This window comes from Chitinophagaceae bacterium (assembly GCA_030053935.1).
Lineage (GTDB): Bacteria > Bacteroidota > Bacteroidia > Cytophagales > JASGCU01 > JASGCU01.
Genome location: JASGCU010000011.1, coordinates 1 through 41368, shown reverse-complemented (window position 1 = coordinate 41368; position 41368 = coordinate 1). Strand labels below are relative to the sequence as shown.

Here is a 41368-nt window from a genome sequence, read left to right as displayed (position 1 = left end):
TAGAACCGAAGGTGTATGAATATGGATTTTTGAAAGAATAAGAATCTAAAAATGAACTATTTCCGAAAAGCCCATTTTGAGACAATTTTAGTTTTATACGGAACTCATTTATTAAAACACAAAAAATACTTAAAAAACTGTTACAGAACCTTATAGAATATAATACAATAAAAATTTCAATACAATCAAATAATTTTATGGACCCACTTAATATAGTTGCTTTATTTTTAGTCATCTCTGGTTTGTTTCTGTATATCAATACTTACCATCTCAAACTTCCCGTTTCTATCGGACTGATGGTGCTTTCTTTAGTATCTTCCTTGTTTATTATATTAGCTGGTGCTTTGTTCCCAGTCTTTTTTAATAAATATGAGAGTATATTAGATACTTTTGATTACAGTAGGGTTTTGTATGATATCATCATTACTTTTATGCTGTTTGCAGGAGCTTTAGAGATAGATTTTAAGAAATTAGCACAAGAAAAATGGACAGTGATAGTGCTTTCTGTTTTGGGAGTTCTTTTTTCTACTTTTATAGTGGGAACAGCTATTTATTATTTAATAGATTTTTTGGGTATCCACTTAGGGTACTTGTATTGTTTAGTTTTTGGAGCATTGGTTTCCCCTGTAGATCCTTTGGCAACTATTTCTCTTATCAAAAAATATGGTTTATCAGAGAATTTAGAAACACGTATTTTTGGAGAATCACTTTTTAATGATGGAATATCAGTGGTATTAGCACTTACTCTTTTAGATATTGCATATATTACAGAATATAAAGAAGTGGGTTTTTTAGAAATAGGAGGTGTTTTCTTATCTGATGTGGGGGGAGGTGTTATTTTAGGTATAGTACTGGGCTATATTGGTTTATATTTGCTTCGTCTTACCAGTAACGACCATATAGAATTAGAGATATTGATAACGATAGCTATTGTTTTTATTGGCACACAGTTAGCACATAAATTACATGTTTCAGCTAAACAAGGAATAGTTATAGCCGGGTTAATTATTGGCAATGAAGGTCGTAGTCACTATATATCAGGTGCTATTGGCGAGTATGTATTTCGGTTTTGGATATTGATAGATAAATGTTTAAATGCAATTATTTTTGTCATTATAACATTACAAATGCTTACAATATCAGTAAAATTAAGCTATCTATCAATAGGATTATTGAGTTTTCTGATTGTTATTTTTGCGAGATGGATAAGTGTGTATATTCCTCTTAATATTATGAAACTATTTAAACCACGAAACTATAAGTATGAACCGAATACAATACCTATAATGGTATGGGGAGGAATGAAAGGAGGGGTCACTATTGCTTTAGTATTATGTATTCCTGAATTTCAAGGAAAAGATATTATAGTTACTATGACATATATTGTTGTATTTACTTCTATTTTCACACAAGGATTTACTATAAAGATGCTTGTAGAACATACCGCATCTATAACGACTGAAAAACATACGGATAAAAAGAGCGTAAGGAGTATGCTCTCACAAAATAAAAAATAAGGTATTATCAAAAAAATGTTATGGAGAAATACACAATATCGTATAAAAATTTTAATAGTACTATTTTACCTCTCAACGAATTGCATTAGCATACATTTTGATAATGACAATAAACTACAAAAACATAAAAACGCTTAAAAAATGATAAAATTATCATACTATACTAAAGATCAATTATCATTAAGAAACGGGCAAGATAAAGAAGAAATCTATATAGCATATAAAGGAAAAGTATATGATGTGGGAAAATCGAGACTATGGAAAAATGGAAAACATTATCAACATTGGGCAGGTCAAGATTTAACATACGAAATAAAAGATGCCCCCCATACCGATGCTGTTTTTGAAAAATTTACCTGTGTGGGCTTACTAAAAGAAGAAGAAAAATGAACCCCATCACCTACCAAGCGAAAGATGACCATCTTTTGAACTCTGAAAGACCTTTTTATAACATTTCTACTCTCAAAAAAGAAGAAATGATAATCAATATAGGTCCTCAGCACCCAAGTACTCACGGAGTCCTCCGTTTAGAAATATTAACAGACGGCGAAATAGTATTAGATATAATCCCTCATATTGGCTATTTACACAGATGTTTTGAGAAACATGCAGAAAACCTTCCATACCCTCAAATCATCCCTTTTGTAGATAGATTAGATTACGTAGCATCTATGAATAATGAGCATGCTTTTGTAATGGGAGTAGAAAAAATGCTAGGATTAGAAATTATAGATAAACGCATAGAATATATAAGAGTATTGGTAGCGGAATTAAACAGAATATCCTCCCATTTCGTAGCTTTAGGTACTTATAGCTTAGATCTAGGTTCGTTTACCCCATTCTTATGGCTTATGAGAGATAGAGAACACATTCTACGACTTTTAGAATGGGTATCAGGTGCAAGAATGTTATATAATTATATTTGGTGTGGAGGTCTTTATTACGATCTTCCCATAGGATTTGAAGAAAGATGTATTGAATTTATTAACTATATGACCATAAAAATGAAAGAAGTAGAAAAATTATTATTCAATAATTTTATTTATAAAAAACGAACCGCAAACATTGGGGTCTTACCACTCAAATTAGCAATAAATTCAGGAGTGACAGGTCCTATGCTTCGGGCTTCTGGATTACGATTCGATATCAGAAAAGCAGATAAATACAGTGTTTATCCCGAAATAGAGTTTGAAATACCAATAGGAGAGGGAATAGTAGGCACCGTAGGTGATTGTTGGGACAGAAGTTGGGTTCGGTATAGAGAATGCCAAGAATCTATGAAAATAATCCGACAATGTCTTTCGAAACTTATAGGAGAACATAAAAGAACACCAGAGTTTGACGCACATAAAAATATACCAAAAAAAATACGCCCGATTAAACAAGATTTTTATATACGTGCAGAAAACCCAAAAGGAGAATTAGGTTTTTATTTTAGAACCGACGGGAAAACAGATATACCTTATAGATGTAAAGTGAGATCTTGTTCTTTTTCTAACCTCAGTGTCCTTCCCTCTATAGCAAAAGGATGCATACTAGCCGATGTTATAGCTATAATTGGCTCTTTAGATCTTATAATGGGTGAGGTGGATAGATAATTTTTTGTCATAATATAAGAAAAAACCATTTTTAATTACACTAACTAAAAAAATAATATGAAAAAAAAATACCAGATATTAGGACTTACATGTACTACATGTGAACAAAAAGTAAAAACAGCTCTTTTACAAATAGAACATATACAAGATATTTCTGTTTCAAAAGAAACAAGCACATTGATTATCACAAGCGATAGAGAAATATTATTAAATGATATTCAAAAAGAAATTATAAAAAAAGGAAACTATGAAGTAAAAATAATAAAAAATACCCAAGAATTTGGTAAAACACAAAAAAAATGGATTCAAATATATAAACCCATTATATTAGTATTTTTTTATATTACTACGGTCACAATATGTATAGAACTCCAAAAAAATTCTTTTGATTGGATGGAATGGATGCGTTTTTTTATGGCATCATTTTTTTTAGTATTTTCTTTTTTTAAAACTATTGATATACAAGGATTTGCTAAAAGCTACCAAATGTACGATATAGTAGCAAAACGCATACCCCCGTGGGGATACATCTATACGCTATTAGAATTCTTCTTAGGTATGGGGTATCTTATAAATGTATACCCGATTTGGATTAACATTATTACTTTTTTGATTATGAGTGTCAGCATTATAGGCGTATTACAATCCGTACTTCAAAAAAAACAAATACAGTGTGCCTGTTTAGGAACAGTTTTCAACCTGCCCATGAGTACCGTTACGATAGCAGAAGATGTTATTATGATTATTATGAGTTTTATTATGATATTTATACATTTTATATAAAAGATGAACATATATTTTTTTACATTCAATAAATATTCAGAAAATACTTATATTTTATCCGATGAAACAAATAAGTGTATTATTATAGATCCTGGGTTTTATACCACAGAAGAAAAAAAAATATTTTCATCTTTCATAGAAAATAACAGATTAGAAGTAGTTAGTTTGTATAATACACACTGCCATATAGATCATATATTAGGAAATTATGAGGTACAATCGCTATACAAAGCCCCTTTATTTATAAACCCTATAGAAGAACAAATTTTAAAAATGGGAAAAATATATGCATCCCCGTACGGGTTTCCAGAATATCAAGAAGTTATGAACTATCGATTTATAAAAGAAACAGATACCATACATTTTGGAAACACCGAGTTAAAAGTTCTTTTTTTACCAGGACATTCACCTGGACATATAGGGTTTTATAATGATAAAGACAAAGTACTAGTGAGTGGAGATGTTTTATTTTATAAAAGCATAGGGAGAACAGATTTACCTGGAGGTGATTTAGAAACTTTGGTAAAAAGTATTCATAAAAATATTTTTACATTAGAAGATTCTGTAAAAGTATACCCTGGCCACGGAAAAATAACTACTGTTGGTTATGAAAAAAAAAATAATCCTTTTGTGAAAATAAAATAAAAACAAATAAAATATTTTCTAAAAAAGATATATAGTAAAAAAAAAATAATTTTTAAAGATTCTTATAAGCATTTTTTATAAAAAAGTAATTTATAAGTAATTGTTTTTATCTTTGTTAAAAATAACAAAAATTATTTTTAATTATTATATTATAACCTACTTAGAAAACTATTATTATGTTACGATTTTTTTTAATACTTATAGCTATTATATATATTATATACAAGCTGATTGGTTTTTTAATGAAAATATATATTATAGGACGTATGCAAGGATTTAAAAAAGAAAAAGCAAGCAAAGAAGAAACAAGCAACACAAAATACTTTGGAGATTTGAAAATAAATAAAGTAGATAGTAAAGAAAATAATCAAAAAAAAAATAACGAAGATGAATACATCCCGTATGAAGAAGTAAAATAAATTATAAAAAAAATAAAAAATGAAAAGTATAGAGATTATAGGGTTTAAAAGAGCAAATCTTGGGAAGAAATATGTAGCAGATTTGAGAGCAAATGCATTAGTTCCATGTGTAGTTTATGGAAATGGAGAAGTAATTCACTTTCAATCTCATATGAGATTATTTAGAGAATTAATTTATACCAATGAAGCATACTTTGTGACTCTCAACATAGAGGGAAATATTAAGAAATGTATTTTACAAGATATCCAATTTCATCCTGTGAGTGAAATCATTCTACATGCTGATTTTTATGAGCTAAAAGAAGATAAGCCGATAAAAATGGATATACCCGTAAAAGTAAACGGTACTGCTGTGGGAGTTCAAAAAGGAGGAAAACTTATTCTTAAAATGAACAAATTAAAAATAAAAGCTATTCCTCATAAAATGCCTGATAATATTCCTATAGATGTTACTGATTTAGATTTAGGAAAAAACATAAAAGTTTTCAATATTACAACTGTTGATTATACTATATTAAATAATAGGCAATCGACAATTATTACTATACCAATTACCAGAGCTACTAAAGAAACAGAAGAGCAAGCTAACAAGCCAGTATCGAGTACATCAGCATCAAGCACAGCCACAAAACCATCACCTGCATCACCTGCAAAAGTATCACCTACAAAAACACCTCCTAAAAAATCTTAATTGTAGAGAACTCTTTTATATAATTATGAAATATCTTATAGCAGGATTAGGGAATCCAGAAACAAGGTATGCTGATACAAGACATAATATAGGTTTTATAGTGTTGGATAATTTAGCAGACCAATTCAAAATTTCTTTCCAACCGGATACACATGTATGGAAATCTTCTTGTTCCATAAACGAAAAAACAGTTGTGCTTATAAAACCAACTACTTATATGAATTTAAGTGGTAGGGCTATTCGTTATTGGATTTCCCATGAAAATATATCTTTTGAAAACCTATTAGTAATTGCGGATGATATTTTTTTACCTTTTGGGAAAATACGAATAAAACCAAAAGGTTCTAACGGTGGTCATAATGGACTAAAAAGCATAGAAGAAACCATTCAAACACAAAACTACCCTCGTTTACGATTTGGAATAGGTAGCAATTATAAAAAAGGAGAACAAGCCCTCTATGTTTTAAGTAGTTTTACTTACGAAGAAAAAGTATTATTAAGAGAAAAAGTAGATACTTCCTGTAAAATGATTCACTCATTTATTACATTTGGGATAGAAAGAACAATGTCTTTTTTTAATCAATAAATTTTTAATTATTAATTATAATATTAATTTTAAGAATGATTCACCCCCATACCGAAGTTCAAATAATTAATGAAGCTATAGGATACGGTGTTTTTGCTACCAAATTTATTCCAGAAGGTACTATAACCTATATAAAAGATGGTATAGAATCTGAAATTACTCCGGAACATTTTGTAAAATTACCTCCTATTTTACAAGAAAAAGTAGAAAAATACTGTTATATGGATGATAAAGGAGTAAGAATAGTTAGCTGGGATAATGCGAAGTACGTAAATCATTGCTGTGATTCTAATACTATCAGTACTGGATATGGATTTGAAATAGCTATTAAAGATATACATCCAGGAGAAGAATTAACAGATGAGTATGGACTTTTTAATATGAAGTCAGGATTTGAGGTTATTTGCAATAAACTCGGATGTAGAAAAATTATTCAACCCAGCGATCTTGAAGAGTTTTATAAACAATGGGATGCTAAAATAATAAAATCTTTTACTTTTTTTTACAAAGTAGAGCAACCACTTTTACCAATAATAGAAAAAAAAGTAAAGAAAGAATTAGAAGAATATTTTCAAAACCCCAAAAAGTATAAATCTGTATATTTCCTAAAATGCGACAGATTTAAAAATGTTATGTAAATAATCAGTAGATATTTAACATCTTATAAAAAACATTGTATCTATGAGTGTACCTTGGAAAATCAGCTTTGATACATTTATAATTTTGTGAATTCTTGATTATCAATAGTGTTAAAACTCAATAATTCTGTAAATGTGAATTTTTGGAGTGGCCATGTATTTATATGTTTTTATAATTGTGAATAAATAAAAACCTTATTTTAACGTATTTATTCTAAAAAAGCGGGTATTTTATTGGAATTACTTTTGGTGAAGTTTCTTTTATCCTTCCAAAACACACCCGTTTTTAACACTCTCAATCATTGAGTTATCAAGTAAAAAGAGTATTAGATACATAATTACTCATCAAAAACCTATTCATCATTATGTTACAAAATATTCAAAAACTTTTAGAAAATACAGATATAGAATTTGTAGGTACAAGTGAAGAGGAACAGACAAGATTCGAGAAAATTCCGACACGTATAGTGAAAACAAGTGAAGATGCCTCCAAACAAGTTGCCATAGAAATATCTCATTTGATACAAGAAAAAGCAAAAAAAGGAGAACAATGTGTATTAGGATTAGCAACCGGATCTACTCCTACAAAGGTTTATAATGAATTGATACGATTACACAGAGAAGAAAACTTGAGCTTTAAAAATGTCATTACCTTTAATTTAGATGAGTATTATCCTATACAACCAACAGAATTACAGAGTTATGTAAGGTTTATGGATGAATATTTATTTAATCATATAGATATTATAAGAGATAATATTCATATTCCCGATGGAACTATTAAAAGAGAAGAAATGGTAAGGTTCTGTGAAAAATATGAAAATCTCATAGAAAAATCAGGAGGAATAGATTTACAAATATTAGGTATTGGAAAAACTGGACATATAGGATTTAATGAACCTGGTTCTAGTATGCGTTCGAAAACACGCCTCATCACTTTAGATAGAATAACAAAAATAGATGCGTCGAGTGATTTTTTTTCTGAAGAAAACGTTCCTCATAATGCTATAACGATAGGTTTAGGAACTATTATGCGAGCAAGAAAAATAATATTAATGGCTTGGGGGGAAGGAAAAGCATCTATTATAAAAAAAGCAGTTGAAGGATCGGTATCTGAGGAAATACCCGCTTCATGTCTTCAATTACATCCCAATGTTTGTGTAATATTAGACGAAGCGAGTTCTGCAGATTTGAAACGTGTAAGTACCCCATGGCTTGTAGGAGAAATAAAATGGAATTATTACCTTACTAAAAAAGCAGTTATATGGTTATCACAAAATCTCAAAAAACCTATTTTGAAACTAACAGATAGAGACTATGCAGATTACGGTATGGGAGAGCTCATCACACAGCATGGAAGTGCCTATCAAATAAATATACATTTTTTTAATGACCTTCAAAGTACTATTACAGGTTGGCCAGGCGGAAAACCCAATGCCGATGACTCTACTCGTCCTGAGCGTGCACACCCTGTACATAAAAGAATTATTATATTTAGTCCTCATCCTGATGATGATGTAATATCAATGGGAGGGACTTTTATACGTCTTGTTGATCAGAAACATGAGGTTCATGTTGCATACCAAACTTCCGGAAACATAGCTGTATTTGACGATGATGTAATACGTTTTGCTGATTTTTATACAGATTTATCAAAAGAATTCGGAAAAGGAACAAAAGATAGTTTGTATAAAAAAGTAAAAGAATTATTAGAAAGTAAAAAACAAGGAGAAGTAGATACTCCAGAAATCCTCAAAATAAAAGGGTTTATTAGACGTTCTGAGGCAAAAGCAGCTTGTAGATATGTAGGGATACCAGATAATCAAGTATATTTTTTAAATCTTCCATTTTATGAAACAGGCAAGGTAAAAAAGAAACCTATAGGAACAGAAGACATTAGTATAATTACAGAGTTGATAAAAAAAATTAAACCTCATCAAATTTTTGCTGCGGGCGACCTTTCCGATCCACATGGGACTCATAGAGTATGTTTAGATGCTATTTTCTCATCTATAGATATACTGAAAACAGAAGAGTTTATGAAAGATTGTTGGGTATGGCTCTACAGAGGTGCATGGCAAGAGTGGGGAATAGAAAATATTCAAATGGCGATACCTATTAGTCCCGATGAATTGATGCGTAAAAGAAAAGCTATTTTTAAACATCAGTCGCAAAAGGACTCTGCGGTCTTCCCTGGACATGATAAAAGAGAATTTTGGCAAAAAGCCGAAGAAAGAAATATATCTACTGCTCAAACATATAATCAACTTGGACTTGCTGAATACGAAGCTATAGAAGCATTTAAAAGGTACTATTTTTGACAGTACCTTTTACTCATCAAAATATATTTCCCATAAAAAAATACTGATCGTATGTTTGATTTTTTTAAAACTACTAATAAGATATCTATTTTGTTTCTGTTTGTATTTCTTTTATTATTAAGAGTACCTTTTTTTGTAAACCTTCCTATTATATTACCTGAGCTCCACTGGAATATAATAGGTAAGTATCTTTCTGATGGAAATGTTCTTTATAAAGATTTATGGGATTACACTCCTCCTGCCTCCGCTTGGGTTTATTCGCTTTTATATTTTGAAGGAAATAGATGGCTTTTATTGGCTATTTCTACTATTCTCATTTTTATACAATCTTTATTGTTTAATGCTTTTTTGATGGATTTAAAAATGTATAAAAAGAACAGTTTCATTCCTGCTTTTTGCTATATTGTTTGTATGCATGGATGTTTTGATTTTATTTTTTTAAGCCCTCTGATTATGGGGAACACATGTATTCTATTAGGTATTTTTTATTTATTTCGAAAACATGAAGAAAAAAAATATTCAGAAAATACTACATTAATTTTAACAAGTTTTTTGTTTGCATTATCTGTGCTATTTTACTTCCCCTTCGTAGTATTATACATATATATAACGCTTTTCGAAATATCATCCATAAGAAAAAAATTTCTCTTTTTTTTATCCGGATTGCAGGTGTTTTTATTGGTTTTTGGATATTATTATATCGAAGGTGGCGGAGAAGGTTTTTTAAGATTTTTTGTAGGGAATTTTTTGATAGAAGAAACGACATCTTTTTTTTTCGCACAAGATATTTTTTTTCTATTTATTGGTTTTTTTTCTATATTTTTTTTGGCTCTCTTGTTGTTTATGTATCACAGAATTAGCCGTTTCTATACTAATAGACAAAATGTTGTTTTTGTTTTCTTCTTCATAAGTGTTTTTCTATACTTACTTTCTTTTTCTCTAACAGGAACTTTTATGCCATTACAATGTGTTATTTTTGTTCCTTTTTTAAGTTTTATCGTATCATATATGTTTTTTATTTTTAAAGAAAAATGGAAAGAAAATATGTTTATTATATCTTTTTTATTATTGATACCTACATTAGGATATTTTAATAAAGAAGAACTAATTTTTTTTTCACACTTGGTAAAAAAGGATTCTTATAAAGTACAACAAAATCCAAATACACTTATTCTACAAGGAAAAAGAATATGGGTTATTGGGGATGATATAAATTATTATTCTCATTCATTCTTGTCAATGCCCTACATTCACTGGAGATTAAGTAAAGATCACTTAGAAAAACTGGAAGAAAAAAAAAACATAATATATTTGTATACTGCTTTCAAAAAATCCCCTCCCGATATAATTATAGATACAAAACAAATTCTTCCCATTATTTTTGACAAAATACCTTCTATATCTTTTTTATATCAATGGGATACTGTATCTGGCTACTATATACTCAAAGATCCTCATAGAAAAGATTGAATTTTATTTGGAATCTATAGTTTGTTATGGTCAAAATGAAAGTTTTATAATACATACGTTTCAAAATGTTTTTTGAAACCAGTTTGTTATCCATTCATAGATATCATAAACTCTTGATTGTTTTGAGTGTATTGCATCTTTTTTAAAAGATGTTCTATTGCTTCTTGTGAGTTCATATCAGCCATAGATTTTCGTAATATCCACATAAGATTGAGTTCTTTATCATTTATCAAAAGGTCTTCTCTTCGGGTTCCTGAATTAGGAACATCAATAGCTGGGTATATTCTTTTATTAGCAAGTTTTCTATCCAATTGGAGCTCCATATTTCCTGTTCCTTTAAATTCTTCAAAGATTACTTCGTCCATTTTAGAACCTGTTTCTATCAGTGCTGTGGCGATGATGGTGAGCGAACCACCATTTTCTACATTTCTTGCCGCACCAAAGAATCTTTTTGGTTTATGGAGGGCATTTGCATCTACTCCGCCAGAAAGTATTTTTCCTGATGAGGGAACAACGGTGTTATAAGCACGTGCTAATCGGGTAATAGAATCTAATAGAATCACTACATCGTGACCACATTCTACCATTCTTTTTGCTTTTTCTAATACCATACTTGCTATTTTTACATGTCTTTCTGCTTGTTCATCAAAGGTAGAAGATATAACTTCTGCTTTTACACTTCTTTGCATATCGGTTACTTCCTCCGGTCTTTCGTCTATAAGCAGTATGATAAGATATATTTCAGGGTGATTTTTAGAAATAGCATTTGCTATTTGTTTTAAAAGAACTGTTTTACCTGTTTTGGGCTGTGCTACTATCATTCCTCTTTGTCCTTTCCCTATTGGTGCAAAAAGGTCTAATATGCGAGTAGAGTAGTTATCTGCTGTGGTGCTTAATTTTATTTTTTGATTTGGAAATAGAGGGGTTAGATGTTCAAAAGAAATCCTGTCTCGAACTTCTTCGGGTGTCTTTCCATTGATATATTCTACTCGTAAAAGAGAAAAATATTTTTCATTCTCTTTTGGAAGTCGTATAGGACCTACTACTGTATCACCTGTTTTTAAACCAAATAGTTTAACTTGTGTTTGAGAAACATAGACATCATCGGGACTTGATAAATAATTATAATCTGATGAGCGTAAAAAACCATATCCGTCTGTATGTATTTCTATGGTTCCTTCACCATTCACTAAACCGTCTAACTCTTTTAATTCTTTTGTGGGTTCTTGATTTTTTTTTACTTCATTTTTTTGAGTGTTGTCATTATGTTTTACAGGTTCTTCTTTTTTGGGGGTAGCAGGAGGGGGAGAATTTTTTGATGCTGTTTGTTTGGGGGCATCATGAGATGGTTTTATTTCGGTGTTTTTATTTTGTGAAACAATATTAGTATTTTCTATGTAAGCATTTGCCATAGTATGCAAATCTATGTCTATAGACCGAACTACATCATTGGCATTAATATTATCTACACTTTTTACTGCTACTACTTCTTTTTTAGAATTATTGAGAGTGGCTTCATTTGTTCTTTCCCTTGGTTTATTATTGCTATTTTGGGCTTGTGGGTTTGGTTTATTATTTCTATTTTGATTATTATGAGGTTGGTTATTGGCATTTGTCTTGTCTTTATTTTGTTGAGGGGGAGGGTTTTTATCTATATTTACAGGTTTTTTTTCTGTATTTTGATTTTGTGATGGACGAGTTGGAGCGATATTTGGTGTGTTAGCTGGTTCTGTAGATTTTTCGGGAGTATTTTGTTTTGTTAATTCTTTTTTTCGAATACTAAATTTTCTCAGTTCTGTTTCTGAGAGATGAGATTGGAAATCTAATATCTTATAAATAAGATCTTTTTTTTGGAAATTCTTGTATTCTTGCATTCCTAAATCTTTTGCTACGTCTTTCATGACTGCGTATTCCATTTCTTCTAATTCTTCAATATTATACATAGTAAGTTTTTAATGATAAATTTAATAATTGATTTTATGATTGATTGTAATAAAAAGAGAGATGATTTTTGTTTTTGAAAACTTGAGAGAATGGTTCATTGTAAAAAAGCAATATATATTTTTTTTAATTTTTTCTTGTTTTTTGTAAAAACACGTTTTTTTTTGCACACAAAATATGCAATTATACAATTTTACACTCGCCAAATCCAATATTCCCACTTATAGTAAGTGAAGCAGTGGTTATCGGTGAGTGTTTTACTTGTATATTTTCAAAATTTCCCAAAACTGTTGTTACCTCGGGATGAACTTTCCAATCTGATGGAACTTGTATTTTTAAATCTCCAAAAATTATCGTAATTTTGAGATTCACAACATCGGAATCTATTTTACAAGTAGAGAGATCTATTTTAGCGCTTCCAAATAATACAAAAACTTCTCCCCCTTTGAAATGCTCCGTCTGTATTGTATTTTTAGAAGAGCCAAAAATACAACTCTGCTCTATAACATCTGTGTTGGTAGGCGCTAAATATGTTTTTACTTTTTCTTTTGTAAAATAAGAAGTATTTTTGAATAAAAAACTAACCCCTATAAGTATTAAAAACAGAGGCCACATATTCCATATACGTAGGTCAAAATAATCCATACTTACAAAGGTTATTCCTATAGAGGTCAATAAAAAGCCCGATGACCTGTTCCCAGTAATGATATAAAACACTCCTATCCCAATAAGTATAGATTCCCATCTATAAACATACCATGGTATTTCAAAAGAAATAATATCATTCACTTGTAAAAAAAAGAAAGCCCCGGCTAAAATAAGGAGGACTCCTGTTGTTATTTTCTTTTTGCTGCTTGATGCATTCATTGTTTTTTAATTATTAATATGAGTAATGGATTGTAATTGAGAAAAAAAATCTTTATAGTTTTCTATTTGTTTAAATCTGTCTATTTGCTTCGGGAGTGCGTCTTCTTGGCAATATCTTTTCAAAACACCAATATCTGTATCCCATTTATAACCGTTAAAAAATTCTATACCCTTGTGGTCCCGTGCTTTATAAAGTGATTTTGTGTTATACGCTGTTCCTAAATACACATATTTCAAAGTATTATCTTTTGCCCAACGTATAACTCGCCACATCATCCACTTCCCTAAGGAATATTCTTTCATATATTTCGTATCAAAAAAAGAAAACCAATAATGAACCATATCTTGTTCTAAAACAGCATACACATAACCTATTTTTTTTTTCTCTTGATGCGAATAAAACACAAAAAAATGACTTCCTATGCCTTTTTGTAAAATATAATGAAACCTTTCTTGACTCATATTCTCTTCTCCAATTCTTTCTTGAATATATTCAGCACAGAATGTTTGAAAAGACGGCTCTTCAATATCCATATCTTCTTTTTTTATGAGTGATAATTCTATATCTAATAGACGAATACTGCGATCTATTCGTCTATTTTCAGAAGTATCCTCAAAATTTTTCAAATCCACTCTCACGCTCCTCGCAAGATAAAATATATCTTCCCCTATAGCAGTAGTATTGCTATAAGGCAAAAAACCTCTTTCGTAAATATCAGGAAGTTCTCCTTGCGATTCTTTCAAACAGTATATTGTATAATTAAATGTATAGGTCCTATAATCAACAATACTCTCCGAATAAAATACTTTCATTGATTCATCTTTTAATGTTATTTCTAAAAATTAAATTGTATTGCTTTAAAATGGAATTAATTCCGAACGAACTCAAGTTAATTCCAAATCTACTCGGTGGTCTCCCAAAGAACCTATAATAAAGGTGTTTGTAATTCTATACATTCTATTTTGTATAAAAAGGTTTGTAAACATCCATCGTTAAAATTATTCTTTTATTTATTCAGTCAAATAATGTATTTATTGTTTCTAACAATTCTCTTGATGGGTTATTATTTTTTGGTTGAAATTTGCTAATATAAGAGCTATTTTCTTTCTGTTCTTTACATGTTTTATTTACAAAATGCTTGCTTATTTATTCTTGCTCTTTTCTTTTTCATAAGTTTCTAATCTATCAAGAGAAATACTAATATATTTGAGAGTTAAGTATAGATAGGAATGTTTTTTTGAAATTTGTTATATAAAAGTAATCTAAAAACCACTAAATTTAAATTTTTTAATAGTATAAGTTATTGAATATTAATTAGTTTAAAAATTTAATTTTTATAAAATTGCAGTTTTTAGAGGTTACCATAAATAATTTTTTTAAAATCTATCTCTATTTAACACTCTCACACCTCTCACATTTTTTACTAACCAACCTTTATTTTTTTTATCCTTTATTGTAAGGTGGTGAAGTGACTCCTAAATCAACAGAATTACTTGGTAATTCTTGTAATTTTTCTATCGTATTATTACGAAATATTGTATTTAGAAAATCTTTCATTCTTTCTCCATGATAAGAGAACGGGGCATCATTCGTTTTTTCTATATATTTCCCCGCCTGATGATTCATGTAAAAATACTTTTGTAGGGCTTCCTTTGTATAAAATATCTGATAAGGTGCTCGCTTCAGCGGATATCTCGTCTTGCACGGTTATTTTTATATCGGAGCCACTGCTTGATTCCAGTTCTGCTTTCTGAGATATGAGATTAAATCCCGATACATGAGATGCTGAGGATGCTTTTATATATACATTTTTTGATTTTCCTGAAATTTTTATAGTAGCCCCATAACTTGCGTATATTTTGAGATAATCTACTCGCACCTCTGCTATAATATCACTTCCCGAAGAAATTTCTATTCTCATATCATCCCCTTTGAGAATAGATTCGCACTCCACAAAGGATTTTTCTGAAGCATTTAGATAATCTAAAGAGGTATAAGTGAGCCGAACAAATACTTCTTTGTTTGCTAAATTCTTGAAAACATCCCAATCCCACCCTTGAAAATAGATATAAAGAGTTCCACTTCGGACTTCTGTTATTACATCGTGTAGTAATTCTCGTTTGCCTTCCAAAAATAGAGAATTACTATTGCCTTGCTTCATACTTATAGATATTCCATGGCTTACTTTTATTCCTCTAAAGACCCCTACTTTTCTTTCTTCTTCTATTCTTTGGGAAAAAAGGGTATAGGAAATAAAAATGAGTAGTACTGTGAGAAAAAAAACGAGTATGTTTTTTGGATAAAATAAATATATCATAGTATTGAAAAAATAAATTTTAAATGTGTGTTATTTTTCTTGTTTAGAAACGAAGGGAAGTTTCAACAAAAAGAATTTACCTATTATTTATCATTCTAAAAGAAGGTTGGATACTTTTTCTGCTACTAAGGAACCAATAGCTACTCCCATACCTGACAATCTCGCCCCTACCACTATGTTTTCTTCTATTTTTTTTATGATAGGTTCTTTCTCACTTCCAAAAGCCATTATCCCTGACCATACTTGTTCTATTTCAAATGTGTTTTCAGGGATTATTATTTCTGTAAGTAACTGGGTAAGTTTTTTTAAAATAAAAGCATTTATACCAAATTCTGTAGTGGTTTCTGTCTCAAAATCCATATTTCTCCCTCCTCCTAATAAAATTCTGTCTTCTACATTTCTAAAATAAAAATATCCCTCATCTATATGAAAAGTCCCCTTTGTTTTCAGATTCTGTATAGGTTTCGTAATAAGAACTATGCCTCTTCCAGGTACTATATCTATATCTTTGAATATTTTTTTAGTAAAGGCATTGGTGCAAAAAGCGACTTTATGAGCAATAAGAGAGAGAGTTTGAATTTGCGAGGTAATATTCAAGAGAACACGATTATTTTGGACTGTATAATCTGTAACAGAAGCTCCTGTAAAAATAGATATTCCCATTTTTGTGGCTTTGGAAACAAGAGTATACATCATTTTTCCGCTGTGGAGTTGTGCTTCTAAAGGATTTGCGATGATCGTCTTTATGTGTTTTTGTGAGAATCCAAAATGAGATATGAATGCTTTATTTTCGGTAAAAACATTTGTTTTGAAATAGGGAAAAAGTAACTGATTTATGTAATCTAAAGAATGCAAACATCCTATTTCTTTTTCTGTAATCAGTTCATATCCTCCATTTTGTTGGAAATCCATAGTATTATCGGCTACTCTAGATCGGAGTTTTTGTAGACCTTCCCACCTTGCAATAACTAAATTCAAACATTTTTCTTCTCCCATTTTTTTTATATCTGATAGAAGCTCTGTCACACTTCCAAAACATGCGAATCCTGCATTTTTAGTGCTTGCTCCCAAAGGAAATATACCTCTTTCTAAAATCAAAATCTTTGAAAGAGGATGTTTTTCTTTTATATTAATGGCAGTATTGAGACCCACTATTCCTGACCCTACTATTATATAATCCCATTCTTGTAATGTATCTTTTTCCCAAAAACTTAGCATTTATCTTACTGTTTTAAGTATTGTATCTATTCGTTCCCAAGAGTCATTTTTTGCTTTCAGATTTTCTATGGCAGAGTTTATTTCCTCTCCTGTTCTCATAAAACCATGTCCCGCACCTTTATAGATGATAGGTTCATAAAATTTGCTAAAAGAATACATAAGTTTTTTTGTTTCGGCTATGGTAGCATTCACTCTGTTATCATTTTCTCCATAAAAACCATATATTTTTGTGCGAATTTTAGAAATTTCTTCTGCTGAAGTTGGAGCAGTACCATAAAAAACCAAAACCGATTCTATATTTTCCTCATTTGTAGCGAATCTAAATGCTTGACTCCCACCCCAACAATAACCAACAACGATTATCTTTCCGTTAAAAGATGGAATTTTTGTTGCATATTCATATATTGCTTTGATAGATTCTGTTACTTTTTCGGGTTTCAAAGCATATATTGCATCCCTTGCTTCATCTTGGTTTTTAAAATCACTCGTATTTCCACCATTTGGGGCAAAACCAGAAAGTAAATCAGGACATATACTTATACACCCTTTTTCAGCAAAAACATCCCCAATGCCCCTTACCCAATCTGTAAGCCCTCTGTTTTCATGAATAATTATTACTACAGGAGCGGCTTTTTTTACTTCGGGATATACAATAAAGCTTTTTATAGAACGTTCTTTTACTGCTACATTTACCCATTCTTGATGTCTTGGTGATTTTTCCAAACGAACATTCTCATTTGGATATTGTGCATAAACACTAGTATAAAAAGTACTTACTAAAAAAAATAGATTTTTAATCATGGTAATACATTGTTTTGTGATATTTTATTTTGATAAGAATAATAAAAACGAATTGATAGAATAGTTATGGGTAAAAATTAGTTAATAAATATTTCTTCAGTAGGATATCTATACTTAAGTGTTTTTACTTTTTTAACAAAGGCAACTAAAAGAGTTATAGAGCCGACTCTTCCTAAAAACATAAGAATAATAATAATAAATTTACTTGCAGTGCTTAACTTTTGCGTAATTCCCATACTTAAACCTACTGTTCCATAAGCGGAAAAACTTTCAAAACATACTTTGACGAAAGGAAGTTCGGGGTCAAAGAGTAAAATAAAAAATACAGCAGTGCCGATGATAAGTAAAGAAATAATTATGATAGAAAACGCCTTTGTGTTTGTTGCGTACGGTATTTCTCTTTTAGAAAATTCGATTCTATCTTTCCCTTGTAATATATTAAATAAATTAAGTATACAAATAAAAAAAGTGCTTGTTTTTATTCCTCCACCTGTTGAACCAGGAGAAGCTCCTATCCACATTAAAAGTATAATAATCATAACTGTAGAATTGTGAACTAACCCAAAATCTATAGTATTAAATCCTGCGGTTCTCGGTGTCACAGAAGAAAAAAATGAGATTACTATTTTTCCATACAGAGTATGCTCTGTAAGTGTATTGTTATATTCCAACATAAACACCATAAGAGTGCCAAAAGCAAGTAAAATACCCGTGCTTATCAAAACTATTTTAGAACCCATGTTTATATTATATAAAACAATAGTATTAGAATTAGTATTTGTTTTTAAAAAATTACGATTATATATCTTGAAAAAAAACTTTTTATCAAAAAGAATATATGTGTTTTTGACAATGAGATTTTTGAGATATATAAGAATATTAAAAATAACGGTATACCCTAATCCTCCTAATATTATCAAGACAGCTATAACTATGTGAATACCATATAGATAGCGTATTTTTATATCATAAAGACCATCTGTATAAGTAGAAAATCCCGCATTACAAAACGCAGAAATAGAATGAAAGAAAGAGAAAAAAACTCTTTGGAATAAAGATGGCATAAGCGAAGAATCTAATTGAATAAAAATCAAAAATGCTCCCAAAATTTCTATCCCTAGGGTAAATAACATTACCATATGTAAGATCCCTACTACTTCATTGAGTTTATTTGCATTGGTAACATCTTTTACAAATATTCTATTATGAAAGGAAAAACCATCTTTGAAGAACAAAGCTAAAAAACTGGTAAAAGTAAGTATCCCAATTCCTCCTAATTGTATCAGTATTAATAAAAAAACATACCCCATAAGAGTAAAAGAAGTTCCTTGATCTATTGTAGAAAGACCTGTTACACAAACAGCACTTGTAGAAATAAATAATGCATCTATTGCACTAATGCCATTTCTAGTAGAACCGGGTATCATCAATAAACAAGTCCCTAAAAGGATCATTCCTAAAAAACTAATAATAAATAAGGTAGCGGGACTATGTATTTTTTTATATAATACACTAATGCGACGAGATAATTCTAATAAAAAAATAACAAGAAAGAGCCATATAAGGGTAGTTTCTTTTATAAGAAAAGATAAAGAAGGGATTGTTTCAGAAAAATGTGGAATAACAAAAAATAAAACAATAAAAAAAAGAAAAAAACCCGTCAAGGATTGAAATATAAGAACGATTATTTTCTTCTTTTTGGTTCTTTTAGGTTTTTCTAATAACATTTTTAAAATACCACAACCGAAAAGCGTTAATACACAAACAGATAAAAGAGAACGTAGTAAATATATTTCTTGAATATTAGAACGACTAAACCCTAAATCCGATAAAATTATAAGAATCCCAAAACCACTCGTAACCAGAATTACTATACTAATAATACGTAAAAAATTATTCATCTGTCATTCAATCTAATAAGGAAAGGCATCTTTCTATTTTTATCCGAGAAACTTTCTATACCCCAAAAAATTGTTTTTTTTATCTCTCTTGTTTTGGAATAGTTCTAAAATAAAAATAGATGAAAATAAACATATTAAAAAAGTTTCTTTTGTAAGAAAAGAGAAGAATGGGAATTTTTCAGAAAGAATAGGAAATGAGAAAAATACAATAATTTGTAGCAATAAAAAAATAATACCTATTTCAAATATAAAAAACATATTTGAATATTCTTTTATCTTTTCTATTTTTAATACTATTGATATTTTTAAAATAGTACATCCTAAAAGAATTGTTATGATAAGGGAAACAAGTGAACGTAAAAAATACTTTTCTTGTATATTAAATGTTTCACTCATTCCAAAATAAATCACAAGTAAACATATTCCAATACTATTGGATACAATAATTACCTTGCTTACATTACCTAAAAAACTACTCATTGTTTTAATTTTTATCTAACTAGTATAAAAAGGAAAATTGATTTCCTACCAAGGTTTAAAAAAACACATCTATCTGTTTTACTTTCACAAATCTAAACATTTTATAAAATAAAACAAACAATCCTATAAAAGTATATAAAAAATATAATAATTACAAGGATATTTTATGTTTTTTATGACGATATACGGTGAAAAAATATAATCCAGAAGAAATAATTTATTCTGCGGTTAATAACCAGAGTTTTATGGTATTATCTAAACTTCCACTTGCAATATACTTGGAGTTGGGAGATACTGCAACAGCTTCTATAGGCCCATCGTGTTTTTCGTAGGTATTAAGGTATTTACAACCATTTTCGGATATATCATAGAGTAGAACTTTACGATTTGTGTTTGCTACGAGATAGTTCCCATTGGGAGAAATCTTTGCTACATCTACATCATTGGAATGTCTCACAAAATTACACTTCACTTCAGGTGACGAATATTTCCTTATTCTCCACATTTGTAAATTTGTTTTTATATTTTCTTCTCCTACAAAAAAATCTACTACTTTTGAACCCGAATGTGGATTTCCTGCAAATGTTATTATAAAATCAGGATTAGAAGTAAAGCCAAGATAACCCACTAACCCTTTCCCGTCAAAGGGAAAAGTTTGCATTATTACACTTGTTTCTGCATTCCAAAGTATAACATTATTTTTATCTCCACCTGATTCTGCGGATACTACTGTTTTCCCATCGGGGGAAATACTTATTGCTACAATAATATCAGAATGAAGACGCTCTGTTGTATTATACGTTTTTATTTTCTCACCTGTTTCTATATCCCATTTATAAATTTCAGAACGAGAATTGGTAGATCGAGAATCATTCTTTTTTTTTGAGAAAACACTACTAAATTCGGTTCTCGTAGTAACCTTTTTTTTCTCATCTTCTGTCATCACATCGGTTCCTCCTCCGCTTAAAAAAGTTTTTCCATCAGGAAAGAAAGCAAAAGTTTTCACTGATGAAAGACATGAAAAAGTTCGCACTGAGTTTTCTCCATTTATATCCCACAGCTTCAAAGTATGGTCATCACTAGCACTTAATACATATTTACCATCTTTGGTAAACTCTAAAGCAGTTATAGTTTCGGAATGTTCAGTGAAAATCTTTACCTGCAAACCTGTAGTAATATCCCATACTCTTATGGTTTTATCTGTACTGCCGCTGACAATAAAATTATTATCAGGTGAAAAACAAAGAGCAGTAATACCATTAGTATGTCCTACAAGTGTTTTTTGTGATATATCTTTTTGTGCTTCTGCACGTATGTAAAAAATACATATACAAACAATAAAAAGAATTGTTTTACGCATCATTATTTTTTTGAGTTTTAGATTAGTTAAATAGTTTTTGAAAAAACACATAATAAGATAATTTTTATATGTTTTTCTTTTTTCTAAAAATTATACCATTATTTACAATAAAATTAGATAATTTTGCGTCTAATTTGAGTTTCATATTCAAATATAGAAGCAATGATTTCAATAATAGACTCACCTTACCCAAAAATATAATAAAATTTCATGCCTTTTCTTGCCCTGTAAGGTTCATAATTTTTTATTTTTCCAATTGTTCACACCTCAAAATGTTTTTGTTTCGGTGCTACACACCTTTTGATTGTGTTGTTGTTTCTACAAATTACTACAGTGCTACGCTCTTAAAAAGCAACGTAGTGGCGAAATATTTGTAGAAACAACATACAAATCAAAAAGTGCATAGTCTCGAAATATTTGTAGAACACAAAACAACTATAAAATTCCGACTCCCCTTCTTTTTTTAGCTCCCCCAGCCCCTCCAAAGGAGGGATTTTAATAAATTTGCAACCGCTCCTTTCAAAAAATGCTTAGATAATCTAAATTCCTCTCAGTTTCTTGTAAATAATCTTAATCTTTTAAAACAAGATGTCTCTTTTTTGAAAATAGATTAAAAAATATCAGGGAATTTTGCATTTCCATCTGTATCCTATTCCCTTTCCCAAATTTTTTTATGTTGTAATCAAAGATTCGATTTAATAAATGGGAGATTATGGCTAATGGATTAGGGATTCGGGTTAGTGAATCGGATACAGTGAGATGGTCATCAGAGATTATAATATAATTTGTTAAAGAAATAAAAATTTCGTAGTTAGATAGTGTTTTTTTTAATCTTTTTTTGTTTTTTTAATATTATTTTGTTAAAATTATACTACATTGTTCTTTTCGTAATACTATTCTTTTAAATTTTATTCTTTTTATGAATACATATAAAAAAATTCAAACCCTTGGTCTCGTTATTTTTGTGGTAGGTTTTTTCTCATTTCTTATTTCATTTTTTCTTGCAGATTATACCATAACCTCCGCAACATTACAACAATACATTACCAATCAAGAGCATATTTCTATTATTACAGAAAAAAAACCGAGTATTTTTAACAATACCTACGCTACAAATTTTGAATTTGTTTCTGATATAAAAAATATAATAGATATTATAAATAAAAAACAAACCGATGTCTATGGCATATCTCCAAAAGAAATAGATAATGTGGTAAAAAGGATAGAAACCTTTCCCTCTGTTTTTAGAATAAATATGATAGATTCTGTATTACAAGAAACAAATTCTCTTTCGGACTTCAAAAAAAGCACATTTAAATCTTATGCGAGTTGGCTGGATGCAAAAACTTTTAATTCACCCGAAGATCTAACAAATAATCTTTCTAAAGTAACAGATGATATAAAAAAATATGCTATAATATCCGAAAAAGGTATTGATAGTTACAAAGCGAAAGGGTTGTATTTTCAAATTACTAAAGCCGCTACCCTCAGCCCTGTAAAGACATATCCAAATGTATTTTTATTCCTCTGTTTTATACTGCCATTAATAGGGGCATTTTTATATATACTTCCAATATATAAGATAGAAGTACCAGGAATACGAAATAAAAATATTTTTCGTAATGCTATGAAAAATAAGGGATGGTTAGGTATTTTTACAGGGACATTTCTCATTGTTTTTTATGTACTGCTTTATTTTTTCCCTGAATATATGACCCAATGGGTTGTAATGGTAGATCCTATAAGCTTTTTTCTCAAACAACAGCCCGCAAGTAATTTTTTTCTCTACGGATTCATTTATACACTTTGTATTTTAGTAATGGGTGTGAGAATGTTTATACGTTATAGACATAGTAATTATCAAATACTCAGAACGGCTTCTGTTATATTTTTTCAAACATGTTTTGCTTTCCTTATCCCTGAAATATTAACCCGACTCAATAAACCATCTATTGATTTCAAAAATATATGGCCCCTTGATTACAGTTTCTTTTTTGAATACCGTATAGATCATCTTTTAGAAAGTGGAAATTTAGGATTATTTATGCTCTTTTGGGGAATAATACTTATTGTTATAGGAGTTCCGGTTTTAGTATATTTTTTTGGAAAAAGATGGTACTGTTCGTGGGTTTGTGGATGCGGAGGACTAGCAGAGACCTTAGGCGACCCTTATCGTCAATTATCTAATAAATCATTAGGTGCATGGAAAATAGAAAGAATCCTGATTCATAGTGTTTTAGTATTTGCTGTAGTAATGACCGCCTCCGTTGTCTATACGTATTTTTCGGGTGACTCATGGTTTTTCTTTGTGGATAGTTACAAAATAAGAGAAGTATATGGAGCATTTATAGGTGCTGGTTTTGCGGGAGTTGTAGGAACAGGATTCTACCCACTTATGGGAAATAGAGTATGGTGTAGATTTGGATGCCCTCTAGCAGCATATTTAGGAATAGTACAAAGATTTAAGAGCCGATTCCGTATTACTACTAACGGGGGGCAATGTATCAGTTGTGGAAATTGCTCTACTTATTGTGAAATGGGAATAGACGTGAGATGGTATGCCCAAAGAGGACAAAATATAATAAGATCTTCTTGCGTAGGATGTGGTGTATGCTCCTCTGTTTGCCCTAGAGGCGTTTTGAATCTAGAAGTAAAAAATGAAAAAGGCCGTTTTGGGAAGAAGCCATCGCTCACAATCGCACCCGTACCTATTACAAAATCATAACAAAAAAAATATTCTATCTCATATCTCAAAATAAAACATATTTTTAAACATTTTTTAGAGTAAATTACAAAATATGTAGTAAATAATAAAAAAGTATTATTTTGCTACTTGTTCACAAATACATAATGGAAATAACCACAATGAAAACAAACAATATAAACGAACTACAAAAAATATCCTCACAGGTGAGAAGAGATATAGTAAGAATGGTGCATAAAGCACAGTCAGGACATCCTGGCGGTTCTTTAGGATGTACAGATTTTATGGTAGCATTATATTTTCATATTATGAATTATCATATCCCTTTTGATATGAATGGGGAAGGAGAAGATTTATTTTTTCTATCCAATGGACATATATCTCCTGTTTGGTATAGCGTTTTAGCAAGAAGTGGACATTTTGATATATCAGAATTACATACCTTTAGACATATAAATAGTAGATTACAAGGACACCCAACACCAGAAGAACACCTCCCTGGTATTCGTATAGCAAGTGGCTCTTTGGGGCAAGGATTATCTGTAGCCATAGGAGCAGCACAAACTAAAAAACTCAACAAAGATACCAGTATAGTATATGTACTTATGGGAGATGGAGAACAACAAGAAGGACAAATTTGGGAAGCAGTTCTTTATGCCGCCCATAATAAAATAGATAATGTTATCGCTACAATAGACTGTAATGGACAACAAATAGATGGTCCCGTAGATACCATAAACAGTTTAGGAAATCTGCGAGCAAAATATGAAGCATTCGGTTGGAAAGTAATAGAAACACACGGCAATAATATAGAAAATATAGTAGAAGAATTAAAAAAAGCAAAAAATCTTTTAGGAAAGGGTATCCCCCTGATAAATTTAATGAAAACAGAAATGGGATATGGAGTAGATTATATGATGGGAAGCCATAAATGGCACGGGGTAGCCCCAAATAATGAAGAACTCCAAAAAGCATTAGCACAAATTCCTGAAACTTTGGGAGATTTTTAAAACATGGGGTCGACAGGTTTTGACAGTAGAGTAATGATGTATTGGCATGTCGGGTGAGGAATGTACATCCGTGATAAATTCGTTCACAATAGTAATTGGCGAAAATAACTACGCCATGGCTGCTTAATATTACCTAAAAAGTAATACTGCTGAAAAAGTAAAACTCGTAGTAGGGTTTCTTGCCACATCTCTCAACGTTCTTTTTTACCGACGTTGGTTAGAGGTGTCATACAGGTAAAAATAGCTTCCTTGTGGTTACTTCAACGATGCGAAATCTTACGTAAATCGTCAATAAATAAGTTGTTATTTACAAGTTTATTGATTAAACAAATAAATAACTAAACATGTAGGCAATCCATACTTTACCTTATTTGGACGGCGGTTCGAATCCGCCCGACTCCACTTATTTATTATATGTAATGAAATATTCTAAAAAAACACTTTCTACACTAGAAGACATACTCAGCGAATCCGAATTCTCCCTAAGATATGAAAAAGGAAATTTTCAATCAGGATACTGTATTGTAAAAGAACACAAGGTAATCATAATAAATAAATATTTCCCCGTAGACGGTAAAATAAATGCCTTATTAGAAATAATAAAGAATATAGAAATAGAATTCAAACTACTATCAAAAAAAAACCAAGAATTCTATTTAGATATTATTCAATAACCCTATAGCTTTTCACCAATAAAAATAATAAGTACAATCAGTTTTATCAGTATGTTAAATTGATACTTAAAAAAGAAAATAGCACACTAATTGAACTGGTGCTAATCAGTTCAATTAGTGTGCTATTAACAATGGTAACTTCTTTATCTAAATAGTTACAAGTAATTTATTTTGAGATCATAGGTTTTTCCATATAATCCAATACCAAAGAACAGAACGCCTTCATACCTAATAGCATACCGCTATCATCTACATAAAAATCGGGCGTATGGTGAGAACTTACTGTTTTAGGATCAGTACCTTTTGGCATGCCTCCTAAAAAGAAAAACATACCAGGAACTTTTTCTTGAAAGTATGAAAAATCTTCGGCACCAGTACTTGCGTCCATACCCATTACATTTTCTTTCCCTGCAGCAGCTTCTAATGATGCCATCATCTTTTCCGTTAACCCTACGTGATTATAAGTAATGGGGTAACCTTTATCTATAGTTATTTCTGCTGTAGCTCCCATAGCTTCTGCTGTATTAGTTACTAGAACGTTCAATCTCTGTAATAAAGTTTCTTTCATTCCTTGATCCAAAGTCCTAATAGTTCCAACAAGGGTAACTTCTTCGGGGATAATATTACTTCTCACCCCACCATGAATACTACCAAAAGTAAGAACAGCCGCCGCTTTTACAAGTGGCATATTTCTACTTACAATCGTTTGAGAATTATTGATAATTTGAGCTGCTGTAACTACTGGATCTACGGAACTCCACGGCTGTGAACCGTGGGCTTGTCTTCCTTTTATTTTGATAGAAAAAGAATTAACAGCCGCCATTATTCCTTTTGTTTTACATCGAATGCTACCTACTTCTGTTTGAGAATTTATATGAAGTCCAAAAATAACATCTACTTTTGGGTTTTCCAATACTCCTTCTTTTACCATAAGTTCTGCACCGCCTTCTTCTCCGTTTGGAGCACCTTCTTCAGCAGGTTGAAATATAAATTTAACGCTCCCTTTGAGATCACCTTTTATTTGAGAAAGTATTTCTGCTACTCCCATTAAAATCGAAACGTGAGTATCATGTCCACATGCATGCATAACAGGAACTTCTTGTCCATTGTATTCTCCTTTTACTTGAGAAGCCCATGGAAGAGGAACACGTTCTAATACAGGAAGAGCATCCATATCTGCTCGTAGAGCTACTACTGGACCAGGCTTCCCACCTTTTAATAAACCTACAACACCAGTTTTCGCAGAACGAGATACTTCTAATCCTAAACTTTTGAGGTGTTTTTCTATTTTCTCCTGAGTTCTAAACTCCCTATTACTGAGTTCTGGATTTTGATGGATATCATGCCTCCAATCAATAACCTTAGATTCTATCCCCTGAGCAATGGAATACGTTTTTTCTTTTAACTTATCCGAAGCAGATGGGGTAGGTCCAAAATTACTTAATCCTAAAAACAGTATACATCCAATACCTATTATAAAAATATTGGTACTATTTGTTTTTTGTAACATAGTTATATTTGATTTGTAAAATTGAATTTATATAATGAATAAAAATTTATATAATAAATAAATATAATGAATACATAATTATTTTTTGGGACGAAGTTTTCTTACTTGTGATCCCGTTTGCCACATCTCAGAATTTTTAATGGCATCTAATTCTTCCTGTAATTTTACTCTATAATCAGCTTTTCTATTTGCTTCTATGGTAATTTTTGCTTCGTTTCCCGTTACAACACTCTCATAGAGTTGTTCAAAAACAGGAGTAACAGCATCCCTAAATTTTCCTTTCCAATCTAAGGCTCCTCTTTGTGCAGTAGTAGAGCAATTTGCATACATCCAATCCATTCCGTTTTCAGCTACTAATTTTATTAAAGATTCAGTTAATTCTTCTACTGTTTCATTAAATGCTTCGGATGGAGAATGCCCTTTTTTTCTCAAAAGATTATACTGTGCTTCTAAAATACCTGCAAGTGCTCCCATTAAAGTACCACGTTCCCCCGTTAAATCTGAAGTAACTTCCTTTAAAAAAGTAGTTTCAAAAAGATAACCCGAACCTACTGCTATTCCCATCGCAATTGCTTTTTCTCTCGCTCTCCCACTAGCATTTTGATGCACAGCAAAACTACTATTTAATCCCATTCCTTCTAAAAATAATCTCCTTAAACTGGTACCTGAACCTTTGGGAGCTACTAAAATAACATCTATATCCGGAGGAGGAACTATTCCCGTTTGTTGACTATAAGTAATGCCAAAACCATGAGAAAAATATAATGTTTTTCCTTTTGTGAGATGCTTTTTTACCACAGGCCATAAAGCAATTTGTCCCGCATCAGATAAAAGAAATTGTAAAACAGTTCCTTTTGCGCATGCTTCTTCTATATCAAAAAGATTTTTTCCTTCTATCCATCCGTCTTTGAGAGCTTTGTTCCAACTATTCGTATTTTTTCTCTGACCTACTATAACCTGAAAGCCATTATCTTTGAGGTTTAAACTCTGACCCGGTCCTTGAACTCCATATCCAATAACTGCAAGAACTTCTTTTTCCAAAGTTTGCTTAGCTTTTTGTAAAGAAAATTCTTCTCTCGTTACTACCTCTTCCTCAACACCACCAAAATTTATTTTTGCCATGTATATGTACCTTTTTGTACTGTTAATAATAATTGGTTGGTTAAAAGTTAATACTCTTCTTCATTGAAAAGAAAATCATCTTTAAAAGGATAGTCCTGCCATATATCTTCTATACTATCATATACTATCCCATCATCGTCTAATTCTTGTAAATTTTCTACTACCTCAGATGGGATTCCACTTCGAGTAGCATAGTCTATGAGTTCTTCTTTTGTTGCTGGCCATGGGGCATCTTCTAAATGAGAAGCCAGTTCTAGTGTCCAATACATCGTGTTTAAGGGTTTTAATTAATAATGTAAATAAAAATAAAAAAATTGTAGGTATAAATTTTTATATGATAAAGTAATTTCTGTGATATTCTGATTTCGTAATGCTCATTTTTTTCTAGATTACTTTGAGCCGAATCAGAAAAGTTACTTTTGATACGTTTATTTTATAATTTTGTAACTACTTGATTACCAATAGTTATAAAATTCAATATTTTTCTAAAAAATCTTTATATATATGAGAGGATCATCTGTATTGATAAAAAACATAAAATTATATTATTTTGAAATATGTTGTTTTTTTCTAAAAAATAATAGTAATTCTTGTATAGAATAATCCATTTTTTTTATTTTTACAATTTTTTATCAAAAAGATGATTTATTTTCCATTATCTGTTGAGAAAATGATATAAGTTCTTTTTCTTTAAAAATATCTGCCATAATTTGTATTCCAAAGGGTAATCCAGTATGATGCTCTCCTAATGGAAGAGAAATCGCAGGAATACCGCAAACGGATGCCTGTACCGTAAACAAATCTGCTAAATACATTTCCACAGGATTATTTGTCCTTTCTCCTTGTTTAAATGCAGGAGTTGGAGTAGTAGGTAAAATAATAAAGTCATATTTTTCTAATATCTTACGCGTAGCATCTCTTACTATACGTCTTGCTTTTAATGCTTGTATATAGTAAGTATCATTATAACTACTGCTTAAAACAAATGTTCCTAATAATATCCTCCTTTGTACCTCGTATCCAAACCCACTGCTTCTTGTTTTTTTATATAAATGCTCCAAACTATACTCTTCTAAGCTATATCCATACTTTACTCCATCATATCTTGCCAAATTGCTACTCGCTTCTGCAGTAGTAAGAATATAATAAATAGGTAACATATAATCTAAATAGGGAAAATGTACTTTTTCTACTTCATACCCTTTTATTTTTAAAGAATCTATAATTTGCATAGTGCGATTTTTAATATCTCTATCTAAGCCAGAAGAATATATAGTTTCTTCTATATAAGCAATTCGTTTTTTAGTAATAGGGGATAAATCTGTATACATTTCTCTTTCTTTTTTAGAACACGTAGCGTCATATTCATCTGAACCCGAAATTATTTCTAATACCAAAGCAGTGTCTTCAATCGTATGCGAAAATATACCTATTACATCAAAGGAACTTGCGTATGCAAGTAATCCATATCTAGAAACTCTCGAATAAGTTGGTTTTAGTCCGATAATTCCACAAAAAGATGCGGGCTGCCTTACCGAACCACCTGTATCTGTTCCTAATGCAACAAGCGACATATCTGCTTTTACTGCTACTGCTGATCCTCCTGAAGATCCTCCGGCTACATATTCTGAATGAATAGGATTTTTTACTGATCCGAAAATAGAACTTTCACTAGAAGAACCCATAGCAAATTCGTCACAATTCGTTCTTCCTATTATAATAGCATCTTCATCTAATAATCGTTGTACCGCTGTAGCAGTATAGGGAGAAATAAATCCTTCTAATATTTTAGAACCTGCCTGTAATCTATGACCTTCATAACAAAGAACATCTTTTATACTTATAACCATTCCTGCCAATCTTCCCGCTACATTGTGAGATAACTTTTCGTCAATAAGTTCTGCCTGCTGTAAAGATTCTATATCAAATACTTCTATAAAAGCATTCAAATGTTTTTTTTTCTCTATGGTAGAAAGATAATTTTGAACTATTTCTTTACAGGTGATAGTTTTATTTTTTAAAGCATCTTGTATCTTTGAAAAAGAATGAAATGTTTTCACACCTTTGGTTTTTCTTCGGTTTTCTCTTTTATATTTTCTTCTATTTCATTTTTTATATCCCGAGAAGCATCTTTAAATTCTCGTATCCCTTTTCCTATCCCACGCGCTAATTCGGGAATTTTTTTTGCACCAAAAAGCAATACAAATACTCCCAAAATTAAAATCACCTCCCAAGCTCCCAATCCCCCTAAAAATAATATTCCTTGCATTGTATTAATTGTATTATTTCAAAAATAAATTATTGACTCTTTATTTATTAACTTTTTTCAAAATTAGTTTTTTATTTCATTATTTTCGTTTTTTTATAATAAAAAACAAAAAATTACTTCTAATTATTAGAATAAATTGTTTTTATTTAAAAAAAAAACATACTTACATAAATATATTTTTAGAGTGAATTTGTAGCAATTAATTTTTAATTCCTGGTTCTTCATTTTTATTTTAAAGAATATTCAAATATAAATTATATTATTTTATAACTAAATTAAAAATTAAATAAATACATGATCAAATTAAATTTTTTAAAGAAGGCGATTTTTGCCTTGATTATGATAGGGAGTGTTTTATTTTCTGGATGTACTACAACTCCACCAGAACCAGTACCAACACAAACTATCGCACAGCTTTTGGCAGCTGATACTACTTTGAGCATTTTTACGAGTTATGTAACTGCAAATTCTACCTTAAAAGGATACATAGAAGGAACAGTTGCACATACAGTATTTGCTCCCAATAACGCTGCTTTTAGAACGTTAAAAGCAACTCTATCAGCAGATCTTTCCACTATACGAGAAGATGTAGTACTAACAGTATTAAATTTTCACTTTGCAAAAGATCAAAAGTTGTTTAATGATATATTAGGAAAAACAGTTACTACTTTACAGACAGAAAATTTAACTATTTCTGCAACAGGAACTGTAAGAGAAGGTGGATCTAATACTACGGTAAAAATCACTGATGCGAAAAAAGATATAAAAGCAACAAATGGAGTAGTACATGTAGTAGAAGCCATATTAATTCCTCCCGTAGCAGTATTTAGTCAGATTGGGTCTGTGTTAGGTTCTGTAGGTCAAGCTGTTTTTCTTGCAAAAGCGTTTGCAGATATTGCAGATATAATAAATCTTACCAATCCGAATGATTCTCTTAAAATAAAATTAGGCGCATCAAACACAAAGCCATATACTTGTTTTTTCCCTACCACTGTTCCTAACGATATTTTTGCTTTAGCCGCAGGTACTCAGAGTATAACAAAAGAGCAACTTTTAGCGAGTATAAAAACAAATTCTACAACTGCATCAGCATTTGTTAAAAATCACATATTCACAGGTTCTTTTACTTCTAAAAGTGGTACTAGCACAGCTGCAAACTTAGTAGCAGGTGCAAGATTAACAAATCTTAATGGAATAACTTTTACTGTATATAATCAAGGGAAGTCACAAACAAATCCTACGGGATACATTTTATCTACTGCAACAACTGAGGCAGGGCTACCAACAGCACAAAATTTCCCTATTCTAAGTTTTGACCAGTATTCGGGAGGAAATGGAAGCATTCTTCACGTAGGAATTATTATTTTGAGGCAGTAAATTGTACGTTTTATTGTAAATATTACAATAAATGCATTACAGAAAAAATATATTTTTAATATTTTTGTGAGTCCCTTGTTTTATCAAGGGACTCTTTTTTTTTCTTGAGATTTTTTACTTTGTCAGATAAGGAAATATTTATAACGGGGGGACTAAAATTACTTCTTCTTTTTCTACGATGACGGTTCCTGGTTTTCCTCCTTTTGCTTTTCTTACAAATTTTCGGGGGGTTACGGTTACGGGGCAAAGGGTTTCATTTTTTTTTTTTGAGTATTTTGCTGCTAATCCTGCAGCATATTCTATTACGGGTTGGGGGAAATTTTGTCCGGGTTTCCATTTTATAATTACATGGCTTCCGGGAGCATCTTTTACGTGGAGCCACATATCATTTTTATTTCCTGCTTGTGAAAGCAGTTTTTCATTGTTTTTTCCATTTGTGCCGACCCGTATTTCGTACCCCATTTTTTCGTATGCCCAATAATGTTTGTGTTCTAATTCTTTTTTTTTTGTTTCTAATGTTTCATGTATTTCACTAAATTCTTTTAGAACCTTCACATTTTCTATTCTTTCTATATCTGCTAATTTTTTTTGGAGATTTTCTTTTATTTCTGTTTTTTGTTTGATAGAGGTTTCCAGGTTTTCTACTTCTATGAATTGATTTTTATATTTTTTATAGAATAGTTCAGCATTTTTTTGAGGCGAGAGGAGTTTATTTAAGGGAATTTCTACTTCGGCATTTTGATAAAAGTTAAAAAGGGTAGCTTTTTCCATTCCTTTTTGGAGCTTATGTATATTTGCCATAAGGATATCAGCAAGTTCTTTGTAATTCTTTTGAGTGGCAAGGGTTTGCAATCTTTTTCTTTTTTCTTCTATGGAAATAGTATATTTACGAATGTTATTTGATATTTGGGATAGGAGTTTTTTTTTATTTTTGTTAAGATAGTGGTCTTTTATTAATTTTTGGACAAAGATATTATTGGCTTCTATTGCGGAATGGGATATAAAAGATTCTCCATTTGGTGGGAAGAGAGTCAACAGATTATTTTGTATATAAAACTGTTTTTTTTCAAATTCTTTGAGTAAGTATTGTATAAGTTTCCATTGTTGTTCTGTATCACTTGTGTAGTAATTTTGTTGTGAGAGATATCGTTCGCATTCTTTTCCTAAGGTTGGGAGAAAATTTTTTATTTCCCCATTGAGTTCTTGAAATCTTTCAAAAGAGAGAGGTAAATTTTTTTCTAAGCTTTTTGGGGTTAATAAAAGGTCTGTTTTTAGAATATTTTTAAAGAGATGTGGTATGTTGTTTTTATCATAAGCAATAATATTAGATACAGAGCCATGCATTTTAAATAAAAATGTAGATTCATTGTCTAATTCTAGGAGGAAAGATCTATCATTATATATGACGGAGCAGTTTTTTACGGTTCCATTTATTGCAAATGAGAAAATATCTTTTGTGTTTTTTTTTGCACGTATGACATTTTGAGGAAAAAGAATATAAGGCATCTCGGAGGTTACGGATACTTTTATATATTTTTCTTCTTTATTTTTTTTAAAGAGGAATATAAGTTCTTCTTTTTCTTGGCTGAAGCACTCTCGCAGTTGGAATCCTTCTAGAAATAATTTTATTTCTGGGCAGAGTGATTGAAAGAAATAGTAATTGAGATACATATTTATTAAGAATAAAAAAACCCTTCCTATAGAATAGAAAGGGTTTAATTACTGTATGTGTTTTTATTTGTGAAAAAATTGAAATCTACTACATCATACCTCCCATTCCTCCACCTGGAGGCATAGATGGTGCTTTATCTTCATCTACTTTGTCAGCGATAACACATTCGGTTGTGAGTAGAAGTGCTGCTATGGAAGCGGCATTTTCTATTGCAAGACGTGTTACTTTTGTAGGGTCTACTATTCCGGCTTTTATCATATTTTCATATTTATCGGTAGATGCATTGTATCCAAAGTCATCTTTTCCTTCTTTTACTTTATGAACTATGACAGATCCTTCACATCCTGCGTTTTCTACTATGGTTCTCAAAGGAGCTTCAAGTGCAAGTCGTATAATATTTACTCCTGTTTCTTGGTCTTCGTTTTCAGTTTTCAGAGATTTAAGAGATTCTATACTTCTGATGAAAGCAACTCCACCTCCTGCAACTACTCCTTCTTGGACGGCCGCTTTGGTTGCGTGAAGAGCATCATCTACTCTATCTTTTTTCTCTTTCATTTCTACTTCAGTAGCTGCTCCGATATATAAGATAGCCACTCCACCAGATAATTTAGCAAGACGTTCTTGTAATTTTTCTTTGTCGTAGTCAGAAGTAGTTGATTCTATCTGAGCTTTGATCTCGTTTACTCTTGCTTTTATATCAGCAGATTTTCCTGCGCCGTTTACTATGGTGGTGTTATCTTTATCTATGTTTATTTTTTCTGCTTTTCCTAAATAGTCTAAGGTAGCATGTTCTAATTTATATCCACGTTCTTCGGATATAAGAGTTCCTGCTGTAAGTATAGCAATATCTTCTAACATTGCCTTTCTTCTATCTCCGAATCCAGGTGCTTTTACAGCAGCTACTTTGAGAGAACCTCTTAATTTATTAACTACTAGGGTAGCAAGGGCTTCACCGTCTATGTCTTCACATATAATAAGAAGGGGTTTTCCTGTTTGTGCGGTTTGCTCTAAAATAGGAAGCATTTCTTTCATAGTACTAATTTTTTTATCGTATATGAGTATGTATGGGCTTTCTAGTTCCGCTTCCATTTTTTCAGAGTTTGTTACAAAATAAGGTGATACATATCCTCTATCAAATTGCATACCTTCTACTGTTTTTACCTCTGTTTCCGTTCCTCTTGCTTCTTCGACTGTTATTACTCCATCTTTTCCTACTTTATCCATTGCATCAGCAATCATTTTTCCGATGGAAGAATCGTTATTTGCAGATACAGTAGCTACCTGTTGTATTTCATTAGGTTTAGAGATAGCTTTAGATTGTTTTTTGAGGTCTGCTACTACAGCTGCGACTGCTTTATCTATTCCTCGTTTGATATCCATCGGATTAGCGCCTGCAGCTACGTTTTTAATTCCATGTTGGAAAATAGCTTGTGCTAATACAGTAGCAGTAGTAGTACCATCTCCTGCAGCATCAGCTGTTTTAGATGCTACTTCTTTTACTAATTGCGCTCCCATATTTTCTATAGGATCTTTTAGTTCTATTTCTTTTGCTACGGAAACTCCGTCTTTGGTCACACTCGGTGCTCCAAATTTTTTCCCAATAATAACATTACGTCCTTTTGGACCTAGTGTTACTTTTACTGCGTTTGAAAGGCTATCTACTCCTTTTTTTAATTTATCCCTTGCGTCAGTGCTAAAAAATATTTCTTTTGCCATAATAATTAAATTTGTTTATTTAGTTTTTGTTAAAAAATTAAGTTGTAACTTTAACGTTTAAATAACGCCAAATATATCAGATTCTCTCATAATAAGATAATCTTTTCCGTCTATATGTATTTCGGTACCAGAATATTTTCCATATAGTACCGTATCTCCTACTTTTACAGTTATCGGCTCATCTTTTTTCCCTATTCCTACTGCTATTACTTTGCCTTTTTGTGGCTTTTCTTTTGCTGTATCAGGAATAATTATACCCGATAGTGTTTTTTCTTCTGCAGGTGATGCTTCTACCAACACTCTATCTGCTAATGGTTTAAATTTTACTTGTGACATAATATAAATATATTTAATGAAAAAATGAATAAATTGTAACTGTGTTTTTATACTTAATAAAAATACATTTTTTATGCCATTCTAATTTACTTGTATTTTGTCATATTTGGCACCATACTATACTGACATAATTGCAGTTTATTCATACGATTTTTGAATTTGTTCTGAAAATCATAAATAATGCACAAAATTTTGTGAGATTATGTGTAAAATGCTTGTAATACGTTTTTAATGCATTCAAAAAATGAGTATGTTATGGAAATCTGTCTTTTACCAAAATATTCGGTTCTAAAACTATTGGTAACCAAACAGTTAGAAAATTAGACATAGTATAAAAAACAACTTTTTGGTGTAGCATCCAAAATTCATTCTGAAAATACACAAAAATGTATGAGTATTCTCTGTCTTTTTATGAGGAGTTTATAAGATTAAAAGAGTATTATAAATGAAGGATGTGATTTTTTATTGCTTCTAATGTTTCTGATATATTTGGATCTATATAACGAAACTTAAGAATATCTTTTGCATATTTTACTGCATCAATGTGTTCTTCGTCTTTTGGGAAGATATCGTCCAATATTTTTAAACTTGCTAGTAAAACTATGAGTATTACAAATGCAGGAGGCGGGGTCATATTATTCATAACTATTGATTTTATAGTATCTCTAATCTCTCGCTCAAAGGTGTAATTTGCATTATCCATTCTTTGAGAGATAGGAAGCCATAAAAGTTTCGTTACTTCTTTTTTTAAAATCCCTCTTTCCACCAATAAAGAAGTAGTTTCTTCTTTTATATTTTTTAATTTCCCTGAAGACGATGATTCTATAAAATCTATAGCATCAAAATTGTTGTATTCTTCTATTACTTTTATACCAAGGTTTAATAATTTATTATCGGTTAAAGAATTATTATGGATGGTAATAACATTATTTTTAAAAGATACTTTTTTTAGTAAACCTAATTCCATTAATAGTGCTCCTATAAGAGCATTATCTATTCCCTTATCTGCATCTGCAAGTAAACGCCCTTCCGTATCATCAAAAGCTATGAGTAGTAAACCCTCTGCTATACTTAATTTCATAGTGTATAAAAATTTAGTAAATAATATTAAATTTATAAAAAAAATAATTTTGGTAATTGATGTATTTTATTATTGTAATAAAAAATATCTATTTTTAAATTCTAATATTCTTCTACAGGTATACATACAGTAAATTGTACTTATGAATTTTTATTTAAAATTTTTCTTAATACAAACCCTTGAATAAACATGGAAAAAACTACAATAAAGTAAGTACAAAATAGTAATATTTTTTTTGTTTCCCCAAGAGTATCTGGTAGATAAAGTGCTAAAGCTATAGAAATGGGACCCTTTATTCCTCCCCAAGTAAGAATAGATACCATATTATACGGCCATTGTTTAAATAAATTTATAATAGTTACAGAAAAGAAGATTGTTATATATCTCGTTATAAATACTAATAATATAATAAGTAAAGCCATACCTATATTTAAATAATTAATAGAATCAATGAGAATAATAATTTCAAATCCAACTAATATGTACAAAATAGATATAAGTGCTTCATCTATAAGATACCAAAATCTATATACATAAATTCCTGTAGAAGAGGATACGTTTTGATCTTTTCCTTCACTTCCTACAAATAATCCAATCATTATTACTGCCAATGTACCGGATATTTCAAAAAGATTACCAATACGGGAAGCTACTATAACTATTGTAACAGTTAACAAAATTTCTATTTCTACATGATCGTTATCTATTTTACGTAAAAATTTTAAACATGCATATCCCATGACTACTCCTAAAAAAATACCTCCAAATATTTCTTGTATTAATGAGAATGCTATATGCTCTATATTAAGTATGTCTAACTCTCCTGTATTTATTTTCAATATAGATAAAAATACGAGTATCCCGATCCCATTATTTAATAAAGATTCACTACCGATGATTGTTTCAACATCTATGGAAAGTTTAAACTTCTTTATAAGAGATTGCACTGTTACAGGATCAGTAGGAGATAGTATTGCCCCAAATAAAAAGCATTCTTTCAAATCTATATTTACCTGCAGAAGAGGTAAGATATAAAACATGAGTAATCCTATTATTGTAGTAGAAAATACAATACCTACTAATGAAAGAAAAAATATTTTACCAGATTCTTCGGAAAACTTTCTTAAATTAATATTAATAGCTGCTGAGAATAATAGAAAATTGAGTATTATATGAAAAAGTACGTCTTTAAAATCAAATTCTTCTGTTATGTATTGAGCTATTTTTAATATATGGGGAAAAAAAAATCCTAAAATAAATACAAATAGCGATACCATGAGTCCTATAAACATAAGCCCAATAGAATTGGGGAGTTTTAAAAATCTTGTGTTTATCAACGAAAAAAATGCAGCTAAAGATACTAATACAGATATCAAATCAATAATATCAACATGCATAAGGTGTTTTTTTATTACTTATATAGAATAAATATATGTATTATTACAGTTAAACATCAAATCTTTCAATGGGATTTTCTATTTTTATTTCTTTTTTCTCTAATGTTTCTATTTCTTCTCCGAAAGCGTTATAAAAATGAAATTCTCCAACTCCTAAAGAAGTATCTTCTATAATTTTAATCCATTTTTTATATTTAAAAAACCAATGAATTTTTATAGAAAAAACACCTTTTGTAAAATAAGAAAAAAGATATGGGTGGACTGTAAGAGTTAATTTCTTCTCATTTTGCTTTTTTAAAATATATTCTATATTTTCTTCTATTTTATCTGATATAGATATTGCTGTTCCAAGTTTTCCTGTTCCTGAGCAAGCGTAACACATTTCTTGTGTAGATATTTTAGGAACGGGTCTCACTCGTTCTCTAGTAATTTGTATAAGTCCAAATTTAGAAAGAGGTAGTATTATATGCTTAGCTCTGTCGGTTTCCATCTCTTCTCTTAATTTGTCATATACTTTTTTCTTATTTTCGGATGACCGCATATCAATAAAATCTATAACAATGATACCTCCCATATCTCTTAATTTTAGTTGTCTGGATATTTCTATACATGCTTCTATATTAACACTAAGGGCGGTAGCTTCTTGATTTTGTTCTATCGTAGATTTATTTCCACTATTTACGTCTATTACATAAAGTGCTTCTGTATGTTCTATAATAATATAGCCACCACCAGATAGATTTACGGTCCTATCAAAAGCCATTCGTAATTGTTTTTCTATGCCAAAATACTCAAATATTTTTGTTTTATGAGTATAGAGTTTTACGATTTTCTCTTTTTCCGGTGCGATATTTTTTATATAATTCTTCACTTCGGTATACATATTTTTATTATCTATATGTATAGCATCAAAAGATTCGTTCAAAATATCTCTTAAAACAGAGGTGGTGCGATTCATTTCCCCGATAATTTTATCGTGTACTTTTGCAGTTTGGAGTTTTGCTATCCCTTCTTCCCAAATAGATAAAAGATTTTTCAGATCTCTATCTAGTTCTAGTACTTCTTTTTTTTCAGCAACTGTCCTCACTATAACTGCAAAGTTCTCTGGTTTAATAGATAATACTAATCTAGATAATCTTTTCCTTTCGTCACCACTTTCTATTTTTTTTGAAACGTTTACCCCTTTTGAAAAGGGGACAAGAACAAGGTAACGTCCTGCTATTGATATATCACAGCTCAATCGTGGTCCTTTTGTAGATATTGACTCTTTTACTATTTGTACCAGTATTTTTTGGTTTCTTGACAATATTTGTGTCATTTTCCCTTTTTTATCTATCTCTGGTTCTATAGTAAATCCTTTTAGTTTATAATTGAGGTTTTTACTTTGATAGGGATCGGTAATAATTTTTATAAATTTATTGAGAGACGCTATTTGGGAACCCAAATCCAAATAGTGCAAAAAAGCATCTTTTTCTTCTCCCAATGATATAAAAGCAGCATTTAATCCTGGAACAATTCTTGATACTGTTCCTAAAAAAATATCTCCTACGTTAAACCTCGCATCTGCACTTTCGTGATGATACTCAACTATTTTTTTTTCTTTTAAAAGCGCCAATCTACATCCTTGTTCTGTTGCATTTACAATTAATTCATTGCTCACAAAGATGATTTATTTAATGGGGTTAATAATATAAATTATTTTTTCTTATGACGATTTTTTCTTAATCTTTTTTTTCTTTTGTGTGTTGATATTTTGTGTCTTTTTCTTTTTTTACCGCAGGGCATTTTTTTGTTTTTTAATTTATTTTATATGTAATTATTGATTTTTTATATATGAATCTATCGTATTTGTAAAAATTGTATCGTTTTTTGATGTGTTTTTTGCTTTTATAAACCATTTTTGGGACTCTTTTTTATTATTATAAAATTCCTGTGCAATATATCCCATATAAAATAAAGATCTGTAATGTAAACTGTCTAATTCAAGAACTTTTAAAAACCTTTCTTCTGCTTTTTTGTATTGGGAAGATTGTATAGACAAAAATCCTAAGCTATATAATGCTTCTATATTATTCGGCTCTGTCGTTAAAATCTCTTTTAAAAGCGATATTCCTTCCATAGGATTTTCTGAATTTATTAAAATCATAGATAATTTTATTTTTATATCACTGCTCTCTTCTTTTTCTAATATTTTTTTTAACCATTTTACGCATTTTAATCCATATTTTTGATATTTTTGATTGTCTAGTGAACTTTCGTAAATATTATAGTAAAAAGTTGTTATTTTTTTTAAAGTTGGGAGAGAAATATCTTTTTCTAGTAATCTGTCTGTATAAAAATACATACTATCTATTTCTTTATATTTTAGATATATGGATAATAATGAATCAAAAAATGGTGAATATGTATTTTGATGTTTTTTTTTATATGTTTCTATTTTTTTTATATCGTCTAAAGTTTTTTCATCAAGAGAGTTATTCTGTTTTTGAATGGTGGTTTCTGTGTTTTTAGTATTATTGTTTACGATTGCTTTAGGTAAATAATACAAAAGTATTATGAACGATAACCCTACTAATGTATATATGAATAATATTATAAATTCCTTTGCTTTTTTATTTTTTAACATTATTTGTTTATAATATATTTCTAATTTTCATTTTTTGAAATTATGTTACTAAGAATACCGCAATTTATTCTTTTTTTAACAAAATTAGATATTTCATAAATAAATTGCATAACGAATATAATAAAACTATATTTTTATGTGAGAAATTGTTTAAAATTTGTTGACGGTTGTTTTAATTTTTTGTTATATCTTATTTTTTAATGGGACTTTGTTTGTTTTATGTATTTTTCCGGAAGCAGTTTTTTGTATCTGTTCTACAAAATATATATTTCTCGGGCATAAGTATTGAGGTAGTTTTTCTTTTAAAAGTATTTTTATTT

37 protein-coding genes and 1 other RNA gene are annotated in these 41368 nt (G+C 30.2%); 16 read left to right on the top strand and 22 right to left on the bottom strand.

Features of this window, described 5'->3' with window-relative positions:
• The first annotated feature begins 197 nt into the window (after positions 1 to 197).
• From QM536_02615 to QM536_02565, 11 genes are all read left to right on the top strand, one after another.
• Entirely contained in the window at positions 198 to 1517 is a 1320-nt protein-coding gene (locus tag QM536_02615; GenBank protein MDI9355903.1) for a sodium:proton antiporter, read from the top strand.
• Positions 1518 to 1658: 141 nt separating this feature from the next.
• Positions 1659 to 1907, top strand: a complete 249-nt coding sequence (locus tag QM536_02610) for a cytochrome b5 domain-containing protein (protein MDI9355902.1) — start codon at positions 1659 to 1661, stop codon at positions 1905 to 1907.
• A complete protein-coding gene (locus QM536_02605) occupies positions 1904 to 3115 on the top strand; it encodes an NADH-quinone oxidoreductase subunit D (GenBank protein MDI9355901.1) in 1212 nt (403 codons plus the stop codon). Before QM536_02610 ends, QM536_02605 begins: the two co-directional genes overlap by 4 nt.
• A gap of 57 nt (positions 3116 to 3172) precedes the next feature.
• Entirely contained in the window at positions 3173 to 3898 is a 726-nt protein-coding gene (locus QM536_02600; GenBank protein MDI9355900.1) for a cation transporter, read from the top strand.
• Between the two features lie 3 nt (positions 3899 to 3901).
• Positions 3902 to 4543 (top strand): MBL fold metallo-hydrolase, encoded by a 642-nt coding sequence (locus QM536_02595; protein ID MDI9355899.1) that lies wholly within the window; start codon positions 3902 to 3904, stop codon positions 4541 to 4543.
• Positions 4544 to 4785: 242 nt separating this feature from the next.
• The gene (locus QM536_02590; GenBank protein ID MDI9355898.1) at positions 4786 to 4962 is read left to right on the top strand and encodes a hypothetical protein; all 177 of its coding nucleotides are present in this window, start codon (positions 4786 to 4788) and stop codon (positions 4960 to 4962) included.
• A 19-nt stretch (positions 4963 to 4981) separates the two neighbouring features.
• The gene (locus QM536_02585) at positions 4982 to 5653 is read left to right on the top strand and encodes a 50S ribosomal protein L25/general stress protein Ctc (GenBank protein ID MDI9355897.1); all 672 of its coding nucleotides are present in this window, start codon (positions 4982 to 4984) and stop codon (positions 5651 to 5653) included.
• Positions 5654 to 5678: 25 nt separating this feature from the next.
• On the top strand, positions 5679 to 6239 hold the full coding sequence (gene pth, locus QM536_02580; protein ID MDI9355896.1) for an aminoacyl-tRNA hydrolase: 561 nt from the start codon (positions 5679 to 5681) through the stop codon (positions 6237 to 6239).
• A 35-nt stretch (positions 6240 to 6274) separates the two neighbouring features.
• Positions 6275 to 6877 (top strand): SET domain-containing protein, encoded by a 603-nt coding sequence (locus tag QM536_02575; GenBank protein ID MDI9355895.1) that lies wholly within the window; start codon positions 6275 to 6277, stop codon positions 6875 to 6877.
• Positions 6878 to 7242: 365 nt separating this feature from the next.
• Entirely contained in the window at positions 7243 to 9198 is a 1956-nt protein-coding gene (gene nagB, locus QM536_02570) for a glucosamine-6-phosphate deaminase (protein ID MDI9355894.1), read from the top strand.
• 51 nt (positions 9199 to 9249) lie between these two features.
• The gene (locus tag QM536_02565; GenBank protein ID MDI9355893.1) at positions 9250 to 10668 is read left to right on the top strand and encodes a hypothetical protein; all 1419 of its coding nucleotides are present in this window, start codon (positions 9250 to 9252) and stop codon (positions 10666 to 10668) included.
• 86 nt (positions 10669 to 10754) lie between these two features.
• On the opposite strand, the gene rho is transcribed toward QM536_02565, so the two are convergent.
• From rho to QM536_02515, 10 genes are all read right to left on the bottom strand, one after another.
• Positions 10755 to 12611 (bottom strand): transcription termination factor Rho, encoded by a 1857-nt coding sequence (rho, locus tag QM536_02560; protein ID MDI9355892.1) that lies wholly within the window; start codon positions 12609 to 12611, stop codon positions 10755 to 10757.
• 181 nt (positions 12612 to 12792) lie between these two features.
• Positions 12793 to 13476, bottom strand: a complete 684-nt coding sequence (locus QM536_02555) for a LiaF-related protein (GenBank protein ID MDI9355891.1) — start codon at positions 13474 to 13476, stop codon at positions 12793 to 12795.
• Between the two features lie 6 nt (positions 13477 to 13482).
• Positions 13483 to 14220: a GNAT family N-acetyltransferase gene (locus QM536_02550; GenBank protein MDI9355890.1), complete on the bottom strand. Its 738-nt coding sequence runs from the start codon at positions 14218 to 14220 to the stop codon at positions 13483 to 13485.
• A gap of 700 nt (positions 14221 to 14920) precedes the next feature.
• Positions 14921 to 15103, bottom strand: a complete 183-nt coding sequence (locus QM536_02545) for a hypothetical protein (protein ID MDI9355889.1) — start codon at positions 15101 to 15103, stop codon at positions 14921 to 14923.
• Positions 15063 to 15794 carry a head GIN domain-containing protein gene (locus tag QM536_02540; protein ID MDI9355888.1) on the bottom strand — a complete coding sequence of 244 codons (732 nt, stop codon included), beginning with the start codon at positions 15792 to 15794 and terminating at the stop codon, positions 15063 to 15065. The genes QM536_02545 and QM536_02540 overlap by 41 nt, the downstream gene beginning before the upstream one ends.
• Before the next feature lie 90 nt (positions 15795 to 15884).
• The gene (locus tag QM536_02535; protein ID MDI9355887.1) at positions 15885 to 17012 is read right to left on the bottom strand and encodes an FAD-dependent oxidoreductase; all 1128 of its coding nucleotides are present in this window, start codon (positions 17010 to 17012) and stop codon (positions 15885 to 15887) included.
• Positions 17013 to 17813 carry a dienelactone hydrolase family protein gene (locus tag QM536_02530; GenBank protein ID MDI9355886.1) on the bottom strand — a complete coding sequence of 267 codons (801 nt, stop codon included), beginning with the start codon at positions 17811 to 17813 and terminating at the stop codon, positions 17013 to 17015.
• Positions 17814 to 17890: 77 nt separating this feature from the next.
• The gene (locus tag QM536_02525) at positions 17891 to 19714 is read right to left on the bottom strand and encodes a potassium transporter TrkG (protein MDI9355885.1); all 1824 of its coding nucleotides are present in this window, start codon (positions 19712 to 19714) and stop codon (positions 17891 to 17893) included.
• A gap of 39 nt (positions 19715 to 19753) precedes the next feature.
• The gene (locus QM536_02520; GenBank protein ID MDI9355884.1) at positions 19754 to 20194 is read right to left on the bottom strand and encodes a hypothetical protein; all 441 of its coding nucleotides are present in this window, start codon (positions 20192 to 20194) and stop codon (positions 19754 to 19756) included.
• A gap of 217 nt (positions 20195 to 20411) precedes the next feature.
• Positions 20412 to 21557: a WD40 repeat domain-containing protein gene (locus tag QM536_02515; GenBank protein ID MDI9355883.1), complete on the bottom strand. Its 1146-nt coding sequence runs from the start codon at positions 21555 to 21557 to the stop codon at positions 20412 to 20414.
• A gap of 916 nt (positions 21558 to 22473) precedes the next feature.
• Here QM536_02515 and QM536_02510 point away from each other — a divergent pair.
• The 4 genes from QM536_02510 (at position 22474) to QM536_02495 (ending at position 25942) form a co-directional block, all read left to right on the top strand.
• Positions 22474 to 24279 (top strand): 4Fe-4S binding protein, encoded by a 1806-nt coding sequence (locus QM536_02510; GenBank protein MDI9355882.1) that lies wholly within the window; start codon positions 22474 to 22476, stop codon positions 24277 to 24279.
• Positions 24280 to 24404: 125 nt separating this feature from the next.
• Complete coding sequence (locus QM536_02505) at positions 24405 to 25268, top strand: transketolase (GenBank protein ID MDI9355881.1); 864 nt, start codon at positions 24405 to 24407, stop codon at positions 25266 to 25268.
• Positions 25269 to 25273: 5 nt separating this feature from the next.
• Positions 25274 to 25673, top strand: a transfer-messenger RNA (tmRNA) gene (gene ssrA / locus QM536_02500).
• Positions 25674 to 25687: 14 nt separating this feature from the next.
• Positions 25688 to 25942 carry a hypothetical protein gene (locus QM536_02495; GenBank protein ID MDI9355880.1) on the top strand — a complete coding sequence of 85 codons (255 nt, stop codon included), beginning with the start codon at positions 25688 to 25690 and terminating at the stop codon, positions 25940 to 25942.
• A 166-nt stretch (positions 25943 to 26108) separates the two neighbouring features.
• On the opposite strand, the gene QM536_02490 is transcribed toward QM536_02495, so the two are convergent.
• The 5 genes from QM536_02490 to tatA all read right to left on the bottom strand — a co-directional run bounded on the left by QM536_02490 (position 26109) and on the right by tatA (position 30843).
• Entirely contained in the window at positions 26109 to 27452 is a 1344-nt protein-coding gene (locus QM536_02490; protein ID MDI9355879.1) for an amidohydrolase, read from the bottom strand.
• A gap of 78 nt (positions 27453 to 27530) precedes the next feature.
• On the bottom strand, positions 27531 to 28574 hold the full coding sequence (ilvC, locus tag QM536_02485) for a ketol-acid reductoisomerase (GenBank protein ID MDI9355878.1): 1044 nt from the start codon (positions 28572 to 28574) through the stop codon (positions 27531 to 27533).
• 47 nt (positions 28575 to 28621) lie between these two features.
• Positions 28622 to 28843, bottom strand: a complete 222-nt coding sequence (locus QM536_02480) for a DUF2795 domain-containing protein (protein MDI9355877.1) — start codon at positions 28841 to 28843, stop codon at positions 28622 to 28624.
• 363 nt (positions 28844 to 29206) lie between these two features.
• On the bottom strand, positions 29207 to 30634 hold the full coding sequence (gene gatA / locus QM536_02475; protein ID MDI9355876.1) for an Asp-tRNA(Asn)/Glu-tRNA(Gln) amidotransferase subunit GatA: 1428 nt from the start codon (positions 30632 to 30634) through the stop codon (positions 29207 to 29209).
• Positions 30631 to 30843, bottom strand: a complete 213-nt coding sequence (gene tatA / locus QM536_02470; GenBank protein ID MDI9355875.1) for a twin-arginine translocase TatA/TatE family subunit — start codon at positions 30841 to 30843, stop codon at positions 30631 to 30633. Before tatA ends, gatA begins: the two co-directional genes overlap by 4 nt.
• A 294-nt stretch (positions 30844 to 31137) precedes the next feature.
• On the opposite strand from tatA, the gene QM536_02465 reads away from it, so the two are divergent.
• Complete coding sequence (locus QM536_02465) at positions 31138 to 32220, top strand: fasciclin domain-containing protein (protein MDI9355874.1); 1083 nt, start codon at positions 31138 to 31140, stop codon at positions 32218 to 32220.
• A gap of 138 nt (positions 32221 to 32358) precedes the next feature.
• On the opposite strand, the gene QM536_02460 is transcribed toward QM536_02465, so the two are convergent.
• The 7 genes from QM536_02460 to QM536_02430 all read right to left on the bottom strand — a co-directional run bounded on the left by QM536_02460 (position 32359) and on the right by QM536_02430 (position 41048).
• Complete coding sequence (locus QM536_02460) at positions 32359 to 33891, bottom strand: NFACT RNA binding domain-containing protein (GenBank protein ID MDI9355873.1); 1533 nt, start codon at positions 33889 to 33891, stop codon at positions 32359 to 32361.
• A gap of 88 nt (positions 33892 to 33979) precedes the next feature.
• The gene (gene groL, locus QM536_02455; protein ID MDI9355872.1) at positions 33980 to 35611 is read right to left on the bottom strand and encodes a chaperonin GroEL; all 1632 of its coding nucleotides are present in this window, start codon (positions 35609 to 35611) and stop codon (positions 33980 to 33982) included.
• 54 nt (positions 35612 to 35665) lie between these two features.
• On the bottom strand, positions 35666 to 35944 hold the full coding sequence (locus tag QM536_02450) for a co-chaperone GroES (GenBank protein ID MDI9355871.1): 279 nt from the start codon (positions 35942 to 35944) through the stop codon (positions 35666 to 35668).
• A 439-nt stretch (positions 35945 to 36383) separates the two neighbouring features.
• Positions 36384 to 37025, bottom strand: a complete 642-nt coding sequence (locus QM536_02445; protein MDI9355870.1) for a GPP34 family phosphoprotein — start codon at positions 37023 to 37025, stop codon at positions 36384 to 36386.
• 140 nt (positions 37026 to 37165) lie between these two features.
• On the bottom strand, positions 37166 to 38422 hold the full coding sequence (locus QM536_02440) for a sodium:proton antiporter (GenBank protein ID MDI9355869.1): 1257 nt from the start codon (positions 38420 to 38422) through the stop codon (positions 37166 to 37168).
• Between the two features lie 49 nt (positions 38423 to 38471).
• A complete protein-coding gene (locus tag QM536_02435) occupies positions 38472 to 40082 on the bottom strand; it encodes an Rne/Rng family ribonuclease (protein ID MDI9355868.1) in 1611 nt (536 codons plus the stop codon).
• Between the two features lie 156 nt (positions 40083 to 40238).
• Positions 40239 to 41048: a hypothetical protein gene (locus QM536_02430; GenBank protein MDI9355867.1), complete on the bottom strand. Its 810-nt coding sequence runs from the start codon at positions 41046 to 41048 to the stop codon at positions 40239 to 40241.
• Between the last annotated feature and the right edge of the window lie 320 nt (positions 41049 to 41368).

Coding starts and splice junctions, on each gene's coding strand:
- QM536_02615 (MDI9355903.1), top strand. CDS start 198: ATGGACCCACTTAATATAGTTGCTTTATTTTTAGTCATCTCTGGTTTG.
- QM536_02610 (MDI9355902.1), top strand. CDS start 1,659: ATGATAAAATTATCATACTATACTAAAGATCAATTATCATTAAGAAAC.
- QM536_02605 (MDI9355901.1), top strand. CDS start 1,904: ATGAACCCCATCACCTACCAAGCGAAAGATGACCATCTTTTGAACTCT.
- QM536_02600 (MDI9355900.1), top strand. CDS start 3,173: ATGAAAAAAAAATACCAGATATTAGGACTTACATGTACTACATGTGAA.
- QM536_02595 (MDI9355899.1), top strand. CDS start 3,902: ATGAACATATATTTTTTTACATTCAATAAATATTCAGAAAATACTTAT.
- QM536_02590 (MDI9355898.1), top strand. CDS start 4,786: ATGAAAATATATATTATAGGACGTATGCAAGGATTTAAAAAAGAAAAA.
- QM536_02585 (MDI9355897.1), top strand. CDS start 4,982: ATGAAAAGTATAGAGATTATAGGGTTTAAAAGAGCAAATCTTGGGAAG.
- pth (MDI9355896.1), top strand. CDS start 5,679: ATGAAATATCTTATAGCAGGATTAGGGAATCCAGAAACAAGGTATGCT.
- QM536_02575 (MDI9355895.1), top strand. CDS start 6,275: ATGATTCACCCCCATACCGAAGTTCAAATAATTAATGAAGCTATAGGA.
- nagB (MDI9355894.1), top strand. CDS start 7,243: ATGTTACAAAATATTCAAAAACTTTTAGAAAATACAGATATAGAATTT.
- QM536_02565 (MDI9355893.1), top strand. CDS start 9,250: ATGTTTGATTTTTTTAAAACTACTAATAAGATATCTATTTTGTTTCTG.
- rho (MDI9355892.1), bottom strand. CDS start 12,611: ATGTATAATATTGAAGAATTAGAAGAAATGGAATACGCAGTCATGAAA.
- QM536_02555 (MDI9355891.1), bottom strand. CDS start 13,476: ATGAATGCATCAAGCAGCAAAAAGAAAATAACAACAGGAGTCCTCCTT.
- QM536_02545 (MDI9355889.1), bottom strand. CDS start 15,103: ATGAATCATCAGGCGGGGAAATATATAGAAAAAACGAATGATGCCCCG.
- QM536_02540 (MDI9355888.1), bottom strand. CDS start 15,794: ATGATATATTTATTTTATCCAAAAAACATACTCGTTTTTTTTCTCACA.
- QM536_02535 (MDI9355887.1), bottom strand. CDS start 17,012: ATGCTAAGTTTTTGGGAAAAAGATACATTACAAGAATGGGATTATATA.
- QM536_02530 (MDI9355886.1), bottom strand. CDS start 17,813: ATGATTAAAAATCTATTTTTTTTAGTAAGTACTTTTTATACTAGTGTT.
- QM536_02525 (MDI9355885.1), bottom strand. CDS start 19,714: ATGAATAATTTTTTACGTATTATTAGTATAGTAATTCTGGTTACGAGT.
- QM536_02520 (MDI9355884.1), bottom strand. CDS start 20,194: ATGAGTAGTTTTTTAGGTAATGTAAGCAAGGTAATTATTGTATCCAAT.
- QM536_02515 (MDI9355883.1), bottom strand. CDS start 21,557: ATGATGCGTAAAACAATTCTTTTTATTGTTTGTATATGTATTTTTTAC.
- QM536_02510 (MDI9355882.1), top strand. CDS start 22,474: ATGAATACATATAAAAAAATTCAAACCCTTGGTCTCGTTATTTTTGTG.
- QM536_02505 (MDI9355881.1), top strand. CDS start 24,405: ATGGAAATAACCACAATGAAAACAAACAATATAAACGAACTACAAAAA.
- QM536_02495 (MDI9355880.1), top strand. CDS start 25,688: ATGAAATATTCTAAAAAAACACTTTCTACACTAGAAGACATACTCAGC.
- QM536_02490 (MDI9355879.1), bottom strand. CDS start 27,452: ATGTTACAAAAAACAAATAGTACCAATATTTTTATAATAGGTATTGGA.
- ilvC (MDI9355878.1), bottom strand. CDS start 28,574: ATGGCAAAAATAAATTTTGGTGGTGTTGAGGAAGAGGTAGTAACGAGA.
- QM536_02480 (MDI9355877.1), bottom strand. CDS start 28,843: ATGTATTGGACACTAGAACTGGCTTCTCATTTAGAAGATGCCCCATGG.
- tatA (MDI9355875.1), bottom strand. CDS start 30,843: ATGCAAGGAATATTATTTTTAGGGGGATTGGGAGCTTGGGAGGTGATT.
- QM536_02465 (MDI9355874.1), top strand. CDS start 31,138: ATGATCAAATTAAATTTTTTAAAGAAGGCGATTTTTGCCTTGATTATG.
- QM536_02460 (MDI9355873.1), bottom strand. CDS start 33,891: ATGTATCTCAATTACTATTTCTTTCAATCACTCTGCCCAGAAATAAAA.
- QM536_02450 (MDI9355871.1), bottom strand. CDS start 35,944: ATGTCACAAGTAAAATTTAAACCATTAGCAGATAGAGTGTTGGTAGAA.
- QM536_02445 (MDI9355870.1), bottom strand. CDS start 37,025: ATGAAATTAAGTATAGCAGAGGGTTTACTACTCATAGCTTTTGATGAT.
- QM536_02440 (MDI9355869.1), bottom strand. CDS start 38,422: ATGCATGTTGATATTATTGATTTGATATCTGTATTAGTATCTTTAGCT.
- QM536_02430 (MDI9355867.1), bottom strand. CDS start 41,048: ATGTTAAAAAATAAAAAAGCAAAGGAATTTATAATATTATTCATATAT.